This window comes from Kitasatospora phosalacinea (genome assembly GCF_000716545.1).
GTDB lineage: Bacteria > Actinomycetota > Actinomycetes > Streptomycetales > Streptomycetaceae > Kitasatospora > Kitasatospora phosalacinea.
Genome location: NZ_JNWZ01000002.1, coordinates 112,869 through 169,862, shown reverse-complemented (window position 1 = coordinate 169,862; position 56,994 = coordinate 112,869). Strand labels below are relative to the sequence as shown.

The 56,994-nt window shown below is 72.6% G+C and carries 50 protein-coding genes and 1 riboswitch (2 of these 51 running past the window's edge); of the genes, 34 read left to right on the top strand and 16 right to left on the bottom strand.

All coding sequences use genetic code 11. The features are described 5' to 3' along the window. Together OO48_RS01865 and OO48_RS01860 are read left to right on the top strand one after the other, a co-directional pair. Positions 1–427, top strand: the 3' end of a protein-coding gene (locus OO48_RS01865) for an inorganic phosphate transporter (RefSeq protein WP_033212088.1). It extends 737 nt beyond the left edge of the window; 427 of the gene's 1,164 nt are visible here — the last part of the coding sequence; its start codon lies beyond the left edge, outside the window; its stop codon occupies positions 425–427. A 14-nt stretch (positions 428–441) separates the two neighbouring features. After that, a complete protein-coding gene (locus tag OO48_RS01860) occupies positions 442–669 on the top strand; it encodes a hypothetical protein (RefSeq protein WP_033212086.1) in 228 nt (75 codons plus the stop codon). A 164-nt stretch (positions 670–833) separates the two neighbouring features. Here OO48_RS01860 and OO48_RS01855 read toward each other — a convergent pair whose 3' ends face one another. Both OO48_RS01855 and OO48_RS40545 read right to left on the bottom strand, forming a co-directional pair. After that, positions 834–2,384, bottom strand: a complete 1,551-nt coding sequence (locus OO48_RS01855) for an MDR family MFS transporter (RefSeq protein ID WP_483413973.1) — start codon at positions 2,382–2,384, stop codon at positions 834–836. 142 nt (positions 2,385–2,526) lie between these two features. Further along, positions 2,527–2,991 (bottom strand): MarR family winged helix-turn-helix transcriptional regulator, encoded by a 465-nt coding sequence (locus OO48_RS40545; RefSeq protein ID WP_033212082.1) that lies wholly within the window; start codon positions 2,989–2,991, stop codon positions 2,527–2,529. 116 nt (positions 2,992–3,107) lie between these two features. On the opposite strand from OO48_RS40545, the gene OO48_RS01845 reads away from it, so the two are divergent. After that, on the top strand, positions 3,108–4,151 hold the full coding sequence (locus OO48_RS01845; protein ID WP_033212080.1) for an ABC-2 transporter permease: 1,044 nt from the start codon (positions 3,108–3,110) through the stop codon (positions 4,149–4,151). Positions 4,152–4,178: 27 nt separating this feature from the next. Here the strand turns inward: OO48_RS01845 and OO48_RS01840 are convergent, their stop codons facing one another. From OO48_RS01840 to OO48_RS01830, 3 genes are all read right to left on the bottom strand, one after another. Continuing rightward, positions 4,179–4,706: a GtrA family protein gene (locus OO48_RS01840; protein ID WP_033212078.1), complete on the bottom strand. Its 528-nt coding sequence runs from the start codon at positions 4,704–4,706 to the stop codon at positions 4,179–4,181. A 90-nt stretch (positions 4,707–4,796) separates the two neighbouring features. Next, positions 4,797–7,190 (bottom strand): endopeptidase La, encoded by a 2,394-nt coding sequence (gene lon / locus OO48_RS01835; RefSeq protein WP_033212076.1) that lies wholly within the window; start codon positions 7,188–7,190, stop codon positions 4,797–4,799. Between the two features lie 140 nt (positions 7,191–7,330). Further along, positions 7,331–8,032, bottom strand: coding sequence for a rhomboid-like protein (locus OO48_RS01830; RefSeq protein WP_051731612.1), 702 nt, complete (start codon positions 8,030–8,032; stop codon positions 7,331–7,333). A gap of 309 nt (positions 8,033–8,341) precedes the next feature. On the opposite strand from OO48_RS01830, the gene OO48_RS01825 reads away from it, so the two are divergent. The 7 genes from OO48_RS01825 to OO48_RS01795 all read left to right on the top strand — a co-directional run bounded on the left by OO48_RS01825 (position 8,342) and on the right by OO48_RS01795 (position 18,857). Continuing rightward, on the top strand, positions 8,342–9,067 hold the full coding sequence (locus OO48_RS01825; RefSeq protein ID WP_033212075.1) for a response regulator transcription factor: 726 nt from the start codon (positions 8,342–8,344) through the stop codon (positions 9,065–9,067). Positions 9,068–9,172: 105 nt separating this feature from the next. Continuing rightward, positions 9,173–10,330: a sensor histidine kinase gene (locus tag OO48_RS01820; RefSeq protein WP_106970222.1), complete on the top strand. Its 1,158-nt coding sequence runs from the start codon at positions 9,173–9,175 to the stop codon at positions 10,328–10,330. 301 nt (positions 10,331–10,631) lie between these two features. Further along, entirely contained in the window at positions 10,632–14,378 is a 3,747-nt protein-coding gene (locus tag OO48_RS01815; protein WP_033212073.1) for a multifunctional oxoglutarate decarboxylase/oxoglutarate dehydrogenase thiamine pyrophosphate-binding subunit/dihydrolipoyllysine-residue succinyltransferase subunit, read from the top strand. Positions 14,379–14,576: 198 nt separating this feature from the next. Further along, on the top strand, positions 14,577–16,481 hold the full coding sequence (locus OO48_RS39155; RefSeq protein WP_051731611.1) for a serine/threonine-protein kinase: 1,905 nt from the start codon (positions 14,577–14,579) through the stop codon (positions 16,479–16,481). A gap of 59 nt (positions 16,482–16,540) precedes the next feature. Beyond that, positions 16,541–16,723 (top strand): DUF6104 family protein, encoded by a 183-nt coding sequence (locus OO48_RS01805; RefSeq protein ID WP_033212071.1) that lies wholly within the window; start codon positions 16,541–16,543, stop codon positions 16,721–16,723. Between the two features lie 215 nt (positions 16,724–16,938). Then, positions 16,939–17,832 carry a DUF4097 family beta strand repeat-containing protein gene (locus tag OO48_RS01800; protein ID WP_033212069.1) on the top strand — a complete coding sequence of 298 codons (894 nt, stop codon included), beginning with the start codon at positions 16,939–16,941 and terminating at the stop codon, positions 17,830–17,832. Next, positions 17,832–18,857, top strand: a complete 1,026-nt coding sequence (locus OO48_RS01795) for a PadR family transcriptional regulator (protein ID WP_033212068.1) — start codon at positions 17,832–17,834, stop codon at positions 18,855–18,857. Before OO48_RS01800 ends, OO48_RS01795 begins: the two co-directional genes overlap by 1 nt. An 87-nt stretch (positions 18,858–18,944) precedes the next feature. Here the strand turns inward: OO48_RS01795 and OO48_RS01790 are convergent, their stop codons facing one another. Continuing rightward, complete coding sequence (locus tag OO48_RS01790) at positions 18,945–19,907, bottom strand: zinc-binding dehydrogenase (RefSeq protein WP_033212066.1); 963 nt, start codon at positions 19,905–19,907, stop codon at positions 18,945–18,947. A gap of 150 nt (positions 19,908–20,057) precedes the next feature. Further along, entirely contained in the window at positions 20,058–21,251 is a 1,194-nt protein-coding gene (locus OO48_RS01785) for an NAD(P)-dependent malic enzyme (protein WP_033212064.1), read from the bottom strand. Positions 21,252–21,812: 561 nt separating this feature from the next. On the opposite strand from OO48_RS01785, the gene OO48_RS01780 reads away from it, so the two are divergent. The 5 genes from OO48_RS01780 (at position 21,813) to OO48_RS01760 (ending at position 26,598) form a co-directional block, all read left to right on the top strand. Further along, positions 21,813–22,790, top strand: coding sequence for an ABC transporter substrate-binding protein (locus OO48_RS01780; protein WP_033212062.1), 978 nt, complete (start codon positions 21,813–21,815; stop codon positions 22,788–22,790). A gap of 289 nt (positions 22,791–23,079) precedes the next feature. Next, complete coding sequence (locus OO48_RS01775) at positions 23,080–24,021, top strand: ABC transporter substrate-binding protein (protein ID WP_051731610.1); 942 nt, start codon at positions 23,080–23,082, stop codon at positions 24,019–24,021. A gap of 36 nt (positions 24,022–24,057) precedes the next feature. Then, a complete protein-coding gene (locus OO48_RS01770) occupies positions 24,058–25,068 on the top strand; it encodes an amino acid ABC transporter permease (protein ID WP_033212060.1) in 1,011 nt (336 codons plus the stop codon). Between the two features lie 38 nt (positions 25,069–25,106). After that, complete coding sequence (locus OO48_RS01765; protein WP_033212180.1) at positions 25,107–25,859, top strand: amino acid ABC transporter ATP-binding protein; 753 nt, start codon at positions 25,107–25,109, stop codon at positions 25,857–25,859. A gap of 151 nt (positions 25,860–26,010) precedes the next feature. Continuing rightward, positions 26,011–26,598, top strand: coding sequence for a CGNR zinc finger domain-containing protein (locus tag OO48_RS01760; protein ID WP_033212058.1), 588 nt, complete (start codon positions 26,011–26,013; stop codon positions 26,596–26,598). A 36-nt stretch (positions 26,599–26,634) separates the two neighbouring features. Here OO48_RS01760 and sodX read toward each other — a convergent pair whose 3' ends face one another. After that, positions 26,635–27,042: a nickel-type superoxide dismutase maturation protease gene (gene sodX, locus OO48_RS01755; RefSeq protein WP_033212057.1), complete on the bottom strand. Its 408-nt coding sequence runs from the start codon at positions 27,040–27,042 to the stop codon at positions 26,635–26,637. A gap of 104 nt (positions 27,043–27,146) precedes the next feature. Here sodX and sodN point away from each other — a divergent pair, with 104 nt between their 5' ends. The 6 genes from sodN (at position 27,147) to OO48_RS01725 (ending at position 31,292) form a co-directional block, all read left to right on the top strand. Then, positions 27,147–27,542, top strand: coding sequence for a superoxide dismutase, Ni (sodN, locus tag OO48_RS01750; protein WP_030457790.1), 396 nt, complete (start codon positions 27,147–27,149; stop codon positions 27,540–27,542). A 182-nt stretch (positions 27,543–27,724) separates the two neighbouring features. Continuing rightward, positions 27,725–28,072 (top strand): GntR family transcriptional regulator, encoded by a 348-nt coding sequence (locus OO48_RS01745; protein ID WP_033212055.1) that lies wholly within the window; start codon positions 27,725–27,727, stop codon positions 28,070–28,072. Then, entirely contained in the window at positions 28,069–29,055 is a 987-nt protein-coding gene (locus tag OO48_RS01740) for a DUF1648 domain-containing protein (protein WP_245194490.1), read from the top strand. The genes OO48_RS01745 and OO48_RS01740 overlap by 4 nt, the downstream gene beginning before the upstream one ends. 148 nt (positions 29,056–29,203) lie before the next feature. Beyond that, positions 29,204–29,683 carry a GNAT family N-acetyltransferase gene (locus OO48_RS01735; protein WP_033212053.1) on the top strand — a complete coding sequence of 160 codons (480 nt, stop codon included), beginning with the start codon at positions 29,204–29,206 and terminating at the stop codon, positions 29,681–29,683. A 168-nt stretch (positions 29,684–29,851) separates the two neighbouring features. Continuing rightward, positions 29,852–30,265: an ATP-binding protein gene (locus tag OO48_RS01730; protein ID WP_033212051.1), complete on the top strand. Its 414-nt coding sequence runs from the start codon at positions 29,852–29,854 to the stop codon at positions 30,263–30,265. A gap of 136 nt (positions 30,266–30,401) precedes the next feature. After that, positions 30,402–31,292, top strand: a complete 891-nt coding sequence (locus OO48_RS01725) for an RNA polymerase sigma factor SigF (protein ID WP_245194489.1) — start codon at positions 30,402–30,404, stop codon at positions 31,290–31,292. 93 nt (positions 31,293–31,385) lie between these two features. On the opposite strand, the gene OO48_RS01720 is transcribed toward OO48_RS01725, so the two are convergent. Further along, on the bottom strand, positions 31,386–31,811 hold the full coding sequence (locus tag OO48_RS01720; protein ID WP_033212049.1) for a hypothetical protein: 426 nt from the start codon (positions 31,809–31,811) through the stop codon (positions 31,386–31,388). Between the two features lie 51 nt (positions 31,812–31,862). On the opposite strand from OO48_RS01720, the gene OO48_RS01715 reads away from it, so the two are divergent. Then, entirely contained in the window at positions 31,863–32,834 is a 972-nt protein-coding gene (locus OO48_RS01715; RefSeq protein WP_033212047.1) for a diacylglycerol/lipid kinase family protein, read from the top strand. A gap of 342 nt (positions 32,835–33,176) precedes the next feature. Next, positions 33,177–33,428, top strand: coding sequence for a WhiB family transcriptional regulator (locus OO48_RS01710; RefSeq protein WP_014138019.1), 252 nt, complete (start codon positions 33,177–33,179; stop codon positions 33,426–33,428). A 345-nt stretch (positions 33,429–33,773) separates the two neighbouring features. Here OO48_RS01710 and OO48_RS01705 read toward each other — a convergent pair whose 3' ends face one another. The 3 genes from OO48_RS01705 to OO48_RS01695 form a co-directional block, all read right to left on the bottom strand. After that, positions 33,774–35,294, bottom strand: coding sequence for a sensor histidine kinase (locus OO48_RS01705; RefSeq protein WP_033212044.1), 1,521 nt, complete (start codon positions 35,292–35,294; stop codon positions 33,774–33,776). Positions 35,295–35,658: 364 nt separating this feature from the next. Continuing rightward, positions 35,659–36,717 carry an SIS domain-containing protein gene (locus OO48_RS01700; RefSeq protein WP_033212043.1) on the bottom strand — a complete coding sequence of 353 codons (1,059 nt, stop codon included), beginning with the start codon at positions 36,715–36,717 and terminating at the stop codon, positions 35,659–35,661. Positions 36,718–36,924: 207 nt separating this feature from the next. Next, complete coding sequence (locus OO48_RS01695) at positions 36,925–38,226, bottom strand: extracellular solute-binding protein (RefSeq protein ID WP_033212042.1); 1,302 nt, start codon at positions 38,224–38,226, stop codon at positions 36,925–36,927. Positions 38,227–39,453: 1,227 nt separating this feature from the next. On the opposite strand from OO48_RS01695, the gene OO48_RS01690 reads away from it, so the two are divergent. The 8 genes from OO48_RS01690 to OO48_RS01655 all read left to right on the top strand — a co-directional run bounded on the left by OO48_RS01690 (position 39,454) and on the right by OO48_RS01655 (position 48,443). Continuing rightward, positions 39,454–40,749, top strand: a complete 1,296-nt coding sequence (locus tag OO48_RS01690) for an extracellular solute-binding protein (RefSeq protein WP_245194488.1) — start codon at positions 39,454–39,456, stop codon at positions 40,747–40,749. Between the two features lie 156 nt (positions 40,750–40,905). Beyond that, a complete protein-coding gene (locus OO48_RS01685) occupies positions 40,906–41,895 on the top strand; it encodes a carbohydrate ABC transporter permease (RefSeq protein ID WP_033212039.1) in 990 nt (329 codons plus the stop codon). Continuing rightward, entirely contained in the window at positions 41,892–42,812 is a 921-nt protein-coding gene (locus OO48_RS01680; RefSeq protein WP_033212037.1) for a carbohydrate ABC transporter permease, read from the top strand. Before OO48_RS01685 ends, OO48_RS01680 begins: the two co-directional genes overlap by 4 nt. Positions 42,813–42,875: 63 nt before the next feature. Beyond that, positions 42,876–44,450 (top strand): glycoside hydrolase family 3 protein, encoded by a 1,575-nt coding sequence (locus OO48_RS01675; RefSeq protein ID WP_033212035.1) that lies wholly within the window; start codon positions 42,876–42,878, stop codon positions 44,448–44,450. 183 nt (positions 44,451–44,633) lie between these two features. After that, positions 44,634–45,419 (top strand): GntR family transcriptional regulator, encoded by a 786-nt coding sequence (locus tag OO48_RS01670; RefSeq protein ID WP_033212033.1) that lies wholly within the window; start codon positions 44,634–44,636, stop codon positions 45,417–45,419. Between the two features lie 173 nt (positions 45,420–45,592). Continuing rightward, entirely contained in the window at positions 45,593–45,904 is a 312-nt protein-coding gene (locus OO48_RS01665; protein ID WP_051731609.1) for a DUF3311 domain-containing protein, read from the top strand. 20 nt (positions 45,905–45,924) lie between these two features. Next, positions 45,925–47,520, top strand: a complete 1,596-nt coding sequence (gene mctP / locus OO48_RS01660; RefSeq protein WP_033212176.1) for a monocarboxylate uptake permease MctP — start codon at positions 45,925–45,927, stop codon at positions 47,518–47,520. Positions 47,521–47,684: 164 nt separating this feature from the next. Beyond that, on the top strand, positions 47,685–48,443 hold the full coding sequence (locus tag OO48_RS01655; RefSeq protein WP_051731608.1) for a histidine phosphatase family protein: 759 nt from the start codon (positions 47,685–47,687) through the stop codon (positions 48,441–48,443). Positions 48,444–48,478: 35 nt separating this feature from the next. On the opposite strand, the gene OO48_RS01650 is transcribed toward OO48_RS01655, so the two are convergent. Continuing rightward, on the bottom strand, positions 48,479–49,486 hold the full coding sequence (locus OO48_RS01650; protein WP_051731625.1) for a GlxA family transcriptional regulator: 1,008 nt from the start codon (positions 49,484–49,486) through the stop codon (positions 48,479–48,481). A 275-nt stretch (positions 49,487–49,761) separates the two neighbouring features. Between OO48_RS01650 and OO48_RS01645 the strand changes: the two genes are divergently transcribed. The 3 genes from OO48_RS01645 to OO48_RS01635 all read left to right on the top strand — a co-directional run bounded on the left by OO48_RS01645 (position 49,762) and on the right by OO48_RS01635 (position 54,263). Next, positions 49,762–50,268: a GNAT family N-acetyltransferase gene (locus OO48_RS01645; protein WP_033212031.1), complete on the top strand. Its 507-nt coding sequence runs from the start codon at positions 49,762–49,764 to the stop codon at positions 50,266–50,268. A gap of 259 nt (positions 50,269–50,527) precedes the next feature. Next, positions 50,528–50,654: riboswitch (cobalamin riboswitch) on the top strand. A gap of 175 nt (positions 50,655–50,829) precedes the next feature. After that, positions 50,830–53,244, top strand: coding sequence for a ribonucleoside-diphosphate reductase subunit alpha (locus OO48_RS01640; RefSeq protein WP_033212030.1), 2,415 nt, complete (start codon positions 50,830–50,832; stop codon positions 53,242–53,244). Continuing rightward, positions 53,244–54,263 carry a ribonucleotide-diphosphate reductase subunit beta gene (locus OO48_RS01635; protein ID WP_033212028.1) on the top strand — a complete coding sequence of 340 codons (1,020 nt, stop codon included), beginning with the start codon at positions 53,244–53,246 and terminating at the stop codon, positions 54,261–54,263. Before OO48_RS01640 ends, OO48_RS01635 begins: the two co-directional genes overlap by 1 nt. A 68-nt stretch (positions 54,264–54,331) precedes the next feature. Here OO48_RS01635 and def read toward each other — a convergent pair whose 3' ends face one another. The 3 genes from def to OO48_RS01620 all read right to left on the bottom strand — a co-directional run. After that, positions 54,332–54,982 (bottom strand): peptide deformylase, encoded by a 651-nt coding sequence (gene def, locus OO48_RS01630; protein ID WP_033212027.1) that lies wholly within the window; start codon positions 54,980–54,982, stop codon positions 54,332–54,334. A gap of 71 nt (positions 54,983–55,053) precedes the next feature. After that, the gene (locus OO48_RS01625; protein WP_033212026.1) at positions 55,054–56,037 is read right to left on the bottom strand and encodes a tetratricopeptide repeat protein; all 984 of its coding nucleotides are present in this window, start codon (positions 56,035–56,037) and stop codon (positions 55,054–55,056) included. 107 nt (positions 56,038–56,144) lie between these two features. After that, a protein-coding gene (locus OO48_RS01620; protein ID WP_051731607.1) for an HD-GYP domain-containing protein crosses the window boundary here: on the bottom strand, positions 56,145–56,994 show its 3' portion. The gene runs 488 nt beyond the window's last position; only the last 850 of its 1,338 coding nucleotides appear in the window; its start codon lies beyond the right edge, outside the window — the gene reads right to left on this strand; it ends in the stop codon at positions 56,145–56,147.

The window sequence follows — 56,994 nt, the reverse complement described above, 5'->3', positions numbered from 1 at the left end:
CGGCCTGGCCGACATCAAGCCGCCGCAGGGCTTCTCCTCGGAGACCGCGGCCGCGACGGTGATCCTGACCTCCTCGCACATGGGCTACGGCCTGTCCACCACCCAGGTCTGCTCCGGCGGCATCATGGGCGCCGGCCTGGGCGGCCCGTCCGGGAAGCTCCGCTGGGGCATGGTCCGGCGGATGGCCTACACCTGGGGCCTGACCCTGCCGGCCGCCGCGGTGGTCTCCGGCCTGGCGGCGCTGGTCGCCGACCGCGGCGACTGGGGCGTGGCCCTGGTCGGCCTGGCACTGGTGCTGGGCGCCGGCGCGATGTGGCTGATCTCGCGCCGCCAGCCGGTGCACGCGGACAACGTCACCGCGGCGGACGCGGCCCCGGTCACCGTCGAGCTGCCCGCCCCCGCCGCCCCCACCACCCTCGCGGCCTGAGAGGAACCACCGCCATGAACATCAAGTGGGCCGCACTGGCCGAGACCGCGGGCGTCAGCCTGTTCGTCACGCTCGCCGTGGTCGCCGTCTTCGCGCTCGGCAACCTCGCCCTGTCCCGCCGGGAGGCGGCCGTCGCGGCGGGCACCGGCCGGGGCGTCCCCGCCCTGGTCGCCGCGGGCGTCTGCTTCGCGGCCTGCGCCGCCGTGGTGCTGTACGGCATCTCGCTGATCGCCGCCAAGTAGCGCGCACGCCGCGGCGCGCACCGACGCAACCCGCACGACGCGACGCCGCGCACCGACGCAGCACGCACGACGCCGCGCACGCACGCACCGCACGCACGACGAAGGGCCCCCGCCGCAGTGGCGGGGGCCCTTCTCGCATGTCGGTCGGCCGCGTCGGCGGCCGGTCAGTCGGAGACCAGCTCCTCGGCCTTGGCCCCGGCCCCGGCGGTGGCCGCGGGCCGCTCCTCGTTGGAGGTGCGCAGCGGCACCTCGCGGATGAACAGCACCAGCAGGAAGCCCACCGCCGCGAACGGCGCGGCGATCAGGAACACCGTGCCCACGCCGTGCCCGAAGGCGTCGGTGACCAGCGGGACGATCTGCGCGGGCAGCTTCTTGAGGTCCGGGATGCCGTCGCCGCCCGTCCCGCCGGCGGGGATGCCGGCCTTGGCGAAGTTCTCCGCCGTGTAGCTGGCGACCTTGTGGCCGAGCAGCGCGCCGAGCGCGGACACGCCCATCGCACCGCCCATGGTGCGGAAGAAGGTGACGGTCGAGCTGGCCGCGCCGAGCTCGTGGCGCGGCACCGTGTTCTGCACCGCGAGCACCAGGTTCTGGCTGGTCAGGCCGAGGCCGATGCCGGTCACCAGCATGTAGAGGGCGAGCAGCGGGTACGAGCTGTCGGCCCGGGCGGTGCCCAGCAGGCCGAGGCCGACGGCGAGCAGCACGGTGCCGGCGACCAGGAAGCCCTTCCACTTGCCGTACTTGGTGATCAGCTTGCCGGCCACCGTGGAGGAGACCGCCAGGCCGATGATCATCGGCAGGGTGAGCAGGCCGGCCTGGGTGGGGGTCTTCTCCTTGGCGAGCTGGAAGTACTGGCCGAGGAAGGTGGTGGTGCCGTACATGCCGACGCCGACGAAGGCGCTGGCCAGCGCGGCGAGCGCGACGGTGCGGTGACGGAACAGGCCGAGCGGGATCAGCGGCTCGGCGGCGCGCTTCTCGACGGCGACGAACAGGCCGGCCAGCGCCAGGCCGCCGAGCACCATGACGGCGGTCTGCCAGGAGGCCCAGTCGTAGTTCTTGCCGGCCAGCGAGATCCAGATCATCAGCAGGCTGACCGCGGCGGTGATCAGCACCGCGCCCAGGTAGTCGATCCTGGGCTTGCGGGCGGCGGCCTCGGGGAGCTTGAGGGTGCGCTGCAGCACCAGGATGGCGATCAGTGCGAACGGGACGCCGACGTAGAAGCACCAGCGCCAGCCGAGCCAGGAGGTGTCCACGATGACGCCGCCGATCAGCGGGCCGCCGATGGTGGCGAGCGCGAAGACGGCGCCGAAGTAGCCGCTGTAGCGGCCGCGTTCGCGCGGCGGGACCATCGCGGCCAGGCAGATCTGGCCGAGCGCGATCACGCCGCCGGCGCCGATGCCCTGCAGCACCCGGCAGAAGATCAGCATGCCGATGCTCTGCGACAGGCCGGCCAGCGCCGAGGAGAGGACGTAGATCACCATGGCGATCTGGACCAGCAGCTTCTTGCTGACCAGGTCGGAGAGCTTGCCCCAGAGCGGGGTGGCGGCGGTGATCGCCAGCAGGGCGGCGGTCACCACCCAGGTGTACGCGGACTCGCCGCCGTGCAGGTCGGTGAGGATCCGCGGCAGGGCGTTGGAGACCACCGTGGAGGAGAGCACGGCCACGAACAGGCCGAGCAGCAGGCCCGAGAGGGCTTCGAGTACCTGGCGATGGGACATCTGGTCCTGCGGGGGTGCCGGGGGGGTCGACGACATGCGTTTCCTTCGACTTAAATTTCGTTGCCTCAAGCAACTATACGTGGATAGTTGACTGAGGCAACTTCTTCAAGCCCAGGTAAAGAAACCCTCCCGACCGGACGGCTCAGACCCCCTCGGTCAGCTCGTTGAACCGCTCCAGCAGCCGGGCGAACTGCTCCAGCTCCGGCAGCTCCCACCCGGCCAGCGACTGCCGGAAGCGCGCCATCCGCTCCTCCCGGGCCGCCGCGAACCGCCGCTCGCCCTCCTCGGTCAGCGACACCAGCGAGGCCCGCCGGTCCAGCGGGTCGGTCTCCCGCCGCAGCAGCCCCAGCTCCTCGATCGCCCGGATCTGCCGGCTCACGGTGGCCTTGCCCACCCCGAAGTGCAGCCCCACGTCGGTCACCCGGGCCCGCCCGGACTCCCGGATGAACCCGAGCAGCACGTACGCCCCGGCCTCCAGCTCGGGGTGCACCAGCCGGGAGATCTCGGCCGCCCGCGCCCGGCTGCGCCTGAACAGCGTCGCCACCTCCCGCTCGACCGCGAGAAACGCCAGTTCGGCGGGGTTCGGCCCGTCCAGGGGGTCACTCATGGCGGACAGTATCGCGCAGCCCGCGCCTCCCCCGGCACGCGGCCGCTTCGTGGTACGAAGGAACGATTTGAAGCTTTGCACCCTTTTTCACCCCCTACGCGAGGAGACGCCACACCATGGCCCACCAGGCAGAACCGGGAAAGGGCTTCCTCGGCGACCTCCGCGACGCGGTCACCCCGCGCGCCTTCTTCCTGGTCGTCGCCGTCCTGCTGCTCCAGCTCGGCTTCATCACCTCGTACGTGGGCGCCCTGCACCACCCGAAACCGCACGAGCTGTCCATCGCGGTGGTCGCCCCGCCGGAGGCCGCGTCCAAGCTGGTCGCCGGCCTGGAGTCCGTCCCGGACAGCGCGGTGCGCGCCTCCACCCTGCCGGACGGGGACACCGCCCGGGCGCGGATCAAGGACCAGAAGATCTACGCGGCCTGGGTGGTCGACCCCACCGGCACCGAGGACACCCTGCTGGTCGCCGACGCCCGCGGCCCGGCCGCCGCCACCGCCGCGGAGGGCATCGTCACCAAGCTGGCCGCCTCCCAGGGGCGGACGGTCGTGGTGGACGACACCGTCCCGCTGGCCGCCGGCGACGCCGAGGGCCTGTCCGCCTTCTACCTGGTGGTCGGCTGGTGCGTGGGCGGCTACCTGGTCGCCTCGATCCTCGGCATCAGCGCGGGCTCCCGCCCGGCCAACACCGCCCGAGCGGTGCTGCGGCTCGGCACGCTGGCGCTGTACTCGGTCGCGGCGGGCCTCGGCGGCGCGCTGATCATCGGACCGATCCTGCACGCGCTGCCCGGCTCGATCGCCGCGCTCACCGGTCTCGGCACCCTGGTGGTGTTCTCGGTCGGCGCCGTCACCATGGCCCTGGAGTGCCTGTTCGACGTGGTCGGCATCGGCCTGGCGGTGCTGCTCTTCGTGGTGCTGGGCAACCCCAGCGCGGGCGGCGTCTTCCCGCCGCCGCTGCTGCCCGCGTTCTGGCGGGCGATCGGCGAGTGGATCCCGAACGGGGCCGGCACCTCCGCGGCCCGCTCGATCGCCTACCTGGACTCCACCAACCTCACCGTGCCGTTCCTGGTGCTGGCGGCCTGGGCGGTGGTCGGCGTCGGGGTGACCTTCCTGGCGGTGGCCAGGACGCCGCGCTTCGGCCGCCCCATCCCTCCCGGGACGTAGGCGGCCGAAGTACGGACCGGGGCGGGGTCAGACCCGCTCGGGCTCCCGCCCCGGCTCCTGCCCCTGGGTGATCCGGTCGGAGAACTGGGTGAACACGAAGCGGTTCATCGCCCAGTAGCGGAACACCATCGCCACCAGGGTGCCCACGATGATGCCGCTGGCGAAGTCGGCGATCTCCTGGGTCATGTGGCTCACGTCCGGCTCGCGCAGGTCGAACACGTACCGGGACGCCACCAGCGGCAGGTCGTTCACGCCCACCGCCAGGGCGCTCACCACGAAGAACCCGGCGGCCTCACGCTTGCGCCCGGCCGCGCGGAACGACCACTGGCGGTTCATCACGTACGAGACCAACGTGGTGATGACGGTCGCGATGGTGAGCGCCATGACCGGCTTGCTCTCCAGCACGGACATCTTCAGGGCGAAGTTGATCAGCATGGTGAGGACGAAGCAGGTCCCTCCGACCACGAGGAACTTCACCAGCTTGCGGTGCTTGACCAGGAACGGGCGGTAGCGCTCCGGAATGGCGGTCAGCGCGCGCTGCGTAGGGGACGGCATGCGGGAAGTGTCCCACGGGCTCGTTTCGGCAACCACCAGGGGCCTCGGAAGTACGCGTACTCCCGGGGCCCCCGGGGCTGCCCGCACCCGTCAGGCCGCCGCCACCAGCACCTCCGCCGGCTCCAGGGCCAGCGCCAGCACCTCGCGGACGTCCGACACCGGGTGCACCGACAGGCGCTCCAGCACCTCGGCGGGGACGTCGTCCAGGTCCGCCTCGTTGCGCTTGGGGATGACCACCGTGGTGATCCCGGCCCGGTCCGCGGCCAGCAGCTTCTGCTTCACCCCGCCGATCGGCAGCACCCGGCCGGTCAGCGACACCTCGCCGGTCATCGCCACGTCGGTGCGCACCTTGCGGCCGGACAGCAGCGAGGCCAGCGCCGTGGTCATGGTGATGCCCGCGCTCGGTCCGTCCTTCGGCACCGCGCCGGCCGGCACGTGCAGGTGGATGCCCCGCTCGCGCAGCCCGGTCACCGGCAGCTCCAGCTCCGCGCCGCGCGAGCGCAGGTAGGAGAGCGCGATGTGCGCCGACTCCTTCATCACGTCGCCCAGCTGGCCGGTCAGGGTCAGCCCGGTCGAGCCGGTCTCGGCGTCCGCCAGCGAGGCCTCGATGTAGAGGACGTCGCCGCCGGCCCCGGTGACCGCCAGGCCGGTGGCCACGCCCGGCACCGCGGTGCGCCGCTCGGCCGGCTCCTGCGCCGCCTCCGGCACGTGGTGCGGCCGTCCCAGCAGCGCCCGCAGGTCGTCCGCCCCGACCGCGGCGGGCAGCTCGCGCTCGCCCAGCTCGGCCTGCGCGGCGACCTTGCGCAGGATCCGCGCGATCGACCGCTCCAGGTTCCGGACGCCCGCCTCCCGGGTGTACTCGGCGGCCAGCCGCCGCAGCGCCGCCTCGTCCACCGCCAGCTCGTCCGTGCCCAGGCCCGCCTTGGCGAGCTGGCGCGGCAGCAGGTGGTCACGGGCGATGGCGACCTTCTCGTCCTCGGTGTAGCCGTCGAGGCGGACCAGGTCCATCCGGTCCAGCAGCGGCTCCGGGATGGCCTCCAGCACGTTCGCGGTGGCCAGGAACACCACGTCCGAGAGGTCGAGCTCGACCTCCAGGTAGTGGTCCCGGAAGGTGTGGTTCTGCGCCGGGTCCAGCACCTCCAGCAGGGCCGCCGCCGGGTCGCCCCGGTAGTCCGAGCCGACCTTGTCGATCTCGTCCAGCAGCACCACCGGGTTCATCGTCCCGGCCTCCTTGACCGCCCGGACGATCCGGCCGGGGATCGAGCCCACGTACGTCCGCCGGTGGCCGCGGATCTCCGCCTCGTCCCGCACGCCGCCGAGCGCGACCCGGACGAACGAGCGGCCCATCGCCTTCGCGACGCTCTCGCCGAGCGAGGTCTTGCCGACCCCGGGCGGGCCGACCAGCGCCAGCACCGCGCCTCCCCGGCGGCCGCCGATCCGGCCCAGGCCCCGGTCGGCCCGGCGCTTGCGCACCGCCAGGTACTCGACGATCCGGTCCTTCACGTCCGCCAGCCCGGTGTGGTCCGCGTCCAGCACGGCGCGGGCCCCGGCGATGTCGTACGCGTCCTCGGAGCGCTCGTTCCAGGGCAGTTCGAGGACGGTGTCCAGCCAGGTGCGGATCCACGAGCCCTCGGGCGACTGGTCGCTGGCGCGCTCCAGCTTGTCGACCTCCTTGAGCGCCGCCTCCCGGACCTTCTCGGGCAGCGCGGCCGCCTCGACCCGGGCCCGGTAGTCCTCCTCCTCGGAATCGGCCTCGCCGTTCAGCTCGGCCAGTTCCTTGCGCACCGCCTCCAGCTGGCGGCGCAGCAGGAACTCCTTCTGCTGCTTGGCCACGCCCTCCTCGACGTCCTTGCGGATGGTGTCGTTGACCTCCTCCTCCGCGAGGTGCTCGCGCAGCAGGCTCAGCGCGTACTCCAGCCGGGCCGGGCGGTCCGCCTCCAGCAGCACCTTCAGCTTCTGCTCGGCGGTCGCGAACGGCGCGTAGCCGATGTTGTCGGCCAGCTCGCCGACGTCCTCGATCGCGGCCATCCGGTCGACGATCTGCCAGGCCCCGCGGCGGCGCAGCCACTGCGCGGACAGCGCCTTGTACTCCTTGACCAGCTCGGCCGCCCGCCCCGCCACCGGCAGCCCCGGGTCCGACTCCTTGAACGGCGTGGTCTCCACCCACAGCGCGGCCCCCGGCCCGGTCGTCCCGGCCCCGATCCGCACCCGCCGCACGGCCCGGACCAGCGCCGCCGGGTCGCCGTCCGCCAGCCGCCCCACCTGCTCGACCGTCGCCAGCACCCCCACCGCCGCGTACGACCCGTCCAGCCGCGGCACCAGCAGCACCTGCGGCTTCCCCCCTCCGCTCCCGGCCCGGGCCGCCTCCACGGCGGCCCGCACCTCGGGGTTCGAAAGTTCCAGCGGAACCACCGTGCCAGGGAGCACCACCTCGTCGTCGAGCGGCAGCACAGGCAGAGTGAGCGGAACGGACGTCGATGCCATGATCTCTCCCCAGTCAGTGAAGTTGAGCTGACCTGACTAAGGTCTGGCGATCCCCGAATGTTCCCCGCTCCCCGTTCACCCCGAGTGAACACACCCGGAACCCCGCCCTCCGCTCGGCGGGCACCCGCCCCCCGTCGCGGTCACCCCTCGGTGGAGGCCACGCGGGCGCGGGCGCGGGCCCGGGCCGGCGCCCGTCCCCCGCGCCGCGGCCCGCGGCCGCGGACGAGCGGCCAGAGGGCGACCCCCACCGCCAGCGCCGCAGGGTGGCCGACCGCGGTGACCAGGTCCGGGTCGCTGACCACCTGGTGGCCGATCAGGGCGAGCCCCGCCCCCAGGGCGACCCGGCGGCCGACCGGGCCGAGGAGCCCGGCGAGCGCGCCCAGCGAGCCGAGCACCCCGTACGAGACGCCGATGTCCACCGCGTCCAGCAGCTCGGCCTCGGCGTGGTCGGTGGCGACCGCGGCGACCACGACGGTCTGCGAGAGCAGGGTCGCGACGACGTGGCCGGCCGCGAAGACGCCGAGGGCACGGAGCCCGCCGATGCGTCGTTCCAAGGGGGCGACGGTGAGGGCGAAGGCCCAGAAGTAGGGCATCCAGACCGGCCCGGCCACCCACAGGCCGCTGCCGACGAGGGAGAGCGCGGGGTGGGCGAGCAGGTTGTGCGCGTCGGTGGAGGAGAGGGCCTGGAGCCGGTGCACCGTCTCCGGGTCGCCGAGGCGGGCGTAGAGCGTGGTGCCGAGCAGCAGTGCGAGGTAACCGAGTGCGAACGGGTTGGCGCGCGGGGTGGGCACCGCCCGCAGCCCGGGCCCGATCAGTCGTCGTCGCAGTTCCGCGCTGGTCATGGTGCCTCCCGAACGCCTCGTCCCGCCCACCATAAGGGGGGCGGGTGAGAGGTGTCTGAGGAACTTCTGTGAAGGCCCCTACCCGAGCGGGCCCCGCTCGTGCACGTACCGTTACAGCTCGCAAGTGCTGCGGGTAAGGTATCGGCCCGTGCCCGCCCGAACGGGGACCTGCCAAACCTGACGCGACCGCCGGCGGGGCACACCCACGACGGAACAGCACGACGGAAACAAGACGACTACGAGCGGAGCCCGCCGTCCCCGGACGGCCGGCCCGCGAGCCCTGGGGGCGGTGGCGTGACCGTGACAGAGATGCAGCAAGAGACGATCAGCAGTGGACCGGTGGGCACCCAGCGACGGGTGCTCGTCGTGGAGGACGAGCCGACCATCGCGGAGTCGATCGCGGCACGGCTGGGAGCCGAGGGCTTCAAGGTGGCGGTGGCCCACGACGGGCCGGGCGCGGTGGACGGGTTCCACACCTGGCAGCCCGACCTGGTGGTGCTGGACATCATGCTGCCGGGCTTCGACGGCCTGGAGGTCTGCCGCCGGATCCAGGCGCAGCGCCCGGTGCCGGTGCTGATGCTGACCGCGCGGGACGACGAGACGGACCTGCTGGTGGGTCTGGGCGTCGGCGCGGACGACTACATGACCAAGCCGTTCTCGATGCGCGAGCTGGCGGCCCGGGTGAACGTGCTGCTGCGCCGGGTGGAGCGCGCCCAGCAGGCGGCCCGCACGCCCGCGCTGGGGTCCCTGCGCTTCGGCGAGCTGGAGATCGACCACGTGCAGCGCCGGGTCCGGCTGGGCTCGGGCGACGTGCACCTGACGCCGACCGAGTTCGACCTGCTGGCCTGCCTGGCGGCGCAGCCGCGCGCGGTGCTGACCCGCGAGCAGCTGCTGGCCGAGGTGTGGGACTGGACCGACGCGTCCGGCACCCGCACGGTGGACAGCCACGTGAAGGCGCTGCGCCGGAAGATCGGGGCGAGCTGGATCCGCACGGTGCACGGCGTCGGGTACGCGCTGGAGGCCCCGCTCTCCTGACCGGCCGCCGCCGGTCCGGGCCCCGCGCGGTCTGCGCGACGGCGGCCCGGCCCCTCACCGGGACACACCCGGGACGAGTCACCGAGGACGAGTCGCAGGGACACCATGACCTTTCCGCAGCAACGCAACGGGGAAGCCGACCCGGCCGACTCCGGGCCCCCGCTCGCGCGCCCCCCGCTCGCGGTGCGGGCCGCGCGCCGGGTGTGGGCGGACATCCGCCCGTTCGACCCGGTCCGCTCGATCAAGGGCAAGCTGGCCCTGCTGGTGGTCGTCTCGGTGGTGCTGGCCACCGGGATGGTGGTGGTGGCGATCCGGTCGGAGACCCAGATCCGGATCATCATGATCTTCTCGCTGATCGCCTCGCTGCTGTTCATGCAGTTCCTGGCGAACGGCCTGACCGCGCCGCTGCGCGACATGACGGCGGCGGCCCGGTCGATGGCGGAGGGCGACTACAGCGCCCGGGTCGAGGTGTCCTCGCGGGACGAGATCGGCGAGCTGGCCGACACCTTCAACCGGATGGCGGGCGACCTGGAGGCCGCCGACCGGCACCGCCGCGAGCTGATCGCGAACGTCTCGCACGAGCTGCGCACCCCGATCGCGGCGCTGCGCGGCCTGCTGGAGAACGTGGTGGACGGGGTGGTGAAGCCGGACCCGAAGAACCTGGGCACCGCGCTGGAGCAGACCGAGCGCCTGGGCCGGCTGGTCACCCACCTGCTGGACCTGTCGAAGCTGGACGACGGGGTCGTCCCGCTGGACTCCCGCCCGTTCCTGGTCGGCCCGTTCCTGGACGGGGTGCTGCGCGGGGTGACGGTGGACGGCGCGACGGCCGGGGGCGCGTACGACCGGCGCGGGGACGTGCGGCTGGCGCTGGACGTGCGGCCGCCGGACCTGGCGGCGGTGGCGGACGCGGAGCGGCTGCACCAGGTGGTGGCCAACCTGGTGGACAACGCCTGCAAGCACTCGCCGGCCGGCGGCACCGTGACGGTGCGGGCCCGGGCGGCGGAGGGCGGCGGGCTGCTGCTGGAGGTCGAGGACCAGGGCCCGGGCATCCCGGCGGAGGACCGCGAGCGGGTCTTCGAGCGGTTCGGCCGCAGCGGTTCGCCGACCGCGCTGGGCCCCGGCAGCGACGGCGGGACGGGGCTGGGGCTGGCGATCGCGCGCTGGGCGGTGGACCTGCACGGCGGCCGGATCCGGGTGGCGGAGGCGGCGGCGGGCTGCCGGATCGAGGTCACCCTTCCGGGTGAGTCGCCGGTGCCGGCCTGAGACTGTGGCGGAATCGGTACGAACCGGGGCGCGGCCGCTCCGGACCGGGGTCCGGCCGGGCCCGCCCAGTGGTCCAGACCACTGGTTCGTCCGATTTCATGCCGGTATGATCACGACCGATCAGCGGTCGAGTTCCCTGATTTCCGGCATTCCTAACGCACGGATCCGGCCAAAAACCGGTCCGGCAATGTGATCTGGGCGACGCCTGCCCACCGGGGACTGCGCGATCACTCGCGGGAGGCGTAGCCTTAATCCCCGCTGTCCACCATCCCAAAAGGAAGCGGAAGAGGGCGGTTGCCCCGTGTCGCCACACCAAGAAACCCCCAGCTCGGCAAGTTCCACTGGCTTCGGCCCCAATGAGTGGCTCGTCGACGAGATCTACCAGCAGTACCTCCAGGACCCGGCCTCGGTCGACCGCGCCTGGTGGGACTTTTTCGCCGACTACAAGCCCGGTACCGAGGTGACTCCAGTGACCCAGGCCGCAACTCCGGTCGGCGCCCAGCCGGCCCCCGTTGCCGCTCCCGCTGCCGCTGCTCCGGCCGCGCCCGCCGCCCCCGCGCCCGTCGCGCCGGCGCCCGCGCAGCCGACGGCCGCTCCCGCGCCGCTCCCGGCCGCCCCCGCCGCGCCGCCCGCGCCGAAGGCGGCGGCCCCGGCCGCCGCCGCGCCCGCGAAGGCCGCCGCCGAGGGCCCCGAGCTGATCGCGCTGCGCGGCCCGGCCAAGGCCGTGGCGTCCAACATGGACGCCTCGCTGGAGGTTCCGACCGCCACCTCGGTGCGCGCCGTCCCGGCGAAGCTGCTGATCGACAACCGCATCGTCATCAACAACCACCTGCAGCGCGCCCGCGGCGGCAAGGTGTCCTTCACCCACCTGATCGGCTACGCGCTGGTCCAGGCCGTGAAGGCCAACCCGGGCATGAACTACAGCTACAAGGTGGAGGACGGCAAGTCCTACCTGGTGAAGCCCGAGCACGTGAACCTGGGCCTCGCCATCGACCTGGTCAAGCCGAACGGCGACCGCCAGCTGGTCGTCGCGGCCATCAAGAAGGCCGAGACGCTCGACTTCTTCGGCTTCTGGCAGGCCTACGAGGACATCGTCCGCCGGGCCCGCGCCAACAAGCTGACCATGGACGACTTCACCGGCGTCACGGTCTCGCTGACCAACCCCGGCGGCATCGGCACCGTGCACTCCGTGCCGCGCCTGATGCAGAACCAGGGCACCATCGTCGGCGTCGGCGCCATGGAGTACCCGGCCGAGTTCCAGGGCTCCTCCCCGGAGACGCTGGCCCGCCTGGGCATCTCCAAGATCATGACCCTGACCTCGACCTACGACCACCGGGTCATCCAGGGCGCGGCCTCGGGCGAGTTCCTGCGCTCGATCCACCAGCTGCTGCTGGGCGCGAACAACTTCTACGACGAGGTGTTCGAGTCCCTGCGGATCCCGTACGAGCCGGTGCGCTGGGCCACCGACGTGGCGACCACCCACGACGACGAGGTCAACAAGACCGCGCGCGTCATGGAGCTGATCCACTCCTACCGGGTCCGCGGCCACCTGATGGCCGACACCGACCCGCTGGAGTACATGCAGCGCAAGCACCCCGACCTGGACGTCACCACGCACGGCCTCACCCTGTGGGACCTGGAGCGCGAGTTCGCGGTCGGCGGCTTCGGCGGCCAGAAGATGATGAAGCTCCGCGACATCCTCGGCCTGCTGCGCAACACGTACTGCCGCACCGTCGGCATCGAGTACATGCACATCCAGGACCCGGCGCAGCGCAAGTGGCTGCAGGAGCGCCTGGAGAAGCCGTACACCAAGCCCGAGCGCGAGGAGCAGCTGCGCATCCTGCGCCGGCTGAACTCGGCCGAGGCGTTCGAGACCTTCCTGCAGACCAAGTACGTCGGGCAGAAGCGCTTCTCGCTGGAGGGCGGCGAGTCGCTCATCCCGCTGCTGGACGCCACCATCGACGCCGCCGCCGAGCACCGCCTCGACGAGGCCGTCATCGGCATGGCCCACCGCGGCCGGCTGAACGTGCTGGCGAACATCGTCGGCAAGCCGTTCGGCAAGATCTTCGGCGAGTTCGAGGGCAACCTCGACCCGAAGTCGATGCACGGCTCCGGCGACGTGAAGTACCACCTCGGCTCCGAGGGCACCTTCACCGGCCTGGACGGCGAGACCATCAAGGTGTCGCTGGCCGCCAACCCCTCCCACCTGGAGACCGTCGACCCGGTGGTCGAGGGCATCGCCCGGGCCAAGCAGGACATCCTGGACTTCGGCGGCACCACCTTCCCGGTGCTCCCGATCCAGATCCACGGCGACGCGGCCTTCGCGGGCCAGGGCGTGGTCGCGGAGACCCTGAACATGTCGCAGCTGCGCGGCTACCGCACCGGCGGCACCGTGCACATCGTGGTCAACAACCAGGTCGGCTTCACCGCCGCCCCGGCCTCCTCGCGCTCGTCGATGTACTGCACCGACGTGGCCCGGATGATCGAGGCGCCGATCTTCCACGTGAACGGCGACGACCCGGAGGCCGTGGTCCGCGTGGCCCGCCTGGCCTTCGAGTTCCGCCAGCAGTTCCACAAGGACGTCGTGATCGACCTCATCTGCTACCGCCGCCGCGGTCACAACGAGGCCGACAACCCGTCGTTCACCCAGCCGCTGATGTACGACCTGATCGACAAGAAGCGCTCGGTGCGCAAGCTCTACACCGAGGCGCTGATCGGTCGCGGCGACATCACCATGGAAGAGGCGGAGCAGGCGCTCCAGGACTTCCAGGGCCAGCTGGAGAAGGTGTTCTCCGAGGTCCGCGAGGCCACCGCCGCCCCGGCCCCGGCCGAGACCGGCCGCCCGGTCGCGGACTTCCCGGTGTCCATCCAGACCGGCATCTCCGCCGAGATGGTCAAGCGGATCGCCGCCTCGCAGGTCAACCTGCCGGACTGGCTGACCGTGCACCCGCGCCTGCTGCCGCAGTTGCAGCGCCGCGCCGCCTCGGTCGAGGACAACACCATCGACTGGGCCACCGGCGAGGCGCTCGCCATCGGCTCGCTGCTGATGGAGGGCCACCCCGTCCGGCTGGCCGGCCAGGACTCCCGCCGCGGCACCTTCGGCCAGCGCCACGCGGTGCTGATCGACCGGAACACCGGCGAGGACTACACCCCGCTGATGTACCTGACCGAGGACCAGGCCCGCTTCACCGTCTACGACTCGCTGCTCAGCGAGTACGCGGCGATGGGCTTCGAGTACGGCTACTCGCTGACCCGCCCGAACGCGCTGGTCATGTGGGAGGCGCAGTTCGGCGACTTCGTCAACGGCGCGCAGACCATGGTCGACGAGTACATCGCCTCCGCCGAGCAGAAGTGGGGCCAGCACTCCGGTGTCGTCCTGCTGCTGCCGCACGGCATGGAGGGCCAGGGCCCGGACCACTCGTCCGCCCGCCCGGAGCGCTTCCTGGCGCTGTGCGCGCAGGACAACATGACGGTCGCCATGCCGACCCTGCCGTCGAACTACTTCCACCTGCTGCGCTGGCAGGCGCACAACCCGCACCACAAGCCGCTCATCGTCTTCACCCCGAAGTCGATGCTGCGCCTGAAGGCCGCGGCGTCCGCCACCTCCGAGTTCCTGAGCGGCTCGTTCCGCCCGGTGATCGGGGACAGCACGGTCGACCCGGCGCAGGTCCGCAAGGTCGTCATCACCTCCGGCAAGTTCTACTACGACCTGGAGGGGGCCCGGACCGAGCGCGGCGTCACCGACACCGCGATCGTCCGCGTCGAGCGCCTGTACCCGCTGCCGGTGGCCGAGCTGCAGGAGGAGCTGGGCCGCTACGGCGAGAACGTCCAGTTCGTCTGGGCGCAGGAGGAGCCGGCGAACCAGGGTGCCTGGCCGTTCATCGCGATGAACCTGGTCGACCACCTGCAGGTCGTGATCGGCCGCTCGGGCGGCAACGCCCGACTGCGCCGGGTGGCCCGCCCGGCGTCCTCGGCCCCGGCCGTGGGTTCCGCCAAGCGGCACGCCGTCGAGCAGCAGGCGCTGATCGAAGAGGTGTTCTCGCTCTGACGCGCTGACCGCGGAGCGCCGCGAACCGCTCCCGCCCCCGGCTCCCGGGGGCGGGAGCGGTTCCGTTTCCGGACCGTGACGCTCTGCGGACCGGCGCGTGCTGCGGGGGGTCTGACGGATCGATAGGTTATGGTCCGCCGCTTCCGACGCCGCGCGGACGGCCGTCTTCGACACGCTCATCCAAGGGGGACCAGCCGCATGGCAGCCGACACTCCGAAGAACGCCGTCCCGCTCCCACCGGTCTTCCAGCCCCTGCTGCCGGACGACCCCCGGGAGGTCGGCGGCTACCGGCTGTTCGCCCGCCTCGGCGCCGGCGGCATGGGCCGGGTCTACCTGTCGTACACGCCGGGCGGCCGGCCGGTGGCGCTCAAGGTGGTGCGCCCCGAGTTCGCCGAGGACGGGGAGTTCCGCCGCCGCTTCGCGCAGGAGGTGGGCAGCGCCCAGCGCATCCACGGGCTGTACACCGCGCAGGTGATCGACTCCGGCGGTCTGGAGTCGGGCGCGCCCTGGCTGGTCACCTCGTACGTGCCGGGCCCGTCGCTGCAGCAGGTGGTGCGCGAGCACGGGGCGCTGCCGGTGCGCACGGTGCTGCTGCTGGTCGGCGGCATCGCGGAGGCGCTGCAGGCGATCCACAGCGTCCGGGTGGTGCACCGGGACCTCAAGCCGGCCAACGTGCTGGTGGCCTCGGACGGGCCCCGGGTGATCGACTTCGGCATCGCCCGGGCCGCCGACGCGACGGCGCTGACCGGCACCGGCTACCGGATCGGCTCGCCGGCCTTCATGTCGCCGGAGCAGGCCCAGGGCAGGCCGATCACCCCGGCCACCGACGTGTTCGCGCTGGGCGCGCTGACCGCGTACGTGGCGGGCGGCGCGCCGCCGTTCGGCGACGGGCCGGACACCGCGGTGCTGTACCGGGTGGTGCACGAGGAGCCGGACCTGAGCACCGTCCCGGCGCCGCTGCGCGAGCTGGTCGGCCGCTGCCTGGCGAAGGACCCGGAGGACCGGCCGACGCCCGCGGAGCTCATCCAGGCGGCCCGGGAGCACCCGGCCGTCGGCGGGCAGCTGCGGTTCGGCGAGGACTGGCTGCCCGGCCAGGTGAACACCGAGATCACCCGGCGCTCCGACCTGCCGAGGACCCCGCCGACGCCGCTGCCCGCGGTGCCGCCGACCCTGCCCGCCACTCCCCCGCCGCCGGCCGCCCCGTTCGCTCCCCCGGTCGTGCCCCCCGTGCAGCAGCACGCCCCGGTGGCGCCCCCGTCCGGTGCGTTCGGCCCGCCCGCTCCGACCTCGGAGGCGGTCACCGGCCCGGTGGCCCCGGCCGATCCGACGCTGCGGCTGACCGAGCGGCACACCCCGCCGCCGACGCCCGCCTTCCCGCTGGCCGCCGAACCGGCCCCCGCCCCCGCGCCGGCCCCGGCGAAGCCCGAGCGCCGGGGCGGGGTGTCCTGGAAGACCCTGCTGGTGGTCGTGCTGGTGACGCTGCTGGCGGGCACCACCGGCGGCCTGGTGCTGATGAAGGAGCTCGGCAAGGACGACGCCGGGGGCAGCGCCAAGGGCGGCCAGTCGACCGCGCAGAACCCCGCGGCCTCGCCGGACGCGGCGGGCGTCGGCGGCGGCAGCCAGGACCGGGCGACGACGCCGGGCCCCTCGCACTCCGCGCCGGCCTCGCCGTCCCCCTCGGCCTCGGCCTCGCCCTCGCCCTCCGCCCGCAAGAGCGGGGCGCCCGCCGGGTTCACCGCGGTCTACACCGACCGCGAGCTGTCCGCGCCCAGCACCGACTACGGTTTCGACCTGCTGAACGGCAAGGTGGTGCCGACCTCCTCCAGCAGCGACGTCTTCCTGCGGCCCAGCTACGACGAGCTGCGGGTGGCGGACGGCTTCGACCGCTACCTCAGCAAGACGGACACCCTCACCCCGCAGGAGTGCTCGGACGCCATCGACAAGAACCCGAGCGCCGAGTTCCCGTACAACGACCTCCCGCCGGGCCGGATGGTCTGCGTGCGCAACCGCCAGACCTGGAGCGTGGCGATCGTCAAGATCGTCAACACCACCAGCAGCGGCGCGGTGTCCATCTCGCTCAGCTACTACAAGTACAACGGCTGATCGCGGCCCCTTATCCTGGGTCCGACGGACCAGAACCAGCACCCCCGGAGCGAACCACCGTGTACTTCACCGACCGCGGCATCGAGGAGTTGGAGAGCCGGCGAGGCGAGGAGGAGGTCACCTTCGGGTGGCTGGCCGAGCGCCTGCGGGAGTTCGTGGACCTGAACCCGGACTTCGAGGTGCCGGTGGAGCGGCTGGCCACCTGGCTGGCCCGGCTGGACGACGAGGACGACGACGAGTGACCGGCTGACGCACCGTCAGTCGAGCGGCCCGGAAGGCGAGTTCGCCTTCCGGGCCGCGGCCGTTCCCGGGGTTCCCCCGGAGCGGAGCCTCGGGGTGCGCTCCGGGTCGGGGTGGGGGTCGGAGCTCCTTGACTTCCCGGCTACGCGATATATCGTGAAGAACAGGAAGGACGCGATACATCGCGTATGGCGCGCAAGAGGACGGGGAGCCCGAAATGACCGAGTGGACGGTAGACAGTGCCGAGAAGATCGCCTTCGACGGGGCCGTGCACACCCTGCACGTGCGCGTCGTCGACGGCACGGTGAACGTGGTGCCCACCGAGGGCCCGGCCCGGCTCGAAGCGGCCCGCCTGGAGGGTGAGCCGCTGCAGGTCACGCTGGAGGACGGCGTGCTCACCGTCACCTACAAGGACCTCAGCTGGAGCGAGTTCGGCGCGGCCGTGAAGTCCGTGCAGACGGTCAAGTCCTTCTTCTCCGGCCTGCGCCGCAAGCGCAGCGCCGACGTCACGGTGGCCGTGCCGGCCGCCGCCGTGGTCCGGGTCGGCACCGTCTCGGCGGACGCCACGGTCTCCGGGATCGCCGGCGAGGTCGGGGTGCACGGCGCCAGCGGCGCCACCACGCTGGCCGGCCTGACCGGCCAGGTCAGCGCCAACACCGTCTCGGGCGACGTCGACGCCGAGGGCCTGTCCGGCGAGCTGAAGGTCAACACGGTGTCCGGCGCGGTCACCCTGGTGGCCGGCTCCGCGACGAAGATCCGCGCGCACTCGGTCTCCGGCGCCGTCACCCTGGACCTGGACGCCGCCACCCCCACCGACATCACGGTCAACACCGTCTCCGGCGCGGTCGGCGTCCGACTGCCCGCCCTGGCCGACGCCAAGGTCGAGGCCGGCACCACCAGCGGTACGCTCTCCAGCGCCTTCGCCGAGCTGAGCGTCGGCGGCGGCTGGGGCTCCAAGAAGCTCTCCGGCCAGCTCGGCACCGGCCGCGGCCGCCTCTCGGTGACCACCGTCACCGGCGCGGTCACCGTCCAGCGCCGCCCCGACGCCGAGGAGGACCGCCCGCTCAAGGAGCTGCCGACGGCCCCGCTCGACCTGACCAAGGAGGCCTGATGACACCGGTGTTCGGCCACGGACGGCTCCGCCTCTACCTGCTGAAGCTGCTCGACGAGAGCCCCCGGCACGGCTACGAGGTGATCCGCCTGCTGGAGGAGCGCTTCCACGGCCTGTACGCGCCCTCCGCGGGCACCGTCTACCCCCGGCTCGCCAAGCTGGAGGCGGAGGGCCTGGTCAGCCACACCACCGAGGGCGGCCGCAAGGTCTACCGGCTCACCGACGCCGGGCAGAGCGAACTCACCTCCCGCTCGGCCGAGTTGACCGACCTGGAGGCCGAGATCCACGACTCGGTCGGCCAGCTCGCCGGAGCCATCCGGCAGGACGTCCGGGACAACGCCAAGGACCTGCGCGCCGAGCTGTGGAACCAGGCCGCCACCGACTCGGCCACCGCCGCCCCCGGCGGGCCGCCCTGGCGCGACCAGGAGTCCTGGCAGCGGGCCAAGGAGGAGTTCGCCCGGCTCAAGGCCGAGACCAAGGAGCAGGCCCGGCGGGCCAAGGAGCAGGAGAAGGCGGCCCGCCGGCAGGCCAAGGCCGCCGAGGCCGAGACCAAGCGGCTGCGCGAGCAGTCCAGGGCCGCCCGCACCGCCGCCCAGCAGGAGGCGCTGCGGCTCAAGCGCCGGGTCGAGGAGCAGGTCCGGGCGCACGCCGCGGGCGGCGACTGGTCGGCCGGGCTGGCCGAGGGCCTGGCCGAACTCACCCGCGGTCTGGGCTCGTTGGCGGACGCGGCGCGCTGGGGCGCGCCCGAGGAGCCGGCCGTCCGGATCGACCTCGACAAGGACGCCCCCGGCCGGGACGACGACGCCGAACGGGCCGGGCACGCCGAGCCGTCCGAGCCCGCCGAGCTGCCCGACTGGGCCCGCACCGACCCGGCCGGCGACCCGGCCCGCGAGCTGGAGCGCCTGCTCGACCGGTTCCGCGACCACGTCCGGGACACCGCCCGCGACCGCGGCGTCGACGCCGCCCGGCTGGCCCGCGCCCAGCGGGCGCTGGCCGCCGCCGCCCGCGCCCTGTACGAGCGCTGAACCCCGCGGACCCGGAGCGCCCCCGAGGACGGGTCGGGGGCGCTCCGCCCTTCGCCGCGCCCGGGGGCTCCCGGTCTCCGGGGGCCGTCAGGGGGTGAGCACCAGCTTGCCGAACACGTCCCCGCGCTCCAGCCGGGCGAACGCCTCCCGGGCCCCGGTCAGCGGCAGCACCGAGTCGATCACCGGCCGCACCCCGGAGTTGGCGCACAGCGCCAGCAGGCCGGCCAGCTCCTCCTTGGAGCCCATGGTGGAGCCGACCACCTTGAGCTGCAGGAAGAAGATCCGGTTCAGCTCGGTGGACTTCGGGTTCGGCCCGCTGGTCGCCCCCGAGATCACGATGGTGCCGCCGGGGCGCAGCGACTTCACCGAGTGCGACCAGGTCGCCGCGCCGACGGTCTCCATCACCGCGTCCACCCGCTCCGGCAGCCGGGCCCCGCTCTCGAACGCCGCGTCCGCGCCGAGCTCCACCGCCCGGGCCCGCTTCGCCTCGTCCCGCCCGGTGACCCACACCCGCAGCCCGGCCGCCTTGGCCAGCACCACCAGCGCGGTCGACACCCCGCCGCCGGCGCCCTGCACCAGGACCGTGTCGCCGGGCTTCACGCCCGCGTTGGTGAACAGCATCCGGTACGCGGTCAGCCAGGCGGTGGGCAGGCAGGCGGCCTGCTCGAAGCTCAGCTCCGCCGGCTTGGGCAGCAGGTTCCAGGTCGGCACCGCGACGCGCTGGGCGAAGGTGCCCTGGTAGCGCTCGGTCAGGATGGACGGCGACTCGTCCGGGCCCACGCCGTGGCCGCTCTGGCCGACCACCGAGTGGATGACCACCTCGTTGCCGTCCTCGTCGACGCCGGCGGCGTCGCAGCCGAGCACCATGGGCAGCCGTTCGGCGGGCAGTCCGACCCCGCGCAGCGACCACAGGTCGTGGTGGTTCAGCGTGGCGGCCTTCACCGTCACCACGCTCCACCCCGGCCGGGCCACCGGTTCGGGCACCTCGCCCAACTCCAGTGCGCTGAGCGGGTCGTCGGGACTGATGCGGGCGGCGTAGGCAGCGAACATGCCCGGACCATAACCGGGCGGCCCCCCGCGTGTTAACCGCGACTCACTGTGAACGTCCCCATATTGCTTTTCCGGGGCCGCCGCCGTGCGCCCGCGGCGGGAGCCGCCCCCGGACGAGTCCCGGGGCGGCTCCCGGTGCCGCGCTCCCCGTCAGATCCGGGCGAGCCCCTCCGCCTTGGCGGCCTCCGCGACGGCACGGGTGACCGCCGGGGCGACCCGCTCGTCGAAGGGCGACGGGATGACCTTCTGCGGCGTCAGCTCGTCGGCGACGACGCCCGCCAGGGCCTTGGCCGCGGCGAGCTTCATGCCCTCGGAGATCCGGCTGGCCCGGACCGAGAGCGCGCCGGCGAAGATGCCCGGGAAGGCCAGCACGTTGTTGATCTGGTTCGGGAAGTCGGAGCGCCCGGTGGCGACCACCGCCGCGTACCGGTGGGCGACCTCGGGGTGGATCTCCGGGGTGGGGTTGGCCATCGCGAAGACGAAGCAGCCGGGCGCCATGGTGGCCACGGCCTCCTCCGGGACGGTGCCGCCGGAGACGCCGATGAACACGTCCGCGCCGTTCAGCGCGTCGGTCAGGCTGCCCTTGAGGCCGGTGCGGTTGGTGAGCGCCGCGATCTCCGCCTTGACGTCGGTGAGGTCCTCGCGGCCCTGGTGGACCACGCCGCGGCGGTCGCAGACGGCGACGTCGCCGATGCCGGCGGCGAGCAGCATCTTGGCGATCGCGATGCCGGCCGCGCCGGCCCCGGAGATGACCGCGCGCAGGTCGCCGACCCGGCGGCCGGTCACCGCGGCGGCGTTCCACAGGGCGGCGGTGGTGACGATCGCGGTGCCGTGCTGGTCGTCGTGGAAGACCGGGATGTCGAGCCGCTCCTGGAGCCGCTTCTCGATCTCGAAGCAGCGGGGGGCGGAGATGTCCTCCAGGTTGACGCCGCCGAAGGACGGGGCGAGCCGGACCACGGTCTCGACGATCTCGTCGACGCCGGTGCAGGCCAGCGCGATCGGCACCGCGTCGACGCCGCCGAACTGCTTGAACAGGATGGCCTTGCCCTCCATCACGGGCAGCGAGGCCTCCGGGCCGATGTCGCCGAGGCCGAGCACCGCGGTGCCGTCGGTGACGACCGCGACGGTGTTGGCCTTCCAGGTGTAGTCGTTGACCAGGGCGGGCTGTTCGGCGATGGCGGTGCAGACCCGGGCCACGCCCGGGGTGTAGGCGAGCGACAGGTCGTCCGCGTCGCGGACCGGGACGGTCGCCCGGACCTCCATCTTGCCGCCGCGGTGGAGCGCGAAGACGGCGTCGACCGGGTCGTCCGTGCTCTGGGTGTCGGTGATGATCTCCGCTGCCACAATGACCTCTTCGTCATGTATCGGCGAAGGCGCGCGTCCGACGGGCTTTCGACCCGTCCGCGCGCCGATGCGCGAGTACGGGCGCGCCGCCTGCGGCGCACCCGTGTCCGGGTCGGGGCGCAGCCGTCGGGCGGCGCCCTCGGGGTGAGGGTTTAGGTGTTCTGCGTTGTTCGTCCGGACGCCGGCACCGCACCTGTGCCGGGTCCTTCTTGTCCGCGTGGCCCCCGAAGCGAGGGGTCCGCAGGGCACTCGCAGGAGTGAACGCAGACACGGAGGGGAGCTGGTGCTCCGGATACGGAGCCGGTGACGGCTTCCGTTCCTGGGCACCCCCGGCCCTGTGGCGAACCGGCGGTCTGAGTTCTGCGTCGGGGGTCACCCGATACGAGATTCTGACACACCCGCTACCCGGCCGAGCAGGTCGGGATGGCAATATCCGGTGTTCGACCACCGTTGTCCGGACGTTCCCGCGCACGTCGGGCCACGTCCTGCCCCGTCGCACCGGTCGCGCACACCAGCGCGCAGCGGCGGGGGCCCGCCCCCCTCTCCCACAGGAGGATCCCGATGTCGACGGCCACTCCCCCCGCCAGACCCGGCGCCCGCCCCCGGACCACCGGCGCCGGCCGGCCCGCCGCGAACCGGGCCGGCGCCCTCACCGCCGCCGCGGTGACCGGCGCGCTGCTGCTGACCGGCTGCGGCTCCGCCGCCCCGTCCGGCGGCGACGCCGGCCAGGGGTCCGACCCGCGCTCCCAACTGCCCGAGCAGGTGCGGGCGGCGGGGGTGCTGCGGATCGGCGCGGACCTGACGTACGCGCCGGTCGGCTTCAAGTCGGAGGGCAACCGGCCGGACGGCCTGGACGTGGACCTGGCCGACGCGCTGGGCAACGTGCTGGGGATGCGGGTGCAGTTCAGCGACGTGCCGTTCAACCGGCTGCGGCTGGGGCTGCAGGCCCGCGAGTACGACCTGGTGATGTCGGGGATGACCGACACCCCGCAGCGCCGGGACGGCGTCGACGAGGAGGCCCGCAAGGTCAACGACGGCCTGGACTTCGTCGACTACTTCGTGACCGGCACCTCGGTCGTGGTGGCCAAGGGCAACCCGCAGCGGATCTCCGGGCTGGACGACCTGTGCGGGCGGACGGTCGCGGTGCAGCGCGAGACCACCCAGGCCGCGCTGCTGGAGCGGCAGACCGGGGTGTGCGAGAAGACCGGCCGCAAGCTGACCGTGACCGAGACCGACACCGACGACCAGGCGCTGGCCCTGGTCGGGCAGGGCCGGGCCGCGGCGGACCTGAACGACGCGCCGGTGGCGGCGCACGCGGTGAAGAACGGGCGGGGCGGCACGCAGTTCCAGGTGGTCGGCGCGCAGTTGCAGGTGGCGCCGTACGGGATCGCGTTCGCCAAGCAGGACACCGCGCTGCGCGACGCCGTGGCGAAGGCGCTGGACCAGCTGATCCGCAGCGGCGAGTACGACCGGATCCTGGCCAAGTGGGGCCTGACCGACGGCGCGGTGCAGAGCGCCGTGGTGAACGGCGGTTTCTAGGCGGCGCCGTCCCGGCGCGGGGGGGGTGCCGGGTCGGCCGGTCACCCGGTGCATGATTATGCACCAGGTGACATGACCAGGAGAAATGTCCGGATACCGGACAGTCGGCGGTCCTGTTATCCGATTTTGATCTGGCACGGGCTCCGATTTCCCACCCACAGTGGCAGGATTCCCCACACATCGGATCCACCTGTCACCTCGGCGGAGGGTGGCGAGCACCGACCACGCTGTACCGCGCCGCGTCACCAGGCGGCGCGGCACCCCGTCCGATCCCCAAGAGGAGATCCCCATGCCCGCTGCCCGTACACCCCTGACCCGGCCGCTCGGCGCGGCCGCCGCCCTCGCGGCCGGCGCACTGCTGCTCACCGCCTGCGGCAGCAGCGCCTCCACCGCCACCACCACCTCGGGCGCCGCACCGATCCCCACCCAGGCCGTCCCCGCCGCGGCGGCCGACCCGGCGCTGGCCGGGCTGGTTCCGGCCGACGTCAAGGCCGGCGGCAAGCTGGTGGTCGGCTCGGACACCTCCTACGCGCCCAACGAGTTCAAGGACGAGAAGGGCAAGATCGTCGGCATGGACGTCGACCTCGGCACGGCCATCGCCCAGAAGCTGGGCCTGACCGCCGAGTTCCAGAGCGCCGGGTTCACCGACATCATCCCCGGCATCCAGTCGAACAAGTACCAGCTCGGCATGAGCTCGTTCACCGACACCAAGGAGCGCGAGGAGCAGGTCGACATGGTCACCTACTTCTCGGCCGGCACCTCCGCCGCGGTGAAGAAGGGCAACCCGGACAAGATCGCGCTGGACGACCTGTGCGGCAAGAAGGTCGCCGTCCAGGACGGCACCACCCAGGCCGACGAGATCAAGGACACCCGCAACCCGGACTGCGCCAAGGCCGGCAAGAGCCCCGTCCCGAACGACGGCGACCGCTTCGCCCTGCAGACCGACGTCGCCCAGTCGCTGGTCTCCGGCCGCGACCAGGTGATGCTGGCCGACTCCCCGGTCGTCGACTACGCCCTCAAGCAGACCGGCGGCCAGCTGGAGAAGCTCGGCGACACCTACGGCGCCGCCCCCTACGGCGTGATCCTGGCCAAGGGCTCGCCGCTCAGCAAGGCGGTCCAGGGCGCGATCCAGTCGCTGATGGCGGACGGCACCTACAAGACCATCCTCGACAAGTGGGGCGTGTCCGCCGGAGCGATCAGCACCTCCGAGATCAACGCCGCCCAGAGCTGACGCTCCGCCGCCCGAACCCCCCGACGAGGTAATCACGTGGAAAAGACCGACCAGGAACCGGCGAGCCGGGGCCGGCCCGAGGCCATCAAGGCCGTCCCCGTCCGCCACCCCGGCCGCTGGGTCACCGTCGCCGTCGTCGCCGTGCTCGGCGCGATGCTGCTGCACGTCCTGTTCACCAACCCCGCCCTGGACTGGGACTTCGTCGGCGCCGTGCTGCGCGACCCCACCGTCGTCCACGGCATCTGGACCACCCTGGAACTGACCGTCCTGGCCATGCTGATGGGCGTGGTCGGCGGCGTGCTGCTGGCCGTCATGCGGCTGTCGAAGAACCCGGTGCTCTCCGGCGCCGCCTGGTTCTACATCTGGGTCTTCCGCGGCACCCCGGTACTGGTGCAGCTGGTGCTCTGGAACAACATCGGCTTCCTGTGGAAGGAGATCTCGCTCGGCGTCCCGTTCGGCCCCTCCTTCTGGTCCCAGGAGTCCAACACCCTGGTGCCGGTGTTCACCGCCGCGCTGCTCGGCCTCGGCCTCAACGAGGCCGCCTACATGGCGGAGATCGTCCGGGCCGGCATCCAGTCGGTGGACGAGGGCCAGTCCGAGGCCGCGCACGCGCTCGGCATGAGCCGGGCCACCGCGCTGCGCCGGATCGTGCTGCCGCAGGCGATGCGGGTGATCATCCCGCCGACCGGCAACGAGACCATCTCGATGCTGAAGACCACCTCGCTGGTGCAGGTGATCTCGCTGGTGGAGCTGTTCACCGCCGGCCACGACATCTCCACCCGCACCTACAAGCCGATCGCCGCGATGATCGCGGTCTCGATCTACTACCTGCTGCTGACCTCGATCCTGACGGTCGGCCAGTACTACCTGGAGCGGTACTACGCCCGCGGCGCCAACCGGACGCTGCCGCCCACCCCGCTGCAGCGGGTGCGCGCCCTCTTCGCCGGCCGCGCCCCGGCGAAGCCGGCGGCGTCCGCGGCACCGGCGGGGAGCGCGGCGACCGACGGCGCGCCGGGCGGCGCCCCGGACGGGAGGAAGGACGCATGACCGACCTGTCCAAGCCGCAGGAGGCACCCGGCCGTCCGATGGTCCGGGCCGAGGGCGTGCACAAGTCCTACGGCCAGGTCGAGGTGCTCAAGGGCATCGACCTGGAGGTGCGGCAGAGCGAGGTGTTCTGCCTGGTCGGCCCGTCCGGCTCCGGCAAGTCCACCTTCCTGCGCTGCATCAACCACCTGGAGAAGATCAACGCCGGCCGGCTGTACGTCGACGGCGAACTGGTCGGCTACCGGCAGAAGGGCGACAGGCTCTACGAGCTCAGGGACCGCGAGGTCGCGCTCAAGCGCCAGGACATCGGCATGGTCTTCCAGCGCTTCAACCTGTTCCCGCACATGACCGCGCTGGAGAACGTCACCGAGGCGCCGGTGCAGGTCAAGAAGGAGAACCGGGCCGCCGCCCGGGACCGCGCGATGGCCCTGCTGGAGCGGGTCGGCCTGGCCGACAAGGCCGGCAACTACCCCTCGCAGCTCTCCGGCGGCCAGCAGCAGCGCGTCGCCATCGCCCGGGCGCTGGCCATGCAGCCCAAGTTGATGCTGTTCGACGAGCCCACCTCGGCGCTCGACCCCGAGCTGGTCGGCGAGGTGCTGGACGTGATGCGCGGCCTCGCCGAAGAGGGCATGACCATGATCGTGGTCACCCACGAGATGGGCTTCGCCCGCGAGGTCGGCGACGCGCTGGTGTTCATGGACGGCGGCGTGGTCGTCGAGTCCGGCCACCCGCGCGAGGTGCTCGGCAACCCGCAGCACGAGCGCACCCGCGCCTTCCTCTCCAAGGTGCTCTGACCCGCGCCCCCGTACGCCTCCCGACCGTACGCCCGTACGCCCCCGGTGCCCGCCCCGCGCTCCCGCGCCCGGCGGGCACCGGCGCGTCCGCCCGCACCTGTAATACCCTGGAGTCATTCGACCCGTTACACCCCCGTCCGGAAGGACCCCCGTGGAGCTCGCCTCGTACGCCGACTTCGCCGTCCGGCTGGTCAACAGCGAGGAACCCGACCGCGGCACCGACGGCCTCACCTCGGTGGACGCCGTCCGGTCCCTGTTCGGCTCCCCCTCCCGGGCCGCCATGCTCGCCGACGAGGCCGACCTGCCGCGGCTGCGCGCCGTCCGCACCCGGCTGCGCGGGGTGTTCGAGGCCGCCGCCGGGGGCGAGGACGTCCGGGCCGTCGACCTGCTCAACAGCCTGATGGTGGAGTACCCCGTCAGCCCGCTGGTCTCCGGCCACGACGACCTGGACGACACCGGCCGCCCCAACTGGCACCTGCACCTGGCCGACAACGCTCCCACCGCCGCCGCCAACTACGCCGCCGTCGCCTGCATGGGCCTGGCCATCCACCTCACCGGCCTCGGCGTCGACCGGCTCGGCATCTGCCAGGCCGCCCCCTGCCGCAACGCCTACCTCGACACCTCCACCAACCGCTCCCGCCGCTACTGCTCCGACCGCTGCGCCACCCGCGCCAACGTCGCCGCCTACCGCGCCCGCAAGCGCCAGGAGGCCCAACGGGCGTCGGCCGCCCAGGGTTGACGCCGCGGCGCCGGTGTCACGGCACGAGGTGCCGCGTCACGGTTCCCCGTCGAACGGCACGCTGACGCCCAGCCGCTCGGCGAACCGCGGCGCGCGTCCCCGCAGCACGCGCTCCACCCGGGGCCCCGGTGCCAGCCAGGCCGGCCGGGGGGCCAGCCGCAGCAGCACCCGGCCGAGCACCAACTCGTCCGGCACCGCGCCGTATTCGCGGCTGTCGGTGCGCACCAGCGGGTTGTCGGAGAGCATCCACCAGCCGCCCGGCCGCCGCCCCGCCGCGCGCTTGACCACCAGCAGGTCCTGCCGCAGCGGGTGCCGGAACAGCGCGATCGCCCCGGGCCGCAGCCGCGCCCCGTAGCGCACCAGCACCCGGTCGCCGTCGGAGAGCAGCCGGCGCATCGACGGGCCGGCGACGTCGACGACGCCGAGCGGTGTCCCATATCGCATGGTTCGAACTCCTTCTTTTGCCCTAGGCCCCCGGGGCGACGGGGATTTCGGCCCGCCGTGGGGGTAATGTCGGGCCCGGGAAGACGATCTAAGGAAGGACCCCCATGTTCTCTCGTCTGTTTGCTCCGCGAGTCACCGCCCACGCCCACTGCGACCTGCCCTGCGGCGTGTACGACCCGGCCCAGGCCCGCATCGAGGCCGAGTCCGTGAAGGCCACTCAGGAGAAGTACCAGGCCAACGAGGACGCCGAGTTCCGCGCTCGCGCCATCGTCATCAAGGAGGAGCGCGCCGAGCTGGTCAAGCACCACCTCTCGGTGCTGCACACCGACTACTTCAAGGCCCCGCACTTCGAGGCCTACCCGGGCCTGCACGACCTGTTCAACCGGGCCGGCAAGGCCGCCTCGGCCGCCAAGGCGTCCACCGACCCGGCGACCGGCCAGGCCCTGCTGGACCTGATCGCCGAGATCGACGCGATCTTCTGGGAGACCAAGAAGGCCTGACCCCGCGTCAGCCCCACCGGACACCCGGCCGCCACCGCCCCGCCACGGGGCCCGGCAGCCGGGTGTCCGGCGTTTCCGGACCCCGACCGCCACCGCTCCCCGCCTCCCCGCCCTCGCTTCCGCGCCTCCCCCGCTTCCCCCGCTTCCCCCGAGAATCCAATGGTGCTAGTTTCATTAGCACCATGTTGCTGAGACTGGACACCAAGGACACCCGGCCCCTGCACGAGCAGGTCGCCGCCGCCGTCCGCCGCGCCGTCGCCGAGGGCGAGTGCCGCCCGGGCGACCGGCTGCCCTCCGCGCGCGACCTCGCGCAGGCGCTCGACGTGAACGTCAACACCGTGCTGCGCGGCCTGCGCGAGCTGCGCGAGGACGGGGTGCTGGAGTTCCGCCGGGGCCGGGGCGTGACCGTCGCCGACGGCGCCGAACGGCGCTCCGGGCTGCTGGAGCAGGCCCGCGCGCTGGTCGCGGAGGCCGCCCGGGCCGGGTACAGCAGGGCCGAACTCGTCGAGCTGATCAGGGGGATACCGTGAGCGAACGCAAGAGCGCGGGGCCGGGCGGCCTGCTCCGGCCGACGGCCTGGGTGGCGGGCACCGCGGTGCTGGCCGCCGTCCTCCCCTGGGCCGCGAGCGGGAGGATGCCGGACCGGCCGGCCACCCACTGGGGCGGCGCCACCGCGGACGGCTCGATGCCGCTGTGGGCGGCCTGCCTGGCCCCGGCGCTGATCTGGCTGGTGCTGGGCGCCCTGGGGCTGCTGGGCCTGCGCTGGGGCGACCCGCTGCTCCGGCTCTGGGTCCTGGCCCTCCTGGGCGCGGGCGGCGTGCTGTTCGTCGGCGTGCAGAGCGCCGTGGTCCGCGCCAACCTCGACCGCACCGACTGGCACGGGGCCGAACTGCCGCTCGGCCTGCTCCTCGGCACGCTCGCGGCCGCGCTGCTGACCGCCCTGGCGGTGCGGCTGCTGGGCGGGCGCGGGCCGGCGGCCGCCGCCGCCCCCGCGCCGACACCGGCCGGCCCGGTGCTGGAACTCCCCGAGGGCGAGCGGCTGGTGTGGTTCTCCCGGGCCGCCAACCCGTGGCTGCTGGCGATGGCGGCGGTCAGCGGCCCGGCCGCCGTCGCGGCCCTGGCGGGCACCGCGACCGGCCTGCTCGGGGCGCTCCCCGGCTGGCCGGCGTCCGCCGTGCTCACGCTGCTCTTCCTGTCCGCCGCCTGCTGCTCCACCGTGCGCGCCCGGATCTCCGCGGCCGGACTGGAGGTGTCGCTCGGCGTGTTCGGCCTGCCGACCCGCCGCTGGGCGCTGAACGAGCTGGAGTCCGCCCGGGTCGAGCACCGCACCGCCGCCCGGGCCGGCGGCTGGGGCTACCGGCTCGGCCCGCGCGGCACCACCGTGATGCTGCGCTCCGGCGCGTGCCTGGTGGTGCGGGTCCTGGCCACCGGCCACGACTTCGCCGTCAGCGTCGACGACGCCGAGCGCGGCGCCGCCCTGCTGAACGCGCTGCGGGCCCGGCAGTCCGCCTGACCCCCGGGAAACCCGGCCCCGCCCCCGGCCCCGCCCCCGGGAAGCCGCCCGTGCCCGGGGCGCACCGTCCGGAGACCGTTTCCGGTGGTGCCGCCCCGGGCATAAAGGCGATTCCGGATGAAGGGGTGAGATGAGTACGCTCGACCGTATGATCCGCACCGCGACCCCCGCCGACGTCCCCTCCGTCCACGCCATGATCCGCGAACTCGCCGAGTACGAGCGGGCGCTCCACGAGGCGGTGGCCACCGAGGAGCAGCTCCACGACGCGCTGTTCGGCGAGCACCCCGCGGTGTTCGGCCTGATCGCCGAGGAGGAGTCCGGCGAGCCGGTCGGCTTCGCGCTCTGGTTCCGCAACTTCTCGACCTGGCGCGGCACGCACGGCATCTACCTGGAGGACCTGTACGTCCGCCCGGAGAAGCGCGGCGGCGGCCACGGCAAGGCGCTGCTGACCGAGCTGGCCCGGATCTGCGTGGAGCGCGGGTACCAGCGGCTGGAGTGGTCGGTGCTGGACTGGAACGAGCCGTCGATCGGCTTCTACAAGTCGCTCGGCGCGGTGCCGATGGACGAGTGGACGGTCTTCCGGCTGACCGACGGCGCGCTCGCCGAGCTGGGCTCCGGGCCGCGTTGACCGCGGTCCCGTTCGAACGGTGATCCCTCGTTCCCGTGACGGTGACGCGGGATCACGACAGACCGCCCCCGAGCGCGGTAACGTCTCGGGGCACAAGGCAGTTGAACCGAGCCAGTGGTGTTGGCAGCTCCCCGGCCGCAAGCACCGTGCGTCACCCAGGAGGTGAGGGTGTCCCAGATCGACAGCGAGCCCGGAGTGAAGGACTTCGTTGAGGTCCGGCTCCCCGCGGCGGGCGCCTATCTCTCGGTGCTGCGGACGGCGACGGCCGGCCTCGCGGCACGGCTCGACTTCACCCTGGACGAGATCGAGGACCTCCGCATCGCGGTGGACGAGGCCTGCGCGATCCTGCTCCAACAGGCCGTTCCGGGCTCGATCCTGAGCTGCGAGTTCCGCCTGGTGGGCGACGCGCTGCGGGTCACGGTGTCCGCACCGACCACCGACGGCCGGGCCCCGGAGCGGGACACCTTCGCCTGGACGGTGCTCTCCGCGCTGGCCGGCGAGGTGGACTCGACGGTCGCCTCGGACAACACGGTCTCCATCAGCCTGCACAAGAAGCGCGGCGGGTCGCCGGGCCAGCCGTAGCCAGTGACGTGTTCTCGGAACGGAACGGGTGATCGCCGTGAGTGATCTGGACCGCACAGTTGCCGTCGTACCGCCGCAGGCGAGCGTCGCCCGCCCCGCCACCCCTGACGAAGCCCTCCCGAAGGACTCCCACCGGATGAGCCAGCCGACCGATCCGAAGCCCGAGCGGCCCGAGACGGCGCCCGCGGTCGAGCCCGCGGTGGACGACGGCCCGGCGGCCGCCACCGAGGTCGTCCGTTCGACCGTGCCGGCCCAGGGGCACCGCAGCGGCGCCCCGGACCGCGAGGCGGCCCGGGCGCTGTTCGTACGGCTGTCCGAGCTGCCGGAGGGGTCCGCGGAGCGGGTGGAGATCCGCAACCAGCTGGTCCGGATGCACATCCCGCTGGTGGAGCACCTGGCCCGCCGCTTCCGCAACCGCGGCGAACCGCTGGACGACCTGACCCAGGTCGCCACCATCGGCCTGATCAAGTCGGTGGACCGGTTCGACCACGAGCGCGGGGTGGAGTTCTCCACGTACGCGACGCCGACCATCGTCGGCGAGATCAAGCGGCACTTCCGGGACAAGGGCTGGGCGGTGCGGGTGCCGCGCCGCCTGCAGGAGCTGCGGCTGTCGCTGACCACGGCGACCAGCGAGCTGTCCCAGCGGCACGGCCGGTCGCCGACGGTGCACGAGCTCGCCGAGCACCTGGGCATCTCGGAGGAGGACGTGCTGGAGGGCCTGGAGTCCGCCAACGCGTACTCCACCCTCTCGCTGGACGTGCCGGACAGCGACGACGAGTCGCCGGCCGTGGCGGACACCCTGGGCGCCACCGACGAGGCGCTGGAGGGCGTCGAGTACCGGGAGTCGCTGAAGCCGCTGCTGGCCCAGCTGCCGCCCCGGGAGCAGAAGATCCTGGTGCTGCGGTTCTTCCGGAACATGACGCAGTCGCAGATCGCGGCCGAGGTCGGCATCTCGCAGATGCACGTCTCCCGGCTGCTGGCCCGCACCCTGGCCCAGCTACGCGAGAAGCTGCTGGTCGAGGAGTAGGCGCTCCCGCGCCCCCGCACGGCCCGTACGACGCCGCAGGGCCCGTCCCCGACCCCGGGGACGGGCCCTGCGGCGTGCGGCCGTCGCGCGCGGCTACCGCTGCTCGTCGGGGGTGCCGTACAGCAGGGCGGTGACCCTGGGGTTGAGCAGCGTGCCGATGCCGACCAGGCCGAGCAGTCCGATCGCGGCGCCGACGGCGATCATCCCGCCGCCGGACTGCCACATGTAGTACGCGACGGGCAGGCAGATCGAGTTGGTCAACACGGCGGGGCTGCGGCCCCAGCGCTGCCCGCGCAGCAGCGCGCGGCCGGCCAGGACCGGCAGCAGGCCCATCAGCAGCAGGACGGCGCCGCCCAGCTCGGCGCGGCCGAAGTCGTCGGCGCCGGTGAAGCCGGCGGCCAGGTTGTAGACGCCCCAGCCGGCCATGGCCGCGCCCTCCAGCGCGGTGAGCGCCGCGCCGACGAGCAGCGGGACGGGCCGGGCGGCGGGAGCGGTGGCGGTGGCGGATTCAGCGGTCACCCGGCCAGGGTAACGGTCGGCCCGCGTCGGGCGGGTCGTAGGCTGATCACCATGCGCGCTCTCCTGGTCGTGAACCCGAAGGCGACCACCACCAGTGGCCGGACCCGGGACGTCCTGACCCATGCCCTGCGCAGCGACCTGAAGCTGGACGTCGCGCAGACCCAGTACCGGGGCCACGCGCGCGACCTGGCCCGGCAGGCGGCCGAGGACGGCTCGGTGGACCTGGTGGTGGCGCTGGGCGGCGACGGCACCGTCAACGAGGTGGTGAACGGCCTGCTGGCGCACGGCCCGGGCGAGCGGGTGCCGAGGCTGGCGGTGGTGCCGGGCGGTTCGACCAACGTGTTCGCCCGCGCGCTGGGCCTGCCGAACGACCCGGTGGAGGCGACCGGCGCGCTGCTGGACGCGCTGGCGGCCCGCCGCGAGCGGTCGATCGGCCTGGGCAAGGCGCTGACCGACGGGGAGCCGGACCGCTGGTTCACCTTCACCGCGGGCCTGGGCTTCGACGCGGGCGTGGTCGGCCGGGTGGAGCGCCAGCGCCGTGCGGGGCGCAGGTCCACGCACGCGCTCTACGTCGTCGAGGCGCTCCGGCACTACATCACCGAGCGTGAACACCGCCGTTCGGGGCCGATCTCCCTGGAGATCAATGGCCGGGACCCGGTCCCGGGCATGGTGATGGCCATAGTGTCGAACACTTCACCGTGGACGTTCCTGGGTTCCCGTCCGGTCCTCCCGTCGCCCTCCGCGTCCTTCGAAACCGATCTGGACATCTTCGGCATCACTCGAATGACCGCGTTCCGGACCGCTCGAACGGTCCGTCAGATCCTTCGTCCGCTGCCCGCCGCGGAGGGCGGTGAACGCCCGGCCGGCCCCTCCGGGAAACACCTCGTCTCCTATCACGACGTTCGGCACTTCACCTTGGTTTCAGAGGAACCGGCCCCGTTTCAGGTGGACGGGGACCACCTTGGAGACAGGAGTCGCGTCAGTTTCACAGGCGTACGGCGGGCACTGCGTGTGATTGTGTGACCAGAAGGGGGTCGCTACCTTGCACTCGAACGTTCGAGCCCCTTCACCCCATAGAAGTACCGCCTGTGAGGTAGGCGACACCGAAGAATCAAAAATTTCTTGCCGAAGGGGGTTGTATCCGGCTTCGAGGTTTGCGAACCTCTACATGGCGATCGGGACGCACCGCAGCAGGACACCGCGGGAGAGCCCCTCGAATCGCCGAACCCCCCTCAGCGAAGACCGCCCGGGCCCGATGGGCCTTAGGTCCCTTTTGCTGTTGCGGGATTCGTGAAAGCGTTCACATTCACAAGCCATTCGAGTGAGTCACGGGCCACCGCCCGCGACCGGAGGAGTTGGACGACCATGGACTGGCGCCACCGCGCTGTCTGCCGCGAAGAGGACCCGGAGCTGTTCTTCCCGATCGGGAACACCGGCCCTGCTCTGCTGCAGATCGAGGAAGCCAAGGCCGTGTGCCGCCGTTGTCCCGTGATGGAGCAGTGCCTGCAGTGGGCGCTCGAAACCGGCCAGGACGCCGGCGTCTGGGGTGGCATGAGCGAGGACGAGCGTCGCGCGATGAAGCGCCGCGCTGCCCGCAACCGCGCCCGCACCGCCTGACGCATCAGCTGACGCACCGTCAGTAGCAGTACGGATCAACCCACGATCAAGGGTTCGGCCGCGATTGGCCGGCCGAGCCTTCCCGAACGGGCCCCGCTCGATCCGCGGGGTCGACGACGCGAGCCGCCCCGGCACTTGATACTGTTCACTCAGAGCAATATCGTTGGCCTGTGGCGCTCACCGTGTGCAAGCACGGGGCGGGCGTCGCGCCACACCAGAAGCCCCCGTTCCGGCCGACTCCCCCCGACGGCCGGACCGGGTCGAGAGGCCCTGCCGACCCACCCCCCCGGTCGGCGGGGCCTCGTTTCTGTCTCCGGGCCCCGCCCGGAACCCCGCCCCCGCCCGCTACCGGACGGGGATCTCCAGCACCACCTTGGTACCGCCCCCGGGCGCGGCCACCATGTCGAAGGCGCCGCCGAGTTCGCCGGTGGCCAGGGTGCGGACGATCTGCAGGCCGAGGTTGCCGGCCTGCTGCGGGTCGAAGCCCTCGGGCATGCCGCGGCCGTCGTCCTGCACCGTGATCAGCAGGTACTCCTCGGGCTTGGCGCCGTTGTTCCAGGTGTCCGACCAGCCCTTGCCGCCGGAGGGGGCGCGGCCGCGCAGCGCGCTGAGCTCCAGGTTGCCGGAGGCGCTGGGGCCGAAGGCGTGTTCCAGGGCGTTCTGGGTGAGCTCGGTGAGGATCATCGCCAGCGGGGTGGCGACCTCGGCGGACAGGATGCCGAAGGAGCCGCTGCGGCGGGCCACCACCCGGCCGTCCTGGGAGAGTTCCATCACCATGGCCAGCACCCGGTCGGCGATCTCGTCGAAGGCGACCGACTCGTCCAGGGCCTGGGAGAGCGTCTCGTGGACGATGGCGATCGAGCCGACCCGGCGGACGGCCTCGTCCAGGGCGGCCCGGCCGGCGTCCGAGTCCATCCGGCGGGACTGCAGCCGCAGCAGCGCGGCGACGGTCTGCAGGTTGTTCTTCACCCGGTGGTGGATCTCCCGGATGGTGGCATCCTTGGTCATCAACTCGCGGTCCCGGCGCCGCAGTTCGGTGACGTCCCGGCAGAGCACCAGGGAGCCGGTGGGGGTGCCCTTGGGCTTGAGCGGGATGGTCCGCAGCGTCACCACGCCGCCCTGGGCCTCGACCTCGGTCTGCCGGGGCGCCCAGCCGCTGGCCATCTTCACCAGCGCCTCGTGCACCGCGCCGCGGCTGGGCGGCACCAGTTCGGCGGTGCTCCTCCCGAGGTGACTGCCCACCAGGTCGGTGGTCAGTCCGAGCCGGTGGTAGGCGGAGAGCGCGTTGGGGCTGGCGTAGGTGACCACGCCCTCCACGTCGAGCCGGATCAGGCCGTCGCCGACCCGGGGCGCGGCGTCCATGTCGGCCTGCTCGGCGCCCGGGAAGGGGAAGCTGCCGGCCGCGATCATCTGGGCCAGGTCGGAGGCGCTCTGCAGGTAGGTGAGCTCCAGCCGGCTGGGGGTGCGGACGGTCAGCAGGTTGGTGTTGCGGGCGATCACGCCGAGCACCTTGCCGTCCCGGCGCACCGGGATGGACTCCACCCGCACCGGCACCTCCTCCCGCCACTCCGGGTCGCCCTCGCGGACGATCCGGCCCTCGTCGTAGGCGGCGTCCAGCAGCGGCCGACGGCCGCGCGGCACCAGGTGGCCGACCATGTCGTCCTGGTACGAGGTGGGGCCGGTGTTGGGCCGCATCTGGGCCACCGAGACGTAGCGGATGCCGTCCCAGGTGGGGATCCACAGCACCAGGTCGGCGAAGGAGAGGTCGGAGAGCAGCTGCCACTCCGAGACCAGGAGGTGCAGCCACTCCACGTCGGCACCGGTGAGGGTGGTGTGGCGGCGGACGAGTTCGTTCAGCGAGGGCACACGGTGAGCGTATCGCCGACCGCCCCGGGCCACGTTGTCCAGACCAATTGCGGAGCGCCTCTGGACAACCCAGATTGGTCTAGTCCACAATGAACACGCACCAAGGAGAGGCCCTCCGCGCAACTGCCCTGACCGCGCGAGGCCGCTCCTCGGTCGGAGGCGTCGTTCGAGGGTCCCGCACAACCCTCGGACGGTCCCCGCCTCCGGCATACAGCTCCGGGCTGCGGTGCCGCACAGGTTGAGGGTCCTGTGTCGGCGCCGTGGCCCGTAGTGTTTCCCGGCCCGTGCCCGGGTACGGCGGAGCCGCCCCCGCAGAACCTCGCGGGGGCGGCTCCTTCGCGTCCCGGGCGCGCCCGGGCGTGTCTCAGTGCGTCTCGGTGACCTTGGCGAGCGCGCGCGGGGCGTCCGGGTCCTGGCCGCGGGCGATGGTGACCTCGTAGGCCAGCAGCTGCAGCGGCAGGATCTCCAGGATCGGCTGGACCTCCTCGGGCACGCCGGCCGGCAGCGCGAAGCCCGCGCTGGCGGCGTCCACCTGTTCCCGCTGCCCGATGACCACCAGGTCCGCGCCGCGGCCGCGCAGGCGGTCCAGGACGGGCTGCAGGGCCTCTCCGCCCCTGCCGTCCGGGACGATCGCGATGACCGGCGAGACGTTGTCCACCATGGCCAGCGGGCCGTGCAGCAGGTCGGCGCCGGAGAACGGCGACGCCGGGATGTAGGTGGTCTCCATCAGCTTCAGCGCCGCCTCGCGGGCGGTCGGGTAGCCGTAGCCGCGCGAGGTGATGACCAGGCGCTGGGCGAAGCGGTAGCGCTCGGCCAGGTCCTTGACCTCGCCCTGGCGGGCCAGGATGCCGGCCGCCAGCTCGGGCAGCGCCTTCGCCGCGGAGCCGTCGCCGCCGCGCAGGCCCTCGACGAACAGGTACAGCGCCAGCAGCTCGGCGGTGTAGGTCTTGGTGGCGGGCAGCGCCTTCTCCGGCCCGGCCAGCACGTCGATGTGGAACTCGGAGACCTCGGCGAGCGGCGAGGCGGCGTTGTTGGTGACCGCCAGGGTGATCGCGCCGGCCTCGCGGGCCGCCTTGGTGGAGGCCACCAGGTCGGGCGAGCCGCCGGACTGGCTGACCGTGACGACCAGGCAGTCGGTGAGGTCCGGCTTGGCGCCGTACGCGGTGGTGGTGGACATCGAGGTCAGGCCGGCCGGCTTGCCGAGCAGCACCTCGATCAGGTACTTGGCGTACAGCGCGGCGTTGTCGGAGGTGCCGCGGGCGGTCAGCAGGACGAAGCGCGGGTTGCGGGCGGCGATCTGCGCGGCGATCTCACGGATCGCGGGCGCCCCCTCGTCGAGGATGCGCTGCAGGACGGCCGGCTGCTCGGCCATCTCCGCCGACATGATCCTGCCGGGTACGGAAACAGTCTGCGGGTCGGACATCGGGGTGTGCCTCCGTGGAGAGATGGTTCTACCCCGTGGGGCGGGACGCCCGACGGGGACCTCTGAACGGCGGCGAGTCCGCACCCTCGCTGCGTGGAACTGTTCTGAGGCGATCCTACGTGCGACCGGGCCCCGGGGCACACTCCGTGACGGTGCGCCGGGGCCCGGTCTCAGGCTTCGGGACGCGGCCGGCCGGCCGGCGCCCGGTCAGCCCGCGTTGTTGATCAGGCCGTCGATCTGGGCGTCGGCCTCCTTGGCGGCCTCCTCGACGCCCTTGCCGGCGAAGATCGCGTTCAGCATGGCGGTCAGCACGCCCTGCTTCTCGACCGCGCCCCAGCCGGGGGCGGCCGGGGTGAACCAGGCGTCCTGCACCGCGTTGGCGGCCGCGGCGGTGGTGGGCTTGTTCTTCATCGGGGCGAGCTGGACCAGGTTGTTGGGCAGGGTGTCCTTGTCGACCAGCACCTGCTCGGACTTGGTGCTGGTGAACATCCGCACCCAGTCGGCGGCCGCCTGGGCGTTCTGCGACTTGGCGGTGACCGCCAGGTCGGAGCCGCCGATGAAGGACGGCAGCGGCTTGTCGTTGGGGCCGGGCATCGCGGCGACCTTGAGCACGTCCTGCAGCGCCGGGGTGCCGGTGATCGGGGCGGTGGCCACGCTCTGCTCCCAGCCGTTGGCGTAGATCAGGCCGGCCTTCTCGTGGCCGAGCACCTTGGCCTGGTCCTGCTCGTTGACCTTGAGGTCGTTCTTGTTGTACTTGCGCACCAGGTCGACGAAGTGCTGGAGGCCCTGCAGCGACTTGGGGTCGTGCAGGGTGCCGTGCCAGAGGCCGGACGAGTCGTACTTGGCGATCGCGCCGCCGTACGCGTTGACGTAGGACATCGCGGCGTACCAGTAGGGGCCGGGCAGGTACAGCGCCGAGTAGCCGGGGGTGCCCTTGTACTTGTTCGCGACCTTGTCGAGGGCGCTGAGCATCTGGTCCTCGTTCTGCGGGAGTTCCGGGCTGCCGGTGGCGTCCTGGAACATCTTCGAGTTGTAGAGGCCGACGCGGGCGCCCGCGTAGTAGGGCACGCAGTAGAGCGATTCCTTGTAGGTGCAGGTCTCGGCGAGACCCTTGATCCAGTTGTCGGAGTTGTCGAAGGTCGTGCGGTCCAGCTTCAGCAGCGAGCCGTTGACCATGTACTTCAGGGTCTCGGTGTTGCCCAGCTCGACCACGTCCGGGGCCTGGCCGGAGGAGAGCGCGGCGTCCAGCTCGCTGACCTTGGTCCCCCACTCGTGGTAGCTGAGCTTGATCTGGACCTTCGGGTACTTCTGGGCGAACTCGTCGTTGACCTGCTGGACCAGGTCGGGCCAGCTCTTCTGGGCGTCGTTCATCAGCCAGACGGTCACGCTGCCGGTCATGTCCTTCGTGTCGACGTTCGTCGGTGAAGGCGACGGGCTGCCGGACGAGCAGCCCGCGGCGGTGGCCAGCAGGGCAGCGGTGCTGAGCGTGGCCAGTACCTGACGCTTCACGCAATCCTCCGGATAGGGGCGGGGAGGTCTGCGCGGTGGTACAGACCAGATTTCCGGATCCTGGCCTAGACCATTTTGAGGCGTCAACGCGGGTGCGGTTTCGCACCCTGCTCGTTGTCAATCCGTTGTGTTCCTTGGCCCGGCCACGTCAAGGTCCGGCGGAGCCACGGCCCGCGCATGACTTTAGGCTCACTTAAGGTGACCCTCGGTGAACCGGGCGCGTCGAGCGCAATTGCCGAAATCGCCGGTGCCCGGTTTATCGGGCGCGGCGGCCGGAAAACGCCCGCCCGGCGCGGGGCGGCCCCGCCCCGGTCCGGCCGCCGGGGCGGGGCGGGGCGGAGCGGCGTCCGTCGGATACGCACGACTCACCCCGGGAGCGGGATCGGTGCCGCCGGGGGCCGCCCGCCCGCGCGGCGCCGGAAGCTGCGGCGGCGCACCCGGACGCGGCCTCGGCGCGATCCCGACCCGGCCCCCGGCACGGCCGCCCCCGGACGGCCGGACGACCGCCGGCCGGGGCCGCGGCGGGGCGAAACACCGGGCGCCCACGGGCCGCGCGGCGGCGCCCGCCGTCGGCGGGCGGGGAAATCCACGGAAGTGCCGGCCGCGATTCCGGCCCCGGCATTGCCGGGCCGACCGGAAAACCGGGGAGAGCGGCTCCGGTATTGGGCCGCGGCATTAAGCCGGAAAACCCCGCCGCTTTCGGATCGGACCGGGCCGCCCCGCGCCCGCGCCCGCGGGGGCGGGCGCCGGGGCGCGCGGGGCGGACGCGCCGCGTCCGGCGGGCCGGGGGTGCGCCCCTCGCCACCGCCCGGCCCCGGACCGGGGGTTGACATGACCGCGCGAATGTGCCGCGCGCGGGGCGCCCGCCCTCCGTTCCGGGAGTGGTCCAGTGGCGCTCCGGACATTCCGTTGCCCCGATAGGTCCCATTTCCTCCCGGACTTGGTCCAGTCCAACACGGCCGAGTCAAGCGTTGATAACGGCTTGTGCAACCGCTCTTTGAACCCTTGACGCTCGTCATTGGTCCATGCCAACCTCCAGGCGTTGGTCTAAACCAATGGTCTACTCCACCTCACGGATCGGCCCGCCGGCCCCGGCAGTTCGTATCCGTGTCACCCGGTGACGTTCCCCCTAAGGCACGACGCAGCTCCAGGCCAGTCGGCCCAGCAGCCCGGTGCCCTACCTTGCTCATCCCTCTGGAGGATGGTTTGAACCGCAAGATCGCAGCCGTGGCCGCTATCGCCACCGTGCTCGTCGCCTCGGCTTGCTCCTCGTCTTCTTCGTCCGACGGCGCCAAGTCGAGCGACATCCTCAGCAAGGACGGCAAGGGCAAGAAGATCACCGTCTGGCTGATGGACGACGCCCAGAAGCAGTGGCCGGAGGTCGTCGAGGCTGCCAAGACGCAGTTCAAGAACGAGACCGGCGCCGACGTCGACATCCAGTGGCAGACCTGGTCCAACTACACCACCAAGGTCGACACCGCCCTCCTCTCGGACAACGCGCCCGACGCGATCGAGATCGGCAACACCCAGGCCGCCAAGTACATCGACGCCGAGTCCTTCGTCGACCTCACCTCGGTCAAGAGCAAGTTCGACAACTCGGACAAGTGGCTGGACTCGCTGGCCGCCTCCGGCAAGTCGGGCGACGGCGCCAAGACCTACGCCGTCCCGTACTACGCCGGCGCCCGCGTCATGATCTACCGCAAGGACCTGTTCGAGAAGGCCGGCGTCACCGCGCCGCCCACCACCCTGGCCGAGCTGAAGGCCGCTCTGGACAAGGTCAAGGCCGCCAACGCCGGCACCGCCAACTTCTCCGCCCTGTACCTGCCGGGCAAGAACTGGTACACCGCCGTCTCCTTCGGCGCCGGCTCCTACGGCGTGGACAGCGTCATCGGCAAGAGCTCCGGCGGCAAGTGGGCCAGCACCCTGACCGACCCGAAGTTCGTCGAGGGCATCAACACCTGGAACGAGCTGCAGAAGGCGTACTCGGTCGGCGGCACCACCGTCGACGAGACCGACCAGGACGCCCGCATGGCGCAGGGCAACATCGCCGCCATCGTCGGCAACGGCTGGGAGGTCGGCTCGGTCATCGACCCGAAGAACGGCAACCCGGACCTCAAGGACAAGCTCGCCACCATCGCCCTCCCGGGCGCGGCGGCCGGCGACCCGACCCCGGCGTTCCTCGGCGGCTCGGACCTGGCCGTCCCGGAGAAGGCGAAGAACGCGGGCCTGGGCGCGACCTTCCTGCAGATCTTCACCAACACCGCGCAGCAGACCGCGCTCGCCAAGCACGCGATCCCGAACGCCAAGAACCTGGTCGACGCCTTCAAGGCCGCCGACCCGGCGAACGAGGCCGCCGGCAACGCCGCGCAGGGCAAGACCTGGTTCATCCCGAACTCCCCGCTGTGGTCCGGCACCAACGAGACCGAGCTGAAGAACGCCCTCAGCGCGATCGCCGCCGGTGGCGACCCGGCCGCCGAGCTCAAGAAGGCCGAGGACAAGGTCGTCGGTGCCCTGAACGGCTGACAGCCAACTGAACCGCAAGGTCGGGCCGGGGGGTCCGGAACTCCCCGGAGCGACCACGCACTGAGCGCAGGTTAGGGGGTGGGCAGTCCGCGATCACGCGGGCTGCCCACCCGTGCGCCAGGACCGATCAGATCCGCGGGCCCGGGAAGGACCCTGATGAGCGTGACCACCAACGAGACCGTGACACGGTCCGAAAGCCAGGGGCCCGCCCCGGTGAAGAAGCCGCAGCGGCGCGGCGTCTTCGCGGGCGGCCAGTACATTCCCTACACCCTCCTGCTGCCCGCCGTCGTCGTGCTCGCGGGCGTCCTGGTGTACCCGATCTACAAACTGATCGACCTGTCGTTCCAGAACGTCAACAAGTTCGCCTACCTGGCGCACCCGGAGCGGGCCAGCTACATCGGCTTCGACGGGTACAGCAAGGTGCTGGGCGACGGCGCCTTCTGGGACGTGATCCTGCGCTCGGTCTACTTCACCGCGGAGCTGGTCATCCTCTCCATGGTGCTGGGCATGCTGCTCGCGCTGCTGCTCAACCGGGTCTCCGCCTGGGTCCGGATCACGTTCTTCACCGTGATGATGTTCGTCTGGGCGATCCCGGCGCTGGTCAACGGCCAGGTCTTCCGCTGGATGTTCTCCTCCAACAGCGGCGTGGTCGACTACATCGCCTACCTGCTCACCGGCGACGAGACCTGGAAGCACTACGACTGGTTCGCCGACTCGACCGTCGGCCTGTACGTGGTCGGCGCCGCCGTCGTCATCTGGGGCGCCCTGCCCTTCCTGGTGCTGGGCCTGTACGCGGCGCTCACCCAGGTGCCCAAGGAGCTGATGGAGGCCGCCAAGCTGGACGGCGCCAACAACCTCCAGGCCTTCCGCCACGTGACCCTCCCGGTCATCCGGCCCTTCCTGATGATCAGCACCGCGCTGAGCTTCATCTGGGACTTCCAGGTGTTCGCGCAGATCTACTCGCTGCGCAACGCCTCCCCCGAGAGCGGCTACCAGACCATCGGCACCTACCTGTACATGCACGGGGTCGGCTCCTCGCAGTACAGCAACGCCTCGGTCATCTCCATCGTGATGATCCTCATGATGCTGGCGGTGCTCGTGTACTACATCCGCCAGATGCTCAAGATCGGAGCCAACGAGCGATGAGCGACGTCCTTTCCACCGCTCCGCAGACCCAGCCGGTGCCGGCTCCGGTCAAGAAGGCGAAGAAGTCCAAGGAGACCGAGGTCGGCCGCAGCAGCGCCATGACCTGGGTCTGGAACGCCGTCGCGCTGTTCGCCGCGCTGATCATGGCCTTTCCGATCTACTGGATGATCATCACCACCTTCAAGACCAACAAGGACCTGATCGCCCAGGACCCGACGTTCTGGCCGTCCACGTTCTCGCTGGACAGCTACCGGACGATCTTCGACGACGCCGACTTCCTCCCGGCCCTGCGCAGCACGCTGTTCCTGACCGTGGGCGCGGTGGTGCTCGGCGTCGCGGTCGGCTTCCTGGCCGCCGTCGCCGTGGCCCGGTTCAACTTCCGCGGCCGCAGCTTCTTCATCGTCACCATGCTGGTGGTCCAGATGGTGCCGCTGATCGCGATCCTCATCCCGCTGTTCGTGGTGATGAACAACGCCAACATGACCGGCAACCTGTTCGGCGTCATCCTCGCCTACCTGGTCTTCACCGTCCCGTACGTGATCTGGACGCTGCGCTCGTTCATCGTGAACATCCCGCCGGAGCTGGACGAGGCCGCGATGGTCGACGGCTGCACCCAGTGGGGCGCGTTCTTCCGCGTCATCCTGCCGCTGACCCTGCCCGGCCTGGTCACCACCGCGGTCTACAGCTGGATCCAGGCCTGGAACGAGTTCATCGTCGCCAGCGTGCTGCTGAACAGCGGCCACACCAAGACCTCGATGGTCTGGCTGACCGCCTACTCGTCCTCGCCGACCCGCGCGGCGGACTACGGCTCGCAGATGGCCGGCGGCCTGCTGGTCTCGCTGCCCGTGATCATCCTGTTCGTGTTCTTCCAGAAGAAGGTGTCGGCGGGTCTCACCGCCGGTGCGGTCAAGGGCTGAGCCCCCTTCCCCACCATCACCGCACCCGAAACACCTCTCACCTCCAGGGAAGGAACCAAGGCGATGCCCGGTACGGAAAGCGCCGATCTCCTCCGCGACGCCGGAGCGGTCCTGCAGCCCGGCTTCGCCGGTCTGACCGCGCCCGAGTGGCTGCGCCGCAGACTGGGCGACGGCGAACTCGGCGGCGTCGCCCTGTTCGGCCGCAACATCCGCACCCCGCAGCAGGTCGCCGCGCTCACCTCGGAGCTGTACGCGCTCAACGGGGACCTGCTGGTCGCCACCGACGAGGAGGGCGGCGACGTCACCCGCCTCGAGGTGGTCAGCGGTTCCTCCTACCCGGGCAACCTGGCGCTCGGTGAGGTCGACGACACCGACCTCACCGAGCGGGTCGCCCGCTCCATCGGGTTCGACCTGGCCGGCGTCGGCGTGAACCTCAACTACGCGCCCGACGCGGACGTCAACTCCAACCCGGACAACCCGGTGATCGGCGTCCGGTCCTTCGGCGGCTACGGCGACCTCGCCGCCCGCCACACCGCCGCGTACGTCCGCGGCCTGCAGTCCGCCGGCGTCGCGGCCTGCGCCAAGCACTTCCCCGGCCACGGCGACACGGCCGGCGACTCGCACCTGGGCCTGCCCCGGATCGACCTCGCGCTCGACCAGTTCGCCGAGCACCTGCTGCCCTTCCGCGCCGCCATCGCGGCCGGCGTGAAGAGCATCATGACCGCGCACATCCTGTTCGACGCCTACGACGCCCAGCTGCCCGCGACCATGTCGCAGCGCATCCTGACCGGCCTGCTCCGCGAGGAGCTCGGCTTCGACGGGCTGATCGTCACCGACGGCATCGAGATGGGCGCCATCTCCGGCACCCACGGCGTCGCGGCCGGCTCGGTGCGGGCCGTCGCGGCCGGCGCCGACACCATCTGCGTCGGCGGCGGCCTGCAGGACGAGGACGCCTTCGTCTACCTGCGCGACGCCCTGGTCTGGGCGGTCCGCGAGGGCCGGCTGTCCGTCGAGCGCCTGCACGAGGCCGCCGAGCGCAACCGGGCCGTCGCCCGCTGGTCGGCCGGGGTGCGAGCCGCGCTGGTCGGCCAGCAGGCCGAGGTCGGCGTCGGCCTGACCGCCGCCCGCCGGGCGCTGCGGGTCACCGGCGAGCTCCGCCCGCTGGGCGGCGTCCCGCACGTGGTCGAGTTCTCCCCGGCCGCGAACATCGCGGTCGGCGACGAGACCCCCTGGGGGGTGGCCGGTCCGCTGGCCGAGCTGGTGCCCGGCACCACCTCCACCCGGGTCGCCCCGCCCGCGACCGTGACCGAGGGCTCCGGCCTGCTGCACGTCGAGGTCGCCGCCGACGACGTCGAGATCGACACCGCCCCGCTGGCGGGCGCGGCCGTCGGCCGCCCGCTGGTGCTGGTGGTGCGCGACGTCCACCGGCACGCCTGGATGCGCCGGGCCGCGCTGGCCCTGGTCGAGCACCGGCCGGACGCGGTGGTGGTGGAGATCGGCACCGCCCACGGCGTGGCCGAGCTGTTCGCCCCGCGCGGGGTGACCACGCTGGCCACCTACGGCGGCTCCCGGGTCTGCGCGATCGCCGCGGCGGAAGCCCTCGCGGGGCTCGCGGTGACGGCCGCCCAGGCCGGCTGAGACGCTCGGGACGGGCCCGGGACGGGCGCCTGGCGCCCGTCCCGGGCCCGTCGCGTACCCGGCGGCCCGCGCCGAATGCGGCCGGGGGCTCACGTTTGTTCTCCCGCGCGTGCAAACATGTGCTGTTACATAGGACTTAGGGGTCCGTTAAGGGACCGCCTCCAACGAGGAGTGAGAGCTGCCATGAGTGGCGACAGGGACACGGCGGCGCTCGCCGAGGGCTCCACCGTGCCGATCCAGACCGGCCCTGCCACCGCCACGGCCCGGGTCCCCAAGTACTACGGCCTCAAGCGGCACCTGCTGCAGCTGACCGAGACCCAGCCGGCCGGCACGCCGGTCCCGCCGGAGCGCGCGCTGGCCGCCCAGTTCGACACCTCGCGCACCACCGTCCGGCAGGCCCTGCAGGAACTGGTCGTCGAGGGGCGGCTGGAGCGCATCCAGGGCAAGGGCACCTTCGTGGCCAAGCCGAAGGTCGCCCAGGCCCTCCAGCTCACCTCGTACACCGAGGACATGCGCGCCCAGGGCCTGGAGCCCACCTCCCGGCTGGTCGAGGTCGCCTACATCTCCGCCGACGAGCGGCTCGCCCCGCTGCTGGACATCAAGCCGGGCGGCCGGGTGCTGCGGATCGAGCGGCTGCGCCTGGCCAACGGCGACCCGATGGCGATCGAGGTGGCGCACCTGTCCGCCAAGCGCTTCCCCGCGCTGCGGCGCAACCTGGCCAAGCACAACTCGCTGTACACCGCGCTGCGCGAGGTCTACGGGGTGACGGTCGCGGAGGCCGAGGAGACCATCGAGACCACCCTCGCCAACCCGCGCGAGGCCGGCCTGCTCGGCTCCGACCTGGGCCTGCCGATGCTGCAGCTGTCCCGGCACTCCTTCGACGCGGACGGCGCCCCGGTGGAGTGGGTGCGCTCGATCTACCGCGGCGACAGGTACAAGTTCATCACCAGGCTGAACCGTCCCGCGTAGCGGCGCGTCCGGGTGGTCCCCGCGATCAGGTTGACGAGGTAGTGACAACGGTCACCCCGCTGCCCTACCCTCTCGGGGACCTTCCGATCACCGAGGGTGCTGCTCGGCGGGCGCACGCCCACGTGCGCTGCGGCGCCACTGAGGTGACTCCCCGTCATCCTCCGGAGCCGCTCGTGTCGTCGTCCCAAGTCTCCGCCCCGGGCGCACCGCCCGTGGTCTCCCCCGCCCGGGTGCTGGCCGGGCTGTGCCTGCTGGTGCCGGTGGTGGTGATGCTGTGGGTGCCGTCCTACAGCAAGACCTCGCCGGAGTTCGGCGGGCTGCCGTTCTTCTACTGGTACCAGTTGATGTGGGTGCCGCTGTCGGCGCTCTTCACCGGTTCGGCGTACCTGCTGATCCGGCGTGACGAGGCGGCCCGCCGGGCCGCCTCCGCCGTCGCCGCCGCCCCGGTGCTGCCCGGCCGGCCGAAGGACGGGGGCCGGTCGTGAAGCACGTGGACTGGACCGCGATGACGGTCTTCCTGCTGTTCTTCGCCGCCGTGACGGTGATGGGCTTCCTGGCCTCCCGCTGGCGGCGGGCGGACGACGCGCTGCACCTGCACGAGTGGGGGCTGGGCGGCCGGAGCTTCGGCACCTGGGTGACCTGGTTCCTGCTGGGCGGCGACCTGTACACGGCGTACACGTTCATCGCGGTGCCGGCGGCGGTGTACGCGACGGGTGCCTCGGGCTTCTTCGCGGTGCCGTACACGATCATCGCGTACCCGCTGGTGTTCCTGTTCCTGCCCAGGCTGTGGTCGGTGTCGCGGGTGCACGGGTACGTGACGCCGGCGGACTTCGTGCGCGGCCGGTACGGGTCGCGGGCGCTGTCGGTGGCGGTGGCGCTGACCGGCATCCTGGCGACCATGCCGTACATCGCGCTGCAACTGGTGGGCATCCAGGCGGTGCTGGACGTGCTGGGCGTGGGCGGCGGCGGGAACTGGTTCCTCAAGGACCTGCCGCTGTTCATCGCGTTCGGCGTGCTGGCCGCGTACACGTACTCCTCGGGGCTGCGGGCGCCGGCGCTGATCGCGTTCGTGAAGGACGCGCTGGTGTACGTCGTGATCATCGTGGCGGTGATCTACATCCCGATGCGGCTGGGCGGCTACGGGCACGTGTTCGACGCGGCGCAGCAGAAGTTCTCCCAGCCGGGGGCGAACGGGAAGCCGAGCGGGTCGCTGGTGGTCGGCCCGTCGGGGCAGTGGGCGTACGCGACGCTGGCCTTCGGGTCGGCGCTGGCGCTGTTCATGTACCCGCACTCGGTGACCGGCGTGCTGGCGTCGAAGTCGCGCAACACGGTGCGCCGGAACATGGCGATCATGCCGGCCTACTCGCTGATGCTGGGGCTGCTGGCGCTGCTCGGGTTCCTGGCGATCGCGGCCGGGGTGGGCAAGGGCGTGAAGGGCTACAACAGCCAGCTGGCGGTGCCGCAGCTGTTCGCGGACATGTTCCCGTCCTGGTTCACCGGGGTGGCGTTCGCGGCGATCGGGATCGGGGCGCTGGTGCCGGCCGCGATCATGTCGATCGCGGCGGCGAACCTGTTCACCCGCAACGTGTACAAGGAGTTCCTGAAGCCGGACGCGACGCCGGCCGAGGAGACCCGGGTGGCGAAGATCGCCTCGCTGCTGGTGAAGGTCGGCGCGCTGGTGTTCGTCCTGCTGATGGACAAGCAGGTGGCGATCAACTTCCAGCTGCTGGGCGGCCTGTGGATCCTGCAGACCGCGGTGGCGCTGGTGGCGGGCCTGTTCACCCGGTGGTTCCACCGCTGGGCGCTGCTGGCGGGCTGGGCGGTCGGCATGGTGTACGGGACGTGGATGGCGTGGGGGATCTCCTCGGCGGCGACCGCGCACTTCGGCGGCAACACCACGAAGATCCCGGGGATCGGCCGGACCGGCTACATCGGTCTGACCGCGTTCGTGCTGAACCTGGTGGTGGCGGTGGTCCTCACGCTGGTGCTGCGGGCCCTGAAGGCCCCCGAGGGGGCCGACGAGACGGCGCGGGCCGACTACCGCGCGGAGGCCGGCGACGAGGCCGTGGAGCAGGCTCCGCAGCCCGCGGCGGCGCACTGACGCACCGGGGGCGCGCACGGCCGCGCCGTGCGCCCTGTGGTCGCGCCGTCACCCCGATCGACACTGGGGTGACGGCGCGGCCATCTGCGGTGGCCGCCCGCCCCCGGAGGGACCGGGGGGAGCCGACCCACCGCACGCGCCACCGACCACGGGGAGCCACCGCCATGACCGACCTCACCACGGCACGCAACGGGCACCGCCCGGAGGCCGAGCAGCCGGACGGGGAGCGGCGGCTGCCCTCGGTGCTGGTCGCCACCCGGCACGGCGAGTCGACCGCCAACGTGGAGTTCCGGCACGCGGACGCCAGCGGGGCGCTCACCGTCCCGATCACCTGCCGGGACGCCGACATCCCGCTCTCCCTGCACGGCCAGGACCAGGCCCGCGACCTGGGCCGCTGGTGGGCCGCCCGGCCGCCCGCCGACCGGCCCCGCTCGGTGTGGTGCTCCCCGTACGTGCGCACCGCGGAGACCGCCCGGATCGCGCTGGCCCAGGCGTCCGGGCTGGGCGCCGTCCCGGTGGGGCTGACGGTGCGCCACGACGAGCGGCTGCGCGACCGCGAGCTGGGCGTGCTGGAGATGCTCACCAAGGCGGCGATCGAGCGCGACCACCCGGCGGAGGCCGCCCGGCGGCGGCGGATGGGCGAGCTGTACTACCGGCCGCCCGGCGGCGAGTCCTGGCTGGACGTGGCGCTGCGGGTGCGCGACCTGCTGCGCGACCTGTGCGAGGAGGAGGCGGGCCGGCCGGTGCTGGTGGTGGCGCACGACTGCACGGTGCTGATGCTGCGGCACGTGCTGGACCGGCTGCCCGAGGAGGAGCTGCTCGCGCTGGACCCGGTGGCGAACTGCTCGACCAGCGTGTGGCGGGCCCGCGACGGGCGGCTGCGGCCGGCCGGCTGGAACCAGACCGACCACCTGTCGGGCTGACCCGGCGCGGCCCGTCCCGCTTCCACCGCCCGGGCTCAGTCCGCGGGCTGCGGCTCGGCGGACCGCGGCTCGGCGGGCTGCGGCTCGGCGGACTGCCGCGGTCCGCCGAAGGCCCGCCGGTACGCCTGCGGGGTGGTGCCGAGCCGGCGGCCGAAGTGGTGCCGCAGCGCGGCGGCGTTGCCGAAGCCGCAGCGGGCGGCGACCGCGTCCACGCTCTGCCCGGTGGACTCCAGCAGGCGCTGCGCGAGCAGCACCCGCTGGCCGGTGAGCCAGCGGTGCGGGGTGGTGCCGGTCTCCTGCCGGAAGCGGCGGGCGAAGGTGCGCGGCGACATGTGGGCGAGCCGGGCCAACTGCTCCACGCCGGTCTCCCGGTCGAGGTGGCGGCGCATCCACTCCAGCACCCCGGCCAGCGACTCGCCGTCGGCCTCGGGCAGCGGGCGGTTGATGAACTGGGCCTGGCCGCCGTCCCGGTGCGGGGCGACCACCATCCGGCGGGCGATCTCCCGGGCCACCTCGGCGCCCTGCACCTTGCGGACCAGGTGCAGGCAGGCGTCGATGCCGGCGGCGGTGCCGGCCGAGGTGATCACCGGGTGGTCGTCCACGTACAGCACGTCGGGTTCGACGGTGGTCAGCGGGAAGCGTTCGGCCATCAGCGCGGCGTAGCGCCAGTGGGTGGTGCAGCGGCGGCCGTCGAGCAGGCCGGCCGCGCCGAGCAGGAAGCTGCCGGAGCAGATCGACAGCAGGTGGGCGCCCCGGTCGTGGGCGGCCCGCAGCGCCGCGCAGAGCTCCTCGGGGTAGTGGTCGCGGACGCCGGTGGCGGTGGCGATGACCAGGTCCGCCTCGGCGATCCGCTCGGGCCCGTGCGGGACGTCGATGGTGAAGCCGGCGTGGGTGCGCATCGGCCCGGGGCGGTCGCCGACCAGCGCGAAGTCGTAGACCGGCAGGCCGGACTCGCTCCGGTCCAGACCGAACACCTCGCAGGCCACGCCCAGTTCGAAGGGGTGGACCTCCTCCAGCACCACCACGGCGACGTTGTTCAGCATCCGCATCGGGCCAGCATGACAGTGGCAGGATTTCGTGGCAATGGTGCGTTCCTGCCACTCGTGGCGGCGCTCCCCCGGCGGGAGAGTGGAGCCATGACCACCGCGCTCGCCCTGCTGGGCATCCTCGGCAGTTTCGGACTCCTCGGCGTCCTGGTCGGCCGCGACCTGGACCGCCACGGCCGCACCGGCCGCGCCGACGTGCACCGCCCGACCGGCTACCCCTTCGACCCCGACCTGGCCGCCCCGGGGCGGCGGCCGTCCGGCACACTGTCCGGATGCAGCCCCCGACCGTCCGCCCGACCGTCCGCCGCGCCCTCGACCGCGACCTCGCCGGAGCCGGCGAGGTCAGCGTCGAAGCCTTCGTCGGCGACGGCCACACCCGCCCCGGCTCCCCGTACGCCGACCTCCTGCGCGACGCCGCCCGCCGCGACCGGGAGGCCGAACTCCTGGTCGCCGTCGACGACTCCGGAGCGGTGCTCGGCTGCGTGACCTTCGCCCCCGGCGGCACCGCGTGGGCGGACGTCGCCGGGCCGGACGAGGGCGAGATCCGGATGCTCGCGGTCGGCGCGGCGGCCCGCGGCCGCGGCGTCGGCCGGGCGCTGGTGCGGGCCGCGATCGGGCGCAGCCGGGAGCTCGGGCTGGCCGGGATGGCGTTCTCCACCCGCCCGACGATGACCGCCGCGCACCGGATCTACGAGGCGCTGGGCTTCGTCCGCTGCCCCGAGCGGGACTGGTCGGCGGCGCCCGGCACGGACCTGCTGGTCTACACGATGCGCTTCTGAACCGGCCCGGGCGCTCAGCGCGCCGGCCGTCCGGGCCCCTCCGCGCGCTCCCCGGATCTTCTCCGGCCGATCGGAAACATCCCCGCCCCGTTCCCCGTTCTCCCCCTCGGCCCCTCCCCTCCGGCGGGGCCGTCCCCGACACCGGGCGCGGTGCCGACGGTCCCTCAGGGGCCGTCCGTCCCGTTTCCGTTGTCTACGCGCGGCGCCACCGACGCGACACGCGCTACTACATCTGGTGCTTCCAGCTCCAGCCGCCACAACATGTATGCTCACTCTCGCTGTCGACGCAGGGGAATCCGGTGCGAACCCGGGACTGCCCCGCAACGGTGAGCGGGCTGCAGCGACGCCCGCGCAGTCCGAGGACCTGCCGACGGTGTGCGACACGGCATCCCCGCAGACGCCGTGCAGCACAGCTTTGCCGTCCGGTCTCGCGGGCGGACCGGGGGTGGTCTTCGGCGCGCCGGAACGCGTTCTCGTTCCTTCGTGCTGCCCTCCCCTGGCCGCGTGCGGTGCCGGACACCCGAGAGCCACGTCCGCCGCCGCCACAGGAGAGAGTGCGCCTTGACCGTCGCCGCCTCAGTCACCCTGCCGTCCCAGGGATCCGCCGACGCCTTCACCGATCCCGGTGCGGCGCTGCTCCGGCTGCTCACCGACCGCAGCACCGACCTCCCCCAGGTGGACCCCGGCCACGTCGCCGCCGCCGCGCTGCGCGGCCGCCACGCCGGTTCGGACTTCGCCGAACTGCGCGGGCTGGCCGTGGAGGCCGCCGCGTCGATGATCGCCGAGGACCCGCAGTACTCGAAGCTGGCCGCCCGCCTGCTGGCGCTGGAGATCCGCGACGAGGCCGCCACCCAGCAGGTCACCTCGTTCTCCTCCTCGGTGGCCGTCGGCCACGCCGAGGGCCTGATCGGCGACGCCACCGCCGCGTTCGTGGCCGAGCACGCCGCGCTGTTCGACTCGCTGGTGGACGAGGCGGGCGACGACCGCTTCGAGTACTTCGGCCTGCGCACCGTGCAGTCCCGCTACCTGCTGCGCCACCCGATCACCCGCAAGGTGGTCGAGACCCCGCAGCACTTCCTGCTCCGGGTGGCGGCGGGCCTGGCGGTCGGCACGACCGAGGAGTCGGTGCGCGAGGTCGCCGAGCTGTACACCCTGATGAGCCGGCTGGAGTACCTGACCAGCTCGCCGACGCTGTTCAACTCCGGTACCCGGCACCCGCAGATGTCCTCCTGCTACCTGCTGGACTCGCCGCTGGACAACCTGGACTCGATCTACAACCGGTACGCCCAGATCGCCCGGCTGTCCAAGCACGCCGGCGGCATCGGCCTGTCCTACTCGCGGATCCGCTCGCGCGGTTCGCTGATCCGCGGCACCAACGGCAAGTCGAACGGCATCGTGCCGTTCCTGCGCACCCTGGACTCCTCCGTGGCGGCGGTCAACCAGGGCGGTCGGCGCAAGGGCGCGGCCTGCGTGTACCTGGAGACCTGGCACGCCGACATCGAGGAGTTCCTGGAGCTCCGCGACAACACCGGCGAGGAGGCCCGGCGCACCCACAACCTGAACCTGGCCCACTGGATCCCGGACGAGTTCATGCGCCGGGTGAACGCCAACGCCGACTGGTCGCTGTTCTCCCCGGCGGACGTGCCGGAGCTGGTCGACCTGTGGGGCGCCGAGTTCGACGAGGCGTACGTGAAGGCCGAGTTGGCGGGCAAGGCGGTGCGCACCATCCCCGCGCAGACGCTGTACGCCCGGATGATGCGCACCCTGGCGCAGACCGGCAACGGCTGGATGACCTTCAAGGACGCCTCCAACCGGGCCGCCAACCAGACCGCGCTGCCGGGCCGCACGGTGCACTCCTCCAACCTGTGCACCGAGATCCTGGAGGTCACCGACGACTCCGAGACCGCGGTCTGCAACCTCGGCTCGGTCAACCTGGGCGCGCACGTCGCCCCCGGCGCCACCGCCGCCGACCTGGTGAACGCGATGGACTGGGACCGCCTGGACGCCACCGTCCGCACCGCGGTGACCTTCCTCGACCGCGTGATCGACATCAACTTCTACCCGACCACCGAGGCCGGGACGTCCAACTCCCGCTGGCGCCCGGTCGGCCTGGGCGTGATGGGCCTGCAGGACGTCTTCTTCCAGCTGCGGATCGACTTCGACTCCGCCGAGGCGAAGACCCTCTCCACCCTGATCGCCGAGCGCGTCATGCTCACCGCGTACGAGCGCTCCGCCGACCTGGCCGAGCGGTTCGGGCGGCACGAGGCGTACGGCGAGACCCGCGCCGCCCGCGGCCAGCTGCACGTCGACCACTTCGGCAGCGCCAACCCGCAGTGGACCGAGCGCTGGGACGCGCTGCGCGCCCGGATCGCCGAGGTCGGCCTGCGCAACTCGCTGCTGCTGGCGATCGCCCCGACCGCGACCATCGCGTCCATCGCCGGCGTCTACGAGTGCATCGAGCCGCAGGTCTCCAACCTGTTCAAGCGCGAGACCCTCTCCGGCGAGTTCCTCCAGGTCAACCCGTACCTGGTGCGCGAGCTCAAGGAGCTGGGCGTCTGGGACCAGCAGACCCGGGACGCGCTGCGCGACGCCAACGGCTCCATCCAGGAGTTCAACTGGCTGCCGCAGGACGTCCGTTCGCTGTACCGCACCGCGTGGGAGCTGCCGCAGCGCGCGCTGATCGACCTGGCCGCCGCCCGGCAGCCGTACATCGACCAGAGCCAGTCGCTGAACCTGTTCATGGCCGCGCCGACCATCGGCAAGCTCTCCTCGATGTACTCCTACGCCTGGAAGGTCGGTCTGAAGACCACCTACTACCTGCGCTCCCGCCCGGCCACCCGGATCGCCCAGGCCGCGTCCGGCGCCGCCCGCACCGCCGCCCCCGTCCCGGTGCAGACCCCCTCCCTCTCCCAGGCCGAGCAGGACGCCATCGCCTGCTCGCTGGAGAACCCCGAGTCCTGCGAGGCCTGCCAGTAATGAGCACCGAAGACCAGAAGAAGATGCTGCTCGACCCGGGTTTCGAGCTGACGCTGCGCCCGATGCGCTACCCGTCGTTCTACGACCGGTACCGGGACGCGATCAAGAACACCTGGACCGTGGAGGAGGTGGACCTGCACTCCGACGTCGCCGACCTCGCCAAGCTCTCCGAGGGCGAGCGGCACATGATCGGCCGGCTGGTCGCGTTCTTCGCCACCGGTGACTCGATCGTCGCGAACAACGTGGTGCTGAGCCTCTACAAGCACATCAACTCCCCCGAGGCCCGCCTCTACCTGTCGCGGCAGCTGTTCGAGGAGGCCGTGCACGTCCAGTTCTACCTGACGCTGCTGGACACCTACCTGCCCGACCCGGAGGACCGCAACGCCGCCTTCGCGGCGGTGGAGAACATCCCCTCCATCGCGCAGAAGGCCCAGTTCTGCTTCACGTACATGAACGCGGTCGACCACCTCGACTCGCTGCGGAGCAAGGAGGACCGCCGGGCCTTCCTGCTCAACCTGATCTGCTTCGCGGCCTGCGTCGAGGGCCTGTTCTTCTACGGCGCGTTCGCCTACGTGTACTGGTTCCGCAGCCGCGGCCTGCTGCACGGCCTGGCGACCGGCACCAACTGGGTCTTCCGCGACGAGTCGATGCACATGGACTTCGCGTTCTCGGTGGTCGACACCGTCCGCGAGGAGGAGCCCGACCTCTTCGACGACAAGATGGCCCGGCAGGTCACCGAGATGCTGGAGGAGGCCGTCGAGGCCGAGCTCCAGTTCGCCCGCGACCTGTGCGGCGAGGGCCTGCCCGGCATGAACACCGAGTCCATGCGCGAGTACCTGCAGGCCGTCGCCGACCAGCGCCTGGCCCGCCTCGGCCTCCCGGTCCGCTACGGCTCCACCAACCCGTTCGGCTTCATGGAGCTGCAGAACGTCCAGGAGCTGACCAACTTCTTCGAGCGCCGGGTCTCCGCCTACCAGGTCGCCGTCGAGGGCTCCGTCTCCTTCGACGACGACTTCTAGGCCGGCCCGCACGCCGCGGCGCAGCACGGAGGGCCGCACCCCGCGGGGTGCGGCCCTCCGCCGTCCGGTCAGTCGTTCGGGACGGTGGCGTACTTGGGGGTGCCGTCGGCCATCTGCCGCAGCGCGTCCTTGCGGTCCCGCTTGGAGAGCCGGTCGATGTACAGGTACCCGTACAGGTGGTCGGTCTCGTGCTGGAGGCAGCGGGCGAAGAAGCCGGTGCCCTCGACCCGGATCGGGTTGCCGTCCTTGTCCTGGCCGGTGACGGCCGCGTAGTCGGGCCGGGCCAGCTCCTGGTAGGCGGTGGGGACGGAGAGGCAGCCCTCCTGGCTGTCGTCCAGGACGCGCCGGCCGGCCGGCAGCTCCTCCAGCACCGGGTTGACCACGTGGCCGACGTGCCGGACGCCCTCGTCGTCGGGGCAGTCGTAGACGAACACCTTCAGGTCGACGCCGATCTGGTTGGCGGCCAGGCCGACGCCCTCCGCCGCGTACATCGACTGGAACATGTCGTCGATCAGCGCGGACAGCTCGGCGTCGAAGGCGGTGACGGTCTTCACCTCGCGGTGCAGCACCGGGTTGCCGACCACGGTGATCGGACGGGCGGTGCCGCGGCTCAGGTCCGGCTCCTCGCCGACCACCCGCTGGGCCCGGTTGTCCTCGTGCGCGTGGTCGTGGTCATGCGCGTGGTCGTGGTCGTGCTCGTGGTCGTGCTGCTCGGCCATCGCTCGGTTCCGCTTTCGTCCGCATCCGCCTGGTGTACCGGTCCAGGGTACGGGGCGCGGTCCGGCCGGGGTCAGCAGACCTCTTCGAGGTCCCGGTAGGCGCGGGTGGCCGGGGAGGCCGCGGCCCAGCGCTCCAGCAGGGCGCGGACCAGGCCGGCGGGCGCGGCGATCCCGCACTCGCGCTCGACCTGCCAGGGGCCGCCGGCCGAGCCCTGGCTGAGGTGGCTGAGGTGGCCGGGGTGCAGCGGGTCGCCGTCGTCGTGCGGGTCGTGGTGGGCGGTGCGGCCGTCGTCGATGGCCATCCGGGACTCCGAGCAGGTGCGGCACAGCAGCCGCACCGAGGACGTCCAGTCCTCGGCGGCGTACCCGGCGTCGGCGACGGTGCGTTCCAGCGCGTCCCGGTCGGCGGCGGTGGCGGCCTGCAGCAGCACCACCCAGGTCGGCACGGGGGACGGCGCCCACAGCTCGATCTCGTCGAAGACCGGGTAGGCGACGCCGTCGGCGACCCGCTCGCCGTGCGGGGCGCCGTCGTGCAGCACCACCTCGCCCCAGCGGCGGCCGGAGGACGGCAGCGGGATGGACAGCACCTCGATCCGGGCCGGGTCGAGCCGGCGGCCCCACACCACCTCGGACTCGCCGTCCGGGGACAGCCGCACCGGGGTGGTGCCCAGGTCCAGTTCGATCGGCCCGTCCAGGCCGGGCCCGCCGGGCAGCCGCAGCCCGTACGCCTGCCAGGCGCGGCGGGCCAGCGGCCAGTCCTGCAGGGCGGTGGCGGTGATGCCGAGGTTCCACCAGTCCGGGGCGCCGTGCTGGCGGTCGAGCAGGGCGACGGCGCGCAGGCCGGCCGAGCGGGCCTGCTCCCAGTCCCGGCGGAACTTGTGCAGCAGGGCCAGGTTGAACCAGGAGTCGGACAGCCACGGCTCCAGGTCCGCGGCCATCACCAGCAGGGCCCCGGCGTCCTCGTAGCGGCCGTCGCCGATCAGGGTGAACGCACGGTCGGTGGTCTGCCGCCAGGTCGCCGACGGACGGTGCCGTGCGCGGTGGAAGATCCTCACGTTGGTCCCTTGCCGTCGGTCGTCACCGGGTCGCCCCGCCTCCGGGTCTTCCCGCCACGACCGCATCCAACCACGCCCGCCCCCGGCCGCGCGCCCCGCGCGGCCATTCAGGCCGCCGGGCGGCAGCGCCCGTCCGGGCCCCGGGCGGCGCGGTGGCCGCGGCGGCCCAGCCGGGCCAGCGCGTCCAGCACCACCGGGTCGTAACCGCGCCCGGCGTCGAGGCGCAGGTGCTCCAGCGGGTCGAGCAGGCCCGCGCGCGGCCGGTCGGCGGCGGCGGTGCGCAGGTCGTCGTGGGCGTTGGCGACCCGGATGATCCGGGAGGCCAGCGGCAGGGTGGGGTCGTGCCGGCCGTCGGCGAGGCGGCACGGGTCGGCCAGCCGGGCGACCTGCTGCCACACCTGCCGGGGCACCCCGGTGCGCTGGATCACCTCGCTGCCGAGCCGGGCGATCCGCTGCTGCTCGCCGTCCGGCAGCAGCGCCGTGGCCCCGCCCGGGACGGGCTCGACCAGCGACAGCTGCCCGATGTCGTGCATCAGCGCGGCGTACTCCAGCAGCGCCAGCTCCCGGCTGCCGAGCCCGAGTTCACGCCCCAGCGCGCACGCCGTGTCGGCGACCCGGCGGGCGTGCCCCGGGGTGGTGTACCCGGCGATCTCGGTGGCCCGGGCCAGCGTCTCGATGGTCTGCCCGGTGGTGGCCCGGACCGCGGCGGCCCGCCGGAACGAGGCCTGGGCGAGCAGCAGCGGCAGGCAGAACACCGGCAGCGCCCACAGCCCGGCCTCCCCGGCGAGCAGGCTGAGCAGCAGCCCGGTGGCGACCTGCGCGGAGCCGATGCCGAGCAGCGCGTGCAGCTGGTCGTCCAGCGCGGCGGCGTACCGCAGGCCGGTGCGGGCGCCCTGCTGGGCGGCGGCCAGCACCGCGTCGCCCAGCGCGGCCAGCGCGGCCACGCCCGCCAGCAGC

Excerpts from the sequence above, each read along its gene's own strand:
- OO48_RS01780 (WP_033212062.1), top strand. The coding sequence starts at position 21,813 with ATGTCGACGGCCACTCCCCCCGCCAGACCCGGCGCCCGCCCCCGGACC.
- OO48_RS01680 (WP_033212037.1), top strand. The coding sequence starts at position 41,892 with ATGAGCGACGTCCTTTCCACCGCTCCGCAGACCCAGCCGGTGCCGGCT.
- OO48_RS01855 (WP_483413973.1), bottom strand. The coding sequence starts at position 2,384 with ATGTCCCATCGCCAGGTACTCGAAGCCCTCTCGGGCCTGCTGCTCGGC.
- OO48_RS01725 (WP_245194489.1), top strand. The coding sequence starts at position 30,402 with ATGAGCCAGCCGACCGATCCGAAGCCCGAGCGGCCCGAGACGGCGCCC.
- def (WP_033212027.1), bottom strand. The coding sequence starts at position 54,982 with ATGGCCGAGCAGCACGACCACGAGCACGACCACGACCACGCGCATGAC.
- OO48_RS01820 (WP_106970222.1), top strand. The coding sequence starts at position 9,173 with ATGACCTTTCCGCAGCAACGCAACGGGGAAGCCGACCCGGCCGACTCC.
- OO48_RS01800 (WP_033212069.1), top strand. The coding sequence starts at position 16,939 with ATGACCGAGTGGACGGTAGACAGTGCCGAGAAGATCGCCTTCGACGGG.
- OO48_RS01840 (WP_033212078.1), bottom strand. The coding sequence starts at position 4,706 with ATGCCGTCCCCTACGCAGCGCGCGCTGACCGCCATTCCGGAGCGCTAC.
- lon (WP_033212076.1), bottom strand. The coding sequence starts at position 7,190 with ATGGCATCGACGTCCGTTCCGCTCACTCTGCCTGTGCTGCCGCTCGAC.
- OO48_RS01775 (WP_051731610.1), top strand. The coding sequence starts at position 23,080 with ATGCCCGCTGCCCGTACACCCCTGACCCGGCCGCTCGGCGCGGCCGCC.
- OO48_RS40545 (WP_033212082.1), bottom strand. The coding sequence starts at position 2,991 with ATGAGTGACCCCCTGGACGGGCCGAACCCCGCCGAACTGGCGTTTCTC.
- OO48_RS01845 (WP_033212080.1), top strand. The coding sequence starts at position 3,108 with ATGGCCCACCAGGCAGAACCGGGAAAGGGCTTCCTCGGCGACCTCCGC.
- OO48_RS01635 (WP_033212028.1), top strand. The coding sequence starts at position 53,244 with ATGAGCACCGAAGACCAGAAGAAGATGCTGCTCGACCCGGGTTTCGAG.
- OO48_RS01830 (WP_051731612.1), bottom strand. The coding sequence starts at position 8,032 with ATGACCAGCGCGGAACTGCGACGACGACTGATCGGGCCCGGGCTGCGG.
- OO48_RS01675 (WP_033212035.1), top strand. The coding sequence starts at position 42,876 with ATGCCCGGTACGGAAAGCGCCGATCTCCTCCGCGACGCCGGAGCGGTC.
- OO48_RS01825 (WP_033212075.1), top strand. The coding sequence starts at position 8,342 with ATGCAGCAAGAGACGATCAGCAGTGGACCGGTGGGCACCCAGCGACGG.
- OO48_RS01715 (WP_033212047.1), top strand. The coding sequence starts at position 31,863 with ATGCGCGCTCTCCTGGTCGTGAACCCGAAGGCGACCACCACCAGTGGC.
- OO48_RS01700 (WP_033212043.1), bottom strand. The coding sequence starts at position 36,717 with ATGTCCGACCCGCAGACTGTTTCCGTACCCGGCAGGATCATGTCGGCG.
- OO48_RS01735 (WP_033212053.1), top strand. The coding sequence starts at position 29,204 with ATGATCCGCACCGCGACCCCCGCCGACGTCCCCTCCGTCCACGCCATG.
- OO48_RS01860 (WP_033212086.1), top strand. The coding sequence starts at position 442 with ATGAACATCAAGTGGGCCGCACTGGCCGAGACCGCGGGCGTCAGCCTG.
- OO48_RS01670 (WP_033212033.1), top strand. The coding sequence starts at position 44,634 with ATGAGTGGCGACAGGGACACGGCGGCGCTCGCCGAGGGCTCCACCGTG.
- OO48_RS01655 (WP_051731608.1), top strand. The coding sequence starts at position 47,685 with ATGACCGACCTCACCACGGCACGCAACGGGCACCGCCCGGAGGCCGAG.
- OO48_RS01765 (WP_033212180.1), top strand. The coding sequence starts at position 25,107 with ATGGTCCGGGCCGAGGGCGTGCACAAGTCCTACGGCCAGGTCGAGGTG.
- OO48_RS01745 (WP_033212055.1), top strand. The coding sequence starts at position 27,725 with ATGTTGCTGAGACTGGACACCAAGGACACCCGGCCCCTGCACGAGCAG.
- sodX (WP_033212057.1), bottom strand. The coding sequence starts at position 27,042 with ATGCGATATGGGACACCGCTCGGCGTCGTCGACGTCGCCGGCCCGTCG.
- OO48_RS01795 (WP_033212068.1), top strand. The coding sequence starts at position 17,832 with ATGACACCGGTGTTCGGCCACGGACGGCTCCGCCTCTACCTGCTGAAG.
- OO48_RS01710 (WP_014138019.1), top strand. The coding sequence starts at position 33,177 with ATGGACTGGCGCCACCGCGCTGTCTGCCGCGAAGAGGACCCGGAGCTG.
- OO48_RS01685 (WP_033212039.1), top strand. The coding sequence starts at position 40,906 with ATGAGCGTGACCACCAACGAGACCGTGACACGGTCCGAAAGCCAGGGG.
- sodN (WP_030457790.1), top strand. The coding sequence starts at position 27,147 with ATGTTCTCTCGTCTGTTTGCTCCGCGAGTCACCGCCCACGCCCACTGC.
- mctP (WP_033212176.1), top strand. The coding sequence starts at position 45,925 with ATGACGGTCTTCCTGCTGTTCTTCGCCGCCGTGACGGTGATGGGCTTC.
- OO48_RS01790 (WP_033212066.1), bottom strand. The coding sequence starts at position 19,907 with ATGTTCGCTGCCTACGCCGCCCGCATCAGTCCCGACGACCCGCTCAGC.
- OO48_RS39155 (WP_051731611.1), top strand. The coding sequence starts at position 14,577 with ATGGCAGCCGACACTCCGAAGAACGCCGTCCCGCTCCCACCGGTCTTC.
- OO48_RS01645 (WP_033212031.1), top strand. The coding sequence starts at position 49,762 with ATGCAGCCCCCGACCGTCCGCCCGACCGTCCGCCGCGCCCTCGACCGC.
- OO48_RS01650 (WP_051731625.1), bottom strand. The coding sequence starts at position 49,486 with ATGCTGAACAACGTCGCCGTGGTGGTGCTGGAGGAGGTCCACCCCTTC.